The following is a 41,512-nucleotide window of genomic DNA, read 5'->3' as shown; positions in this document are numbered from 1 at the left end:
TTAACATGAGTAGTTTTACAGGCAAAGCCGAAACGGATGATAACCACCTACTGAAGTAGGTGGTTTAGGGCTGAAAATGAAAAAAGCGAGCATGATGCTCGCTTTTTATTTTTCCAATCTCTTAATCTTAAACCGCTCTAAATGAAACAGACAACTTCGGCGCGTTTATTTCTCTTTTTTGAACACGACCCACTTTAACGAGCCATTGGTTTCAAAATCGTTCTCAGCGGTACACATCAGTAATACGCCTTCAACATTAATCACGGCCCCTGTGGTGTAGGCTTTATCATCGTAGTAACAGATACGCTGACCTACCTTACCGTCTGCAACTATTAGCGCTTTGTTTTCTGGTGTACTGTATGATTTAGCAAAAACGGAACCCGACAGCAGTACTGCAAAAACACCAGCGGTAAAAATAGATACACTTTTTAACTTCATGAAAATCTCCCTCAAACCTCAATAATACTAACAAGGACCCTTGTGAAGTTCTTGGAAGAATCTCATATTATTCAAATATCTACTGATATTTTTCTCACCTCTACACTTGGGTCTGCTTCACATTCAATCATTTAATTTATCTCATTTTAGTAAGCTTGAAGTTACTTAGCTCAGTAAAGAAGCGCACTTTTAACGTGTATCTCTAATTTGAATATTTAAGTTATGAATCAAAAACTGTGAGCAAAAAATGCATAATAGGTTTATTTAAGTATAAGATAAGCACCTGTTGATCTCGGTATTTAACTAACTCTTTGACTATGCGTTTTGTTTCCCTATGCCTTACTTCAATCCTACTCTGCTCGTCTCCTTTGGCATATGAGCTAGATTACTATTCTAAGTTTGGTCACATCGATAATTACGGCAATCTTGATCTTAGAAACAAGCCTTACACCCAACTACCCTCTGGCCTAGTGGTAAAGGGCAACTTAAACATCTCACAAACCCCTATCAAAACCTTGCCTAAAGGGCTTGATGTTGAAGGCAGTCTGGAAGCAACTAACAGCGCACTCAAAGTTATTCGCTCAGGAACAAAGATAAAAGGCTATGCAAACCTACTAGGTAGTAAGATCGAAAACTGGCCTAAAGGCATCAAACTAGGCGGTTACCTAAATCTGACAGATACACCGTTAAAAGCGCTTCCAGCTAAACTTCGAGTAAAAGGTGATCTAAGTGTTATTCGCACTCCCATTTCTGAACTTCCTGAAGGATTGGTGGTTGATGGTAATCTTTATATTGGAGGATCAGCGCTGAAAGTATTTCCAGACACAATGACGGTGAAAAGGAATATCTATTTAGGTGGTAACAGGATCACCAAATGGCCTAGCAATTTAACCCTTGGTGGCGCCGTCGCACCTTAAAGAGCAGATAAACAAAAGCCCCGTCAGACCGAGGCTTTAAGGCATTCTGAATCAACGAGTTCAGTGACGAAGATTACTCTTGGTTATTCACAGGATTAGCATAGCTCGCCACCAAATAAGGTCTTGCGCCTTCAGGTAGCTGATCCAACTTATCCGCGAGATGACGCTTAACCGCTTCCGTAATGATGCTCGAATCTTCATGCCCAGCAGCTAACAAGTTGATTGGGTACAATTTGTAGTTGTTGTGAATTTGGCGGTCGATTTCACCAGCAAGAGATTCCGGCGTTTCAAACTCTTGCTCAATCACATCACCAAACGCAACATGTACACGGCCTTTATAGCCAACGATACCTTGAATGATGCTTTCGATATCTTCAAATTCGCCTTTTTCATAGCGGCCATTTTCTGCTTTTTCGTACAGCTCTTTTGCTTTGGCAATGTCACATGGATCATTTTCATAGGCAATCGAGACAGGAACGATTTTCAGAGAACGCGTGTACTCACCAAAGCTGATCTTTTGTTTACGACCTTCAACATGGAACATTTTTAAAATCGCAGGATCAGTAAAGTCGTTTCCATCTTTAGCACGACCTTCCTTTTGGGCAATCCAAATTGAATTGCCAGTATCAAGCGAATGTTTGATATAGCTTGACAGTTGTCCCAATGCTTTCATCATTTCTCTAGGCGCCTTAGCAGAGCGCTTAACGATGAAGCTCTTATTGAGTCGCATCAATTCTGTCGCACATGGCTTCTTCAGCAGGTTATCGCCAATCGCTATACGAACTGTACGGTGCCCACTTTGGTACAAGCCATAATTTACGAGCGCAGGGTCCATCGCAATATCACGGTGGTTAGAAACGAATAGGTATGACGTGTTTTTATCCAGCTTATCCAAACCAGAAAAAGTGACGCCATCCGTTGTCTTATTCAATGTATCTTTCAGATACTTCTTCACTTCAATCTGAATTGCTTCGACAGAATCAAGCTTGCTCCACTTGGCTTTCAGGTAGATTCGCAGGATCGGGCTCATTAGCGTTTTGAACCACGCTGCTTTATTAGCAAAGCGATGTTCTAGGATAGCAGTGATAAATTCATCATCTTGGATTAGACGATCCAGCGCTGCTGGAATTTCTTCGTCGTTGTAAGGACGAATTTCAATATAAGGATCGGTATTGGCTGTCATTGTTCATTACATATCAAAAAAAGCTGGCACATTTTACGCATAGTTTTGCTGACAAGCAGCATTTCAACCCATACTTTTAACATGGTCATACCAGTTAAGCCACCATTTATCATGCTAAAAAATTCTCTCAGCAGGTTGGAATCGTATGGGTTTAACGTTACCCTTAGCGCCAAAAAACACTGGTACTCATAATGAACTACGCAATTGAATTTCACGACGCTAAATACCCCTTTCTTGATGTAGCTGCGCGTAAAAAAGCACTGAAGCACAGTCTACTATCTGTCATCGAAGGGTTAGCCGTCATTAAATTGGGTAAGCAGGAGTATGCCATTGAACCAGGCCAATATTTTTGGATTCCTCAAGGATGTTTGAGCTCCCTCACCTTTTTACCTAATTCTCGTGTATATCGTTGTGATTTTTCTGTGCGTTTAAATGACGACTTCTCACAACAGGCGGGCTTTGTGAAGCCTTCACCGCTACTAAAAGCGCTCGTCGAGAAGCTAGCAACAACTGCCGAACGCTCGGATCTGCAAACCGATCTACTGACAGTAGTAAGACATGAAGTATTGACGCTGTCTCCTAAACTAGCGCACTCAACGTTAACGAGAACCATCAATCAATGGACTCCTGGCTGTGACATGAATATTTCTAAAGAGCTTTGCTTGGTACTAACACTACGTGAAGCAAGAAAAATGAAACTGTCGGGGAAGAAGGAAGAGCAAATTGTTGACTCTCTTTTTGCTGGTAACACCGAAGAATATGAACAGCTTTGCTTTTTAGTCTTTGGAGAAGCGCTATAACTTGCTCTTCAACAAGCTACGTCTTCAGCATTACGGACACAGAAAGTAGATTAAAACAAAAAGGGCGTACATTGATAATGTACGCCCTTTTTTCATTTGCTTGAGATGTCTAGAAAGGTACTTCTATCTGCATCATCCAGTCAGCGTCATAATATTCGTGCCAACGATAATCAAACCGCATTCTTGGCTGTCCGTCTGATTTATCACCAAAACCAACGCTGAACATCAACCCGTGACTACGAAGCCACTCTTCTGTATCCATTTTACTCTCTTCGTCTCGGAGCTCTTCCGGCATCCAAAAACCAAGACCAAAGTAATTCTTTTCTAAGTTTTGAGTTAGAAGTGGGGTCTCTTCCGGCTTAATCGCCCACTCCTCCCAATAGTTTTCTGTTGGTCCTTCAAGCTTCGCTTCCGCTGCATACCAAATCAATGCTTCAGTACTTAACACGCCGATGGAATCTAAAATTTCTTCACAGATAGGAAGAGTGTTATCTTCAAACACCACGGAACGATCAGAAAAATAGTTACACGCGGAATGAGCTTGTGTCACCACAAGCAGCGCACATGCACTAAATAAAACGACTCTGACCATGAAAATCTGACCTCTCAGTTCCCAGACAATGTTTCTCTGTATAAGCCTTTACTAAGTAATAAATCACGTACGGAAGGTGTTGTATAGGCGCCGATCTCTTCACCCTCGGCCAATGCTTTGCGAATATCTGTGCTTCTTACTTTTACTTTCTCAGGACATGCCATAACAGTCCAACGTTCCGTAATCTCTTCAGCTCTACTAAATTTAGCAAATTTGAAGAAATTATCAGGACCAATGACAAAAGTTATATCGGCAGTTGGGTAGATTTCTTGAATTTTTTCTAACAACGCATAGGTCGTCACACTTTGTCCAGGTTGGTATAAAGCTTGCTCTGCATCAGAACGCTGAACATTAGAAAGCCCCATATCCTTGATGAACACATCAACCATTTTGCACCGAGTTGGGTAATCAAGCATGTTCTTGCCCCAAGCGTGTGCAATGCTTGGCTCAAGTAGCACAAGATCAAAGTGGCTCAAAGACTCAATAACACTTTTATGCCCTAAACTAGGTGGGTTAAATGCACTACCAAAAATGGCGATTTTTTTCATATCCGGTGATTACCTGGTTGAAGAGAGTTTTCTAATCTGATGATTTCGGTATGATACTACTAATCTTTACAGCTTTTGACCCTAAAGTCGCGTTTAATGAGCCTCAACTGTATGGTTTATCACCATTTGAGCAAATGCGCTTTAGAGTCTGAAATATTTGCAGGAAAAGGAACCCTAAATGGAACAATCCATCCGTGACGAAATGCGCGTACTCCCTTCAATTGATCCGCATTTTGAAATTGAACGCCGTGTCGCTTTTATTAAGCGTAAATTGCAAGAAGCGGGCTGTAAGTCTCTTGTTCTTGGCATCAGCGGTGGCGTTGACTCAACGACATGTGGTCGTTTAGCTCAGTTGGCTGTAGACCAACTAAACGAAGAAGCGGGCAACAATAGCTACCAATTTATCGCAGTTCGCCTGCCTTACGGGGAGCAAAAAGATGAAGATGAGGCTCAGCTCGCTCTGTCTTTTATCCAGCCAACCCATTCTGTATCGGTGAACATCAAAGCAGGTGTTGACGGGCTTCATTCGGCTTCTCACGTTGCATTAGAAGGCACAGACCTTCTACCAACTGATGCAGAAAAAGTCGACTTCGTAAAAGGCAATGTAAAAGCGCGTGCTCGCATGGTTGCTCAATACGAGATCGCGGGCTACGTAGGCGGCCTTGTTCTTGGTACTGATCACTCAGCAGAAAACATCACTGGTTTCTACACTAAATTTGGTGATGGCGCTTGTGACATGGCACCATTGTTCGGATTAAGTAAGCGCCAAGTTCGTGAAGTGGCTGCTACATTGGGTGCACCTGAGCAACTAGTGAAGAAAGTGCCAACGGCAGACTTAGAAGAGCTTGCTCCACAGAAAGCAGACGAAGATGCCCTAAGCCTAACTTACGAGCAAATCGACGACTTCTTAGAGGGCAAACCTGTTCCACAGCAAGTGAGTGACCGTCTGGTAGCGATTTACAAAGCAACGCAGCACAAACGCCAGCCAATCCCGACGATTTACGACTAAGCGATATTTTCAGCTCTCTTTAAAACTCAAAACGCTGCTAAAAATAGCAGCGTTTTTTTGTCTAGGAACAGTTTTTGTCGAAGGACAAAATTGCTCTCGCCTAGTTGGTTACTGTTACGTCCGTCTCTGGCACAGCACAACACGCCAATACGGTTCCCATTGCACGTTCCTCATCTGTCAACGCAGGCACGTCCGGATGATGTACTTGACCCGACGTAAGCTGAACCTTACACGCGCCGCATAAGCCAGCACGACAGCTATTGCTAACAACCTTCCCTGCGTCTTCAAGCTGATCTAACAACGTTTTCTGATTATTCCCTACAACTTTCGTCCCATTGAAATCGATCGCTATGCTCTTCTCTGGTCTTGAAGTGACTGAAGATACGCCAAACGCTTCTTGATGGTAGTTTTCTTCTGGCAGCCCTTTTCTTAGCAGGAGATTTTTCGCTTTCTCCATAAAACCATCAGGACCACACACAAACACTTGGCGCTGTTCAACATCTTTGATTTGCTTAATGTGTGACAAACTTAAACGCCCTTTCAAACCAAACCAATCAACAGCAGGTTGCGTTAAACAGACTTTTACTTCTAGCGCTGGGTGCTCACGCTTTAACTGCTCCAACTCTGAGCGACAAGGAATATCATTCTCGGTGCGACATTGATGGTAGAAAACCACGTTATCCAACTGATTGTGATCCGCTAAGTAACGCACCATTGATAACATTGGTGTTACTCCACTACCCGCAGAGAGTAACAACAGAGGCTGCGCTTCATGCGTTTTAAGGTGGAACTGACCGTCAGGTTGTTCTGCCTCTAAAACATCACCGACTTGTAAGTTGTCTAAGAGTGAGTTAGAGACTCTTCCACCCGCGATACGCTTTACAGAAATAGCATAACGACCCGGGCGAGAAGGACTGGATGACAAGGTATAGCGTCGACCCACTTTCTTACCATCAATATTCACCTCTATTGGTAGGTGTTGTCCTGGCAAGTAATTAGGCAACGAACCTTTGTTTGGCTCTAACCATAAGGTCACAAAGTCTTGGGCAATTTCTTCACGCTCAACACATGTAAGCTTCATGCGCACTGGCGAGTTATCTGCGTAAAACTCCGGCTCTTTGTACTCCAATACTTCAACTTTATCGCCTTGACGAATAATGCCTTCATTTCGCGCGACAAGATTCTGGCCAAAGAACACACCACCGACATCGTTTGCACGGAACTGTTGCAAGGTTTTGAGCGGCTCTTTGCTCTCACGGAATGTGCCTCTTTGGGTATTCACCGTAGTCAGGATACAGCGCTCGCAAGGTTTGAGAGACTCAAACTCTACCTCACCGATTCGTATGCGCTTCCATGAATCTTCTTCAAATGGCTTAGTATCAGAGACAACTAAGTTAGTACGAAACTGATCCATTGAGTGTAGCTCTGAACTTCTTCGGTTCAGCTCATCAAGTGAAGCTTGGCTGATCACTAAAACCGGATAACCATCAGCAAAACTGACGTTTTGACCTAGCTTTTCACGGACACGATTCGATTGCTCACCACTAAACAACAACTCAACGCGTTGCCCCAACACACGACTAAACCAGTCATCTGCATCATCTGTCGTGGTATAGGCAGTAAACGTATCTTTCCAAACCGTTGCAGGTGTCTCCTGCATTTTGAAATCTTGGTAACGGATTTTAAGTGGCTCCATACCCAAACTACTAAACACCACTCCATCGGACAATAAGGCAGACTTAATGGTTACCATTTGCGGATACTTTCGCGCAGTGATCATCGAGCCATCAGCTTTCGCAATCATAAAGCGACGATCGAAGCTCAATCCTTGCTTCTCAACCCATACGGACGACAGCGATAATCCGCCAACTGACTTAACCGGAAAAACATTAATTTGGGATAAAACGGGTTGCGACATGGCCTTCTTCCTACGGGTGTTTTTTATTTGTTGCGGTATTGTATACTCAAATCACATTAAGTTGCAGAGTCTGCTGCCTCTTCATCCATTTCAACTTTCTCGAAACCATATTCTTATAAATTTGGTTTTAGTGACAAGTATTTACTACACTCAATATTCGCGTTTTTTAACACCGTTCTGACCAAATACCGTTTGATAAAGTGTGATACGACACACATAATTCACCCAAGTTATCACTACTCCCATTTATCGATTTGGAGCTTAATTATGGATACAAGAAAACTGGTTCTGATTTTGTTATGTATCTTTCTTCCGCCTGTCGCGGTGTTTATGGAGAAAGGTCTAAATAAAGACTTTTTGATTAATCTAATATTGACGTGTTTCTTCTTTCTACCAGGTACGATCCACGCGCTTTGGTTAACAATGAAGTAACCACTTACACTCTCACTCTCACTCTTTATAAAATTGAAAAATGGGATGAAATATGAGGGCAATTCCTCTATCATCCTGTCGCCTAAGCGCAAGCGTTTGCTCAAAAGCAAATACGGCGCTTAGGCTCCAATCAGACAACTTTTCAATGGTGGGAGCAATTAATGACAACACTGACTATCACTCGTCCTGACGACTGGCACGTTCACTTACGCGATGGGGAAGTTCTTAAAGACACCGTTCGCGACATCAGCCGCTACAATGGCCGTGCGCTGATTATGCCAAATACCGTCCCACCTGTTACTACAACTGAGCTCGCCCTAGCCTACCGTGACCGAATTCTCAAAGAGCAACATGGCGAACAGTTTGAGCCTTTAATGGCGCTTTACCTTACAGATAACACGACACCAGACGAAATACGTAAGGCTAAAGCAACCGGACACATTGTTGCTGCCAAGCTCTATCCTGCTGGCGCCACAACAAACTCAGATTCCGGTGTGACCAATGCGAAAAACATTTATCACGTTTTAGAAGCAATGGAAGAAGTAGGAATGTTACTTTTGGTTCATGGGGAGGTAACACATCACGATGTTGATATATTCGACCGAGAAAAAGAATTCCTTGATACCGTCCTCGCTCCTATCGTCAATGATTTCCCTAATCTTAAAATCGTACTAGAACATATCACCACCGCCGACGCAGCAAACTTCGTTAACAATGCCTCAGACAACGTAGCGGCTACCATCACTGCCCACCACCTTCTTTTCAACCGTAACCACATGCTTGTGGGTGGTATTAAACCTCATTTCTACTGTTTGCCAATTCTTAAGCGCGGAACCCACCAGCAAGCGCTGATCGAAGCAGCAACTAGTGGTAGCAAGAAGTTTTTCCTAGGTACAGACTCAGCGCCACATGCGAAAGGGGCAAAAGAATCGGCTTGCGGTTGTGCTGGTTCTTACACTGCACACGCTGCGCTAGAGCTTTATGCAGAAGTCTTCGAAAAAGAAGGCAAGTTGGAAAACTTGGAAGCTTTCGCAAGCTTCAACGGTCCTGATTTTTACGGCATTGCACGTAACACAGATACAGTAACGTTAGAAAAATCCGCTTGGGATGTGCCAGAAACGATGCCATTTGGCAATGATATCGTTGTGCCTATTCGAGCAAATGAACAGATCGAGTGGAAAGTGAAGTAAGTACTTTACTGACGTTTCACCCATAAAACAGGGTCATGCTTTTTGTAAAAAGAAGTCATGACCCTTGTTATTATCGTCTCATGTTTTAGATGTGATTATTGACCACGAAGCTTTTCAACCATCGTCCATACCGCAACCACAACCAACCCCGCCACAAAGCCGATAATACCGTTCAGTAAAATAGGCAAAATGGCTGTAGCAACCGAATGACCACTAAAGTTCATAATAATCGGCTCTACAAAGTGATGAATGGCTGGCACGTTGTGCACCACAATTCCTCCACCCACCAAAAACATCGCAGCAGTTCCTACAATGGTTAACAACTTCATCAACTTTGGTGCAAAAGCGACCAAGGCCCCTCCGACTTTCGCTACCCAACCTTTACCGTTTGAGCGACTTTCAAGGTAAAGGCCTAAATCATCTAGCTTCACAATCCCAGCGACTAGTCCATAAACTCCAACCGTCATAATCACTGCAATTAAACTGACAACTAAAATTTGCGTAACAAGACTGGCTCCTGTCACGGTACCTAACGCAATCACGATGATTTCTGCTGAAAGGATAAAGTCTGTCCGAATCGCACCAGAAACTTTACGCTTTTCATACTCTTCTATCGACTCGCCAGTATTAACTAGCTCATCTTCTTCTTCGTGCGGATGCGAGTGAGGAAACACTTTCTCAAGTACTTTCTCTGTCCCTTCAAAGCAGAGAAATAAGCCGCCAATTAGCAATAATGGCATGATAAGCCATGGAATAATCGCGCTAATAAGTAAAGCTGAAGGAACTAAAATCAATTTATTTTTGAATGAGCCTTTTGCAACCGCCCAAACCACTGGAATCTCTCGCTCAGATGCAACACCAGACACTTGTTGAGCGTTTAACGCTAGATCATCTCCCAACACACCTGCGGTTTTCTTTGCCGCCATTTTTGACATTAAGGCGACATCATCAAGCACCGTGGCAATATCGTCCAACAGTGTGAGTAAACTTGCTCCAGCCATTTTTTGTCTCTTATATGAAATTGAGTAAGTAACAAAATGTAACACCAATGAATCACTCATCAAAGTGATGATTTTGCAAAGAATACCACCCCAAATGGTGTTTTATATTGCTGTAAAGATAAGACAGGTCTAGTCTTGTGATACCTTTCAGCAGTCAAAAGAAAAAGTATAGATGAAAAGTGGATACATTTACCCGATCGGTACTCCTGGCCAACCTTGGAACGAAGAAGAACGTAAAGCTTGGTTAGCAACGCAAGAAGTAAAACGTAGCTACCAAGATGAAGTCGTCAGTAAAATCGATGCCCTACGCGAGCGTTTTGATGTTGAACAATATGGTGCGCTCTCATACAACGAGGCACGCTTCCCTCTGTTTTGTATCAAAACACGCAATTGGGATTCAACTAAGCCTGTTGTGTTGGTCACAGGCGGCGTGCACGGTTACGAAACCAGCGGTGTACATGGCGCATTAAAGTTTGTAGAAACAGAAGCAGAACGCTATGCAGAGCATTTCAATATTGTCGTTGCACCCTGCGTAAGCCCTTGGGGTTACGAGGTGATCAACCGCTGGAATCCAAACGCGATTGATCCAAACCGCTCTTTCTATAAGGATAGCCCTGCCGAAGAGTCCGCTAACCTCATAAAGCTAGTTGCAACTTTAGGCGATGTGTTAATGCACATTGATCTACATGAAACGACAGATTCTGACGAAACTGAGTTCCGTCCAGCCTTAGCTGCTCGTGATGGTATTGAGTACATTGAAGGTATGATCCCAGATGGATTTTACACGGTGGGAGATAGTGAAAACCCTCAGCCTGACTTCCAAAAAGCGGTCATTGAGTCAGTTGCAAAAGTGACTCACATTGCACCAGCAGATGAAAACGGCGAAATCATTGGTTCACCCGTCGTACAGTTTGGCGTTATCAACTACCCAATGGTAAAACTGGGCCTGTGTGGCGGCGTAACAAATTGCGTTTACGGCACGACAACGGAAGTGTACCCAGACAGCCCAACGGTGACCGACGAAGAATGCAACGATGCACAGGTTGCAGCCGTAGTTGGTGGTTTGAATTACGTACTAAGTAAGCTCGAATAACACAGGTTAACAATAAAGCAACTGACGATGTCTTTGAATTGTGAATCAGCTTTACTTTGCTCCAAAAGCAAGTTGAGACATTAATCCGCTAGTTTATTAGAAATTACCGCATTAACATCGCTAACACTGAAGATGCGAAGCATCACGACTTTATGACGCTATTTTAATGCGGTATCTAATAAATCCTAAAATACAAACGACATCTAGACATCATCGTCACTACTAACTCCTCTTCCTGAACAAACTATCGTCATACCATTTAAATCAAACCTCAACCAACGAGCTTCTGAAGCGAAAAACATCCTTAAACAATAAGAAAGCTTAATGCTCTTTGGCTTTATTTTTTAATCACTTACCCAAAAGCACATGCATTAGCCATTGCCTTGTTTTTTATACGCGATTGATCTTTTTAGAGAAACACATATGAACTTCATTGCTTAACCGAAAAAACAAAGATATAATGAAAATAATTATCATTTGTATTTTAATTTTAAATCGAGAACCTCTTTCTCTTTGCATTGAAAGCGGCACTTTTCTTTTGCTAGTTAATCCAGTTTTAAAGCCAAATCAGCACGTTGAATTTTTAGGTATGGCCTAGTGATACTTTGAGGGCTGGATTGTGACCTTAATGTTTATAAAAAATAACTTGGTTATGTTTTGTTGGAATTTAGAACCTATATGCGAATAGATATTCATTATTCGTATTCCATCCCCAAGTCATAAGTTAAGAGAAACTCACTTTATTTTGGGGCAGATTCTGTATGAGTATTCACGTAGTAAGCCTGTTTTTTATACTGTGCTTAACTTCAATTTTCGTCGGCGCAAACCAACTAGATTGGTCGTTATTGCTGACCATGGATGACAAAGCTTGGCTACCGATTACTGCTAGCAGATTACCAAGGCTAATCGCACTAATTCTTACCGGATCTGGTCTCGCAATATGTGGTGTTATTCTTCAACATATTGTTAGAAATCGTTTTGTTGAGCCGGGCACCACAGGCGGTATCGATGCGGCAAAGCTCGGTATTTTGGTATCTATCGTCATGCTTCCATCCTCAGACAAGCTTGAACGTATGCTCTTCGCCGTACTATTTTGCTTCGCCGCTGGCCTTATCTACATTGCCATCGTACGAAAAATTAAATTCAGTAACTCTGCGTTAATACCTGTGATTGGGCTTATGTTTGGTAGTGTACTAAGTGCTATAGCGGAGTTTTATGCTTATCAAAACAACATCTTACAGGGTATGTCCGGTTGGTTAATGGGAGATTTCTCCAAAGTGGTCCAAGAACACTATGAAATAATTTTCTTGATTTTACCCATCACCCTACTGACTTACTTATATGCACATAAGTTTACTGTGATGGGAATGGGCGAAGATGTTGCGTCCAACTTAGGAATTAATATTGCGTTCACTGCCGCCTTGGGTCTAATGCTAGTTTCCGTGACAGTTGCTATAACAGTGGTGACCGTAGGTGCCATTCATTTTATCGGTTTAGTCATACCTAACCTAGTCGCACTAAAATATGGCGATCACCTTAAAAACACCCTACCAATCGTTGCACTAGGCGGCGCTTCGTTACTTATTTTTTGCGATGTCATAGGCAGAGTTGTTGCCTTTCCTTTTGAAGTCCCAATTGGATTAACAGCCAGTGCTATCGGGGGAGTCATGTTTCTTGTGTTTCTTTTGAAAGGAGCACGAGTATGAGATCACATTACTCAAACATGCGAGTGAGCATTATACTCGTTTGCATACTGTCTATCGCCTTTATCTTTACAAGCTCTGGGTGGGATTTTGATTACGTCATCCCTAAGAGGCTGATTAAACTTGGTGCCATAGTTATTGGGGGCAGCTGCGTGGCCATCTCTGCTGTTATTTTCCAAGCTTTAGCTGGTAATCGTATTCTTACGCCATCCATTATGGGATATGAGTCGGTTTATCTGGTTTGGCAAACCCTACTCTTATTACTAGGGGGCACTTCTGGCATTGCTACATTAGGTGTTGTCGGTAATTTCGCTGTCTCTGCAATACTCATTCTGTTGTATTCCTTAGCGATTCAATCTTGGGTACTCAATAGATTTAAACATGACATGCACCAAGTTCTGCTGATTGGCTTTGTTTTGACAATGGTGCTGACAACTCTTGCTCAATTTATCCAGCTCAGAATAAGCCCTGGAGAATTCTCTATCCTTCAAGGGCTCAGCTATACCTCGTTTGAGCGAGCGAAACCTTCTACGTTACTTTTTTCCAGTATTGCGTTAAGCGTTTTGGCACTCTTTGCTAACAGATGGTCACGCGAGCTAGATGTGATAGGTCTAGGTCGAGACCAAGCGATGTCATTAGGACTAAATGATAAGCAATATGTACCAAAGTTCTTTGCTGTAATCGCCATTTTAGTAGCAATTTCGACGAGCTTGATTGGCCCAACGGCTTTTATGGGAATTTTTATTGCCAATATTGCTTATTCCGTTACTAGCGCACCGAACTACAGACACATATTGCTCGTTGCTTGTGCTATTGCAATTGTCATGTTCTTGTCTGGTCAACTTCTGGTAGAGCACTTATTTAACTTTAAAACCACCGTCTCTATTTTGGTGAATGTCCTTTGTGGGGGATATTTCCTAGCCATCACGATAAGAACAAGAAGCCAAATATGAAAACTGTTACTCGCCTGTTTAAAGACAACTCACTGACAAAAAGGAAATACCCCATGTTTAATAGCCCCCTACGTTTGAGTATCGCGCTTGCTTGCTGCGCTCTAGGAACCTTATCAGGTTGCGAGCCGGAAATAACTAAAATTGAAGATACTCAGCCATTAGAAAAGCTCATCGTGATTGAACACAATCTCGGAGCAACTACTATTTCTCATCGCCCTCAACGAGTGGCAGCATTAGATATGAACGAAGTGGACTTTTTAGATCAGCTAAATGTTCCAATCTCAGGAATGGTGAAAGACTTTGTTCCTCACTTTCTAGCGAAATACAAAGACACACCTGAGATAGCGGATCTTGGTGCGATAGTTCAGCCTAATATGGAAAAGATCTATGCCCTAAAACCAGATCTCGTATTGATGACTCCGCTACATGCGAATCAGTATGAAGAACTCTCTCAACTCGCTCCGACTTTACATTTTGACATCAACTACCGTAATAGTCGTGACCATCACGTCGATACCATTAAGAAACACCTTGTAGAGCTTGGTGAGATCTTTGAAAAGCAGGAGCTAGCCCAACAGAAAGTTGCCGAAATCGATGCAAAAGTCGCAGAAGTGCGCGCTGTTACGAAAGAGCGTTCTGAAAAAGCTTTGGTTGTCATGCATAACAATGGTGCTTTCAGCTCATTTGGCGTTGAGTCTCGTTATGGCTTCGTTTTCGATGTTCTGGGGGTAAAACCAGCGAGTGAAAAAGTGGAGACAGGTTTGCATGGTCAGCCAATTTCTAGCGAGTTCATTAGCCAAGCTGATCCAGACATTCTTTACATCATTGATCGAACAGCAGTAATGGAAGGAAAGCCTGTCATTGATGCGGAACACTTAGCAAACCCACTACTCCGTCAAACCAAAGCATGGAAAAACGACAACGTCGTTTTTGTTGATGCCGATGCTTGGTACATCACTTCAGCAAGCATCACATCTCTGAAAATCATAATTGAAGACATCCTAAAAGGTTACCAAAGCTAAATCTAATAACAATGAGTTGGATCTTAAGTAATTCAACACTCAATCGACGTCAGAACGGATGTGAGCTAGCCCAAACAAAGAAAAGGAATCTATAATGACTCATGACTATCATCAGATAGCGATGGACTCTTCACAGAAAAACAAACCAAGCCCATGTCATATCGCCCTCTTTATTTCACTTCAATTTAGTACTTTTGTCGTACCAATTAGTATCGCTCAAGCTGAAGAAGTCGTAGATGAATCAATGACAGTTTATGGTGAAGCAAACAGAGTTTATGCCGCTGGCAAAGTTTCTCACGCGAGTAATATAGGAATGCTTGGCGACAAAAACTTCATGGAAACGCCTTTCAATACGATTGGATACACAGAAAAACACATTCAAGACCAACAAGCACGCGATATCTCAGATGTAATCTCAGCTTCTGATCCCTCTGTTTTCACCAGCGGTGAAACCGGCTTAAACAAAGAAAGTTTCAAAATAAGAGGTTTCAACTCAGACATTAGCGACGTTATGTTTAATGGATTGTATGGTATCGCTCCTTATTACCGAACCTCTCCTGAAATGTATCAACGTATTGATGTACTTAAAGGTCCTGCTTCTTTGCTCAACGGTATGCCACCGAATGGATCTGTTGGTGGCACCATCAACTTAGTGACAAAAAGAGCACAAGAAACACCAATCACATCTTTCACCGGCAGCTACTTATCGGACACTCAATTCGGAGGACATATCGATATTGGACGTCGCTTTGGTACAAATGAAGAATTTGGTATTCGTTTCAACGGTGCATTTAAAGATGGAGACACCGCGATAAACAACCAAAGCAACAAAACTCAACTTGCATCATTAAGCCTTGATTGGCGTAATGACATTGCTTTCCTTGAAGCAGATTTTTACTACAGTACAGAGCGAGTTGAAGGTGCAAACCGTGGGTTAAGCATCGCTTCTGGTCTCAAAATCCCATCACCTCCTCCATCTGACACATTATTGACGCCAAGTTGGGCCTACAATGATAGCGAAGATAAAGGGATGATGATTCGCGGGGAGCTAAGCGTTAGTGACTCTGTAACTGTATACAGCGCATTGGGTGGTAGCCGTACAGATTTTCATTCAAATGTACCGCAACGAATCAAAATCATCGATAACGAGGGTAACCTAGAGGTATCTCTCGGATCAGTTAAGCTTGAGAACAAACGGACTTCAGGTGAGATAGGTGTTCGTAGCAACTTTGACACTGGCCCAGTAGAACACCACCTTGTACTGAATAGTACTTACTTTAGAGAAGATAAAAATGATTCTCCAACAGGTAATAATAATCCAGCCCCTTGGAACTCGAATATTTATGATCCTGTTTGGGGACCAGAAAATTCAGTTTACGACAACTACTATGGTTTACCTATCGATTCAACTCAGGTCAGCTATGGCATTGCCGATACGTTATCTTTTGTTGATGGGAAATATCAAATCACGCTCGGCTTGCGTTACCAGAGCATTGATTATGAATCTGGAATAATAATGAACGGAATGTCGCTTCCTACCACCAAGTTTAAGGAAAGTACTTACACTCCCGCACTTGCAGCATTATACAAAGTTTCGAGCTCAGTTTCGCTTTATGGTAACTACACCGAAGGCTTAACGAATGGGAAAACAGCAGGCTCTAGCGCTGCAAACGCAGGAGAGGCTTTTGAACCCCAAAAAACCAAACAGACTGAAGCAGGCGTGAAGCTTGACCTGGACGGCTTTGCTCATACGTTCAGTTTATTTGAGATTAAAAAGCCAAATGGGTACCAAGATCCGGATACCAACATTTTTTCTTTCGGTGGTGAACAGCGCAATCGCGGTATTGAATGGGGGTTCTACGGCACACTATCAAAGGACTATACGCTCATCGGTGGTATCGCCTATACAGATGCAGAGATTACAAAAGCAACAGATGTGACAGAGGAGGGGAAACAAGCAACTAAGCTACCCGATTTACAAGCTAAACTCGCATTAGAATGGAACCTCCCTGCGATGCGTGATCTCACGCTTATCGGCCAAGCGAACTATATGTCTGAACAGTACATTGATGCACAAAACACTCAGGCATTACCTGCACAGACTATTCTTGATCTTGGCGCACGCTACAACTCAAAAATTGCTGAAACAAGCGTGGTTTGGCGCCTTAGCGTAAACAATGTACTGGATGAAGATTACTGGACAACCACCCACTATGCGGACCTAGCTCTAGGCGCACCACGCACAGTGATGCTGTCAGCTACTGCGGATTTCTAATCCCTCCACCTCCCCTTTAGCCTGCCTTCTAAGGGGGACTTACTCCCATTTGGCTGTTCATGAAAATTCACAACAAATCAAAGGAAGTACTCATCTTCAACATTCAAGCAGACAAAGAGCTCGCAACACCTACGGCCAAAGTTAATTCAAAACATAATCCATCAACGTCCACTTCCATAGGCTTTATATGAAAAACGATAAGAGCTCAATATGCTCTACCACGTTCTCCTTATTTTCGCTTGATAGGCTAGATAAGGTGACAATATGATAAGTAAAATCAGCCAACATTACGTTACGCCTAACTTAATGCCAGCCTTAAAGCCATCGATTAAGAAGCTTGCTTTGGGAACGTTTTGTGAAGCACTTGCCGCTGTGGCAAAAGTTGGTGCACTGCTATGCTTGATAAACCTTATCGATAAATTTGCAAACCAATGGATTTACGGTGCCATAGGACTTTGGGCGGCTAGCGCACTTGCCTCATCAGTGGGCTCGTGGTTAGTTCATGATGCCGAGTCGCAGTTTTCCACTCGATTACGTCGCCAAGTTGCTCAGCACTTGACGCGCTTGCCAAGCAAGACCATCTCTCAATATGGTGATAATCAACTGCGTCGCATAGTTTCCGAAGACATCAGCACGCTTCACCACATGGTTGCGCATTTGCCTTCAGAACTCGTGACATTCATTGTCGTACCCGCAACTTCTATTTTTATCATGTTGAATCTCACAGGTCCGGTAGCGATGCTTACTCTGCTCCCTGGTCTAATTGCATCATTGTACTACCTACTCTTTTTACCTAGGTTCGCCGCTAAACATGGCAAAGAGCGCATGACAATAATGGGTGATATCGTTACCGCAGTAAACGACTACACAAGAGGTATCCGAGTAAATCGAATTTACGGCACGCAAGCAGGAGCACTCGACAGCTATAATGATGCCACAAGACGCTTTACTCACGGCATAGTGAAATGGGTTGGTAGCGTTGCCCTTCCAGCAGCAATTGCTACCGCATTACTTCAAGCGGTTTCGACTTTCGCAATGGCCTATACCATTGGCTATGAATTAAGTCCCGTGGCAATGGCGTCGCTATTCTTTTTTGGTTTGGCCGTCGTATCACCCGCACTGAAGCTTGGCCATGGATTGGACTACGTTAACGCAGGAAAGAATGCTGCAAAGAACATCAGCGACTTTTTGCAGCAACCACAAATAGAAAGTGGCAGTTTGAGCGCGGGAGAAAAACCGCTATCACTACAAGCATCAAATATCGTAGTGGCTAATGGAACCGTTAATATTATTGATAACTTCTCCCACTACTTCCCACGGGGTTCATTTACAGCCATCATGGGGCCTAGCGGAGCAGGCAAAAGTACGTTACTACGTCTATTAGCAGGTCAAGAAACACCTCTTTCAGGCTTCGTTACCTTAGGAGGCAATCAACTGTCTAAACTCTCTGAGATATCCCGATACTCCTCCATACGCTATGTACCCCAAGATATCGGTGTACTCAAAACTACCATTAGGCAGAATTTGAAACTATCAACGCCAAGTTCAAGTGACGACGAGCTGAACCAAGCTTTGCAACAAGCTCAATTAAAGATTGACCTCAATTCTGATGCAAGCGTGCTTTCAGGAGGCGAGCAACAACGTGTCGCAATAGCTAACACATTTCTAACTCAAGCCAACGTTCTATTACTGGATGAACCAACCAGTGCTCTCGATAAAAATACGGCCTTCACTGTGATCAGAAATCTCGCGAAGTTTGCGAAAACACAAGACAAGATATTGATCATAATTACTCACAACTCAGAACTCGCGAAACTTGCAGACACTACATTGATGCTCAACAGAAAGGCTCAACGACAGGATGAAGAAGTATGACGGCTCACAATACCCTCTATTCCAATTCGACAATTCCACAAAGTGCAAAGCACCGTCTATATCGAGTCGCTATAGGTTGGGGACTAGTTGCATTATTTGAGGCAACGGCTTACACATTTCTTGCAATATCTATTGTCGAACAAGCTTCACCATTGAACGTCATAATAGCTGCTGTTCTAACTGTGATAGTTACCGTTATTGTAACTCGTTCTGGATTTCTCTCTGGTGCGAAACTGGCTGGGGATCTTTATTCATCAGTAGGTCATTCGCTCAGTAAAGCAAAGTTAGCTTGGTTTAATGATCAGCATAGAACTCAGCTCACTCAACTAGCAGAACGAGGAATACCTGGCTTTATGGCCATTCCTGCTCATCAGCTACAAACATTTTTGCACGCTCCAATGTTACCCATATTTTTAATTATCGGTATTGGGGTCGTTGGAGGAGGTGAAATTGCACTACTCAGTGCCGTATTGTTACTAGTTGCACTGCTCGTTCAGTACAAGGCGCAAAGATACCTAAGTCGCTCAGATAGCGACCGACATGACGCAGAGCTTCAAGCGACTAAATCAACACTTGAGCTCATAGATCACCTTGAGTTACTTCGCTCAACAGCGGGGCCTGAGCGCTCAATCGAGCGTATTGAACAGAGTTGGCACGCACAAGAAGAAGCTCATTCAACTATTAATCGTAACGCTTCTATCGCAACCTTAGTATCAGGATTGGCAACGATTTTACCCCTTGCAGGTATCGCCATCTATCTCGTCTTAGAGCCGATTACTCAACCCTTATTAGCCTTGGCTTTATTGATATTGATTACCCGTGCAGCTGCACCTTTGGGTGAACTCGCGTTGGCAGGCTTTGCGATTAACGACGTAAAATCCTCAATTAAAAATTACGCTCAGTTAACGAATGTCCCTGTTCTGCCTGAGCCTAATCCTCAATTTGCAACCTCCCCCAAAAACCATAAGTTCGAACTGAACCTTGTGGGCCATTTAGATCTCTTTGAAGATGCTAGCACGGAGATCAAACAAGGTGATACCGTCGTCATCAATGGAGTCAGTGGCAGTGGGAAAAGCACTTTACTGGGCCTGTTTCTAAGGTTTGATGATCCTGACCAAGGTCTTATTTCGCTCGGAGGGATAGATCTAAAGAATATCCCTTATGACGTGCTCACCCAGCATATAGCCTATGTTGCTCAGGAACCGGTCATTTTTACTGGCACATTGGCGGATAACATTCGGTTAGGTAATCCCAATACAAGTGATTATGAAGTTGAGAGCTTTGCAAGACACGCACAATTGGACAAACTTATTGACTCATCTCCTAAAGGAATACATCAAACAGTAGGACAAAGAGGCTCAGGGTTGTCAGGAGGTGAAAGACAGAGAGTTGCAATTGCGCGAGCTCTCATTAAAAAGGCGCCAATCCTCATTTTCGACGAAGCGACGGCAGCATTAGACGAAGCAACCGAAAAAAGTATTGCTCAACATATTCAAACATTGAACTCGACCGTGATTATTGTGACGCATCGCGATCAGAATATATGGTCACCCACATTGGAACTCACGATTGAGGGTAGAAGAGTTATAGTTGCACAGTACAACTCTACTTCCTTGAAAAGTAGGGACAAATTGGCGGCTGAAGAAACTAATAACAATCAATACTTAAATCTAAGCGGTGTCAATTGAGTTTTTTGTCACTTTAGCACATTGTATCATCTAAAGAATCTTACAGGCATGTTGTAAAGCAATGATAATAAAGCGAATTCTCAAGGTTATAATTCTGACTCAATCTGACACAAGATAGACGTAGGTCTTTCCAATACCATCAGCTTTTCGAGTCGGTCATCATACAGCGCATTGTCAATTTTTTTAAAATAGACTCTACACTTTTACAACAATCGATTCTTGTATTGCTCCGGTGTCATGCCGGAGTATTTCTTGAACATCGTGATAAAAGGGCTAGCTTGGTTATAACCTAACGTCAGAGCGACTTCTTTCACAGTCTGCCCTTTACGCAGCAACTCCATAGAATGTAAATATCGCACACGTAAGCGCCACTCAGTAAAGCTCATGCCCAACTCACTCTGGCAATGTCTCGCTAACGTGCGTTCTGTGGTATGCACTTTTGCCGCCCACTCCGCCAAACTGATCTCATCCGTCGGCGATTCTTCTACTGCTTTTAAAATCGGTTCAAGATACTTATTGTCGGTAGTCGGTAAAAAGTGATGTTCGACTTCTTGCTTTGCAAGCTGGTCCAATAACACTTGTACCAAGCGCTTGTCTTCATCAGTTTGCGCCACATTAATGTCTCGCTGACGAAAGTCCTCAATAATAGATGACACGATTGGAGTCACTTTGATCAAGCTCGTTTTAGTTGGAAAATGCGCCGTCAATTCAGGGGCAATATTCAAAGAACAATATTCGATTGGCTTACGGTTGTAGCTAGTGTGACGAATTCCGGCGGGAACCCAAATAGCAAGATGTGGAGGTGCTAGAAATCTTGTGTCTTCTGCATCCATCTCCAGAATCCCACCGCTGATCAGTTGCACTTGCCCCCAAGGGTGGCTATGAATTCGTGTTTCTGTATTAGAGAGAAACGCTTCGAAATTCATAAATACATCTGATGGCGCACGATCGATTGATAAGGAGGGGTGAAGATTTCTGGCGCTCTTTTTCAAAATTGTCTTCCTATCGCTTACGATGTCTTTTAAGAGATACTTTTTATTATAAAGACCTGCCAGACTAGCGCCATCAATAATTGTGCTATAGGGTTCTCATGATTTATTTACTTCCGTTTTTCACCGTTATGATTTGGGGTGGTAACTCAATTGTGAACAAGATGGCTGCGAGCGCCATTGAACCAAGTGCGATGAGTTTCTACCGTTGGTTTGTCGCAATGGTACTCCTAACGCCATTTTGCCTGCCTGCAATCATCAAACAACGACACATTATTCGACCTCACTTAGCTAAGTTGGCGTTTCTTGCGTTACTTGGTATGGTTCTCAACCAGTCACTTGGATACTATGCCGGTTTAACAACAACGGCCTCTAATATGGCCCTGATCACCTCTTTAGTTCCTTTGATCAGTGTGTTTTTAAGTGTCCCATTGCTCGGTAAATCTATATCAATGTTAAGTATCGTCGGTGGTGTCATTTCGCTCGGCGGCTTGGCATTTATGCTTGGTCACGGTGATATCACTTACTTTTTACATCAAGACTTAACGCAAGGTGACAGCTTAATGCTCGTTGCTGCCATGGTATACGCGGCTTATTGTGTTCTGCTAAAACGCTGGAAAATGCCATTCAGTAGTCTGACTCTGGTTTACATGCAGGGCTTCTTTTCTGTTTTGATGCTCACACCACTTTGGCTCTCTAGTGAGCAACTGTTACCAAGCCAAGATGCGCTGCCGTTAATCGCTTATGCTGGTATTGCTGCTTCCATTTTCGCGCCGCTGATGTGGGTAAAAGCGATTGATTCAATTGGTGCTGATTCAAGTGCTATGTTCATGAACCTAATGCCTGTGGTTTCCGTCATACTTGCTTCAACACTAATTGGTGAGAAAATTTACGCTTACCACATTATTGGTGGGTTGTTAGTCATCTCTGGCGTTATCCTGTCGCAAGTAAAAGTAAGACAGAGAAAACCATTATCCAATTCTGAGATTGCCTCTACCGCCAATTAACATCTACACCCCAAGCCACAGAACTACGCTGTGGCTTGTCACTTCCAGCGTTCGAATAAAAGTTAAAATTTTGTTTCATTCGCTATTCCCGAAAATTCATCTTGCTGCTAAATTGGGAAAACAATAACCCATCAAGGAAAGACAGATGAGCAGTGGTCAAAGAGACATTACCCTTCGCTTTTTAGCAGAACCCAGCGACGTAAATTTTGGCGGAAAAGTGCACGGCGGCGCCGTAATGAAATGGATCGACTTGGCAGCGTACGCCTGCTCTGCAGCGTGGAGTGGTAAATATTGCATTACCGCATATGCTGGCGGCATTCGGTTTGTTGCGCCGATTCATGTCGGCAACTTAGTCGAAGTTAGCGCGAAAGTCATTTATACCGGACGAAGCTCAATGCACATTGCGATTGACGTGCAAGCCAGTGATCCAAAGCAAATGAAAAACAGACTCACCACTCACTGTATCGTTATCATGGTTGCTGTAGATGAAAACGGAAAACCAACCGATGTACCGAAATGGATTCCAGAGTCAGATGAAGACAAAGCCTTAGAGCAATCCGCTATCCGTCTTATGAACATGCGTAAAGAGATTGGGGAAGAAATGGAAGCACACGTTAAATATCTCAAGTAACTGGCATCCGTTAAGAACGCTATTAAGTACCTCAACGTTACCTAGACCCAGAGTGTGGAGCTACATCATGGTTTTGCCATTTGTTTCACGCTCGCCCTTCTCTGTCATAAATCCTTCACCTAGCTTTGCTTAAATCCATCCATTATTTTAGAGTTGGATAGAGTTTGGATCTTGAGACTAAAAGAAACGACCTTAAGTGAAGAGACGTTGACCAATTTAAAAGCGGTCGAGTACCAGTGGGTGAGAACCATGTACGTCGAGGGGTATAACGAAACAGAAATTAATCATTACATTCAAACTTGCTTTGGCGGCGACGTTACCTTTGCTAATCTATTTCGTCGCGTCGCACTGCAGCAAGAAAGTTTGTACACGCTGCTTCAATACGTTGGATGCGCACCTTCCAGCCGAGAGTTTTAATCTCTTCCTTCCCTACCTCAATTTAGCTTTTTACTAAGCTCTAGTTATTTATGTGAAGTGCTACGCAGGGCATTATTCAAGCCCTGTGTAATCCATTGCAAAGCCGCTAATCTCTATCTACTTATTGCAAAATTGCCTTTAACAGGCATAAAAAAACCTGAGTCTAAACTCAGGTTATGGTTACAAAAACTGTTAGTGATTGAATCGTAAGGAACTAAGCTAACAGCCAGCTATGCGTAACGCCAATAAAAGCCAAGATATTACTGATCGGCGGCCAAACCAAAATTGTAATATCCGTGCTAAGTATAAGGGCGACCATGTGGTCGCCCTTTTCTAGTTATTCTTATCAATCTCAGACCACAAGAGATTATCCTTTCACACCACCAGCGGTTAGACCACCAACCAACCAGCGCTGCGCAAGTAAGAATACGGCAGTGATTGGCACTGCTGAAAGTACAGCAGCTGCGGCAAAGTCACCCCACAAGTAGTTTTGTGGATATAGGTATTGCTGCATACCCACTGCAAGTGTGTACGAGTCTACATCAGAAAGCAGTAGTGACGCTACAGGAACTTCACCAATTACCATGATGAACGACAAGATGAAGACTACCGCTAGGATTGGTACAGACAGTGGCAGCAATACCAAACGGAATGCTTGCCATGGTGTAGCACCATCAAGAGCCGCCGCTTCTTCTAGAGACGAGTCAATACTTTCGAAGTAGCCTTTAATGGTCCATACGTGCAGTGCGATACCACCTAAGTAAGCGAAGATCAGACCGCCATGCGTGTTCAGGCCAAGGAAAGGAATGTACTGACCCAGTTTGTCGAACAACGCGTACAGAGCAACCAGTGCCAACACCGCAGGGAACATCTGGAAGATCATCATCGCTTTAAGAATGGTGTTCTTACCTTTGAACTTCATACGAGCAAACGCGTAAGCCGATGTGGTTGATAGCGCCACGATTAGGATTGCAGAAATACCACCCACTTTTACAGAGTTCCACAGCCATGTCATTACTGGGAATGGTGGCGGTGTAACTGTACCGTCTGGATTAGTCACCGAGAAACCTAATGCCAATTTCCAGTGATCAAGTGTTGGGTTGTCTGGGATCAGGCTACCCGTTGCAAAGTTACCTTCACGGAATGAAATCGCGATGATCATCAGCAAAGGGAAAATAATCAGTGCCAAGAATGCCCACATTGCAATATGAGTAGCCCAAACACGATACTTTAATGACTTACCTTGTACCATTGCCATTGTAATTTCTCCTTAGTCCTGAGCTACTTTAGTTACGCGTAGGTTGATAAGTGCCAATGCGCCAACCAATAGGAAGATAAGCGTTGCTACTGCACTTGCTAGACCGAAGTCTTGACCACCAGCACCTTCGAATGCGATTCGGTAGGTGTAACTTACTAGCAGGTCGGTGTAACCCGCAGGCTCTGATGTACCAATCATGTTTGGACCACCGCCAGTCAACAACTGGATAAGTACGAAGTTGTTGAAGTTAAATGCAAAACTCGCGATCAACAATGGTGTTAACGGCTTCAACATCATTGGTAGTGTGATACGTGTGAAGTTCGTGACAAAGTTCGCACCATCAATGGCTGATGCTTCATATAAATCGTCTGGAATCGCTTTTAGTAAGCCCATACACAAAATCATCATGTAAGGGAAACCAAGCCAAGTATTAACAATTAAGATCATGGTTTTCGCCATGAACGGATCAGAGAACCAAGCCGGGCTAATGCCGAATAAGCCTTCCAACAACATGTTGATCTCACCAAAGCTTTGGTTAAACAAACCTTTAAAGATCAAGATAGAAATAAACGCCGGAACTGCATAAGGCAGGATTAGCAACAAACGGTAAACTGAGCGACCTTTAAGTGCTTCCCACTGAACCACACTGGCAAGGACAAGACCAATAACAAGCGTAAACAATACGGTTAGCGCAGAGAAAACAATGGTCCAGATAAAGATACTGATAAACGGCTCTTTGATACCATCATCTTTCCAAACACGCTCAAAGTTGTGGGTACCAATGTTCACCACGAAACCTGGTGACACTGTGCTACCAACAAATTGACCGTTTTCATCGACAGGCTGGTAGTAACCTACTTCCATATTTGGACGTAGCGTTTCTTCAGTCCGGTTGTTGTAAAGCGTTTCACCATCTTCTTGTAATGTGTACAAAGGTACAACTGCAGCAAATTTGCGCAGCCCACTCATGCGGATATCATCACCACTTGGCAAATGTAAATCGACACTGCTCAACGCACTGCGGTTCTTAACAATCGCCTTGATTGATTCTTTTTCACCCGTTACTTCTTCAATTGGTGAAAGATCAAACTCCGATGCTGAAAGGTTATCAAGCTGAAAAGTCGGGCTTGCAAGTAGCTCACCATCTTTTTCAACCACAAGTTGATGGCCTTGCTCCGTTTTATACAAAGTGAACGGGTAGCTATCACCACTTTGGTAAGTTCGGTCCAAAAGTACGTTCTGAGCGCGATCAAAAGAGAGTTGGTTCTTCGCGCTATAGTTGGTAAACGCCAAACCTATGGTGTACGCCAAAGGGAAAAGAATGAAAAGGATCATCCCTGCTATACCAGGGTAGATGTAACGGTGTGCGTACGTCTTTTTACTACCAAAGATGAACAACGCTAAAGCGGTAAGAATGAGCGTAAGTAGTGCAAACGCAATCTCACCGCGAGAATACATAAGGATTGTTGCGTAGCCATTGATGATGCCGACTGTGCCTAAAAGTGACCATTTCATGAACACTTTTTTGCTGCTCGGAAGGCTGGCTTCTGGTGCTGTCATAGCATTTGTACCTTGAACTGACTGCATAGGGAACCTGCTAGCGAATATAGAATAAATATAGAAAAGTAAGGAGGAGTTGCCCCCTCCTTAAAAAGGTCTTACTTAATTATTTAGTCATTTGTTTTTCTGCATCTGCAAGAGCTGCATCGACAGTTTGACGACCGTCAACTACGTTGATGATTGCGTTCTTAGCCGCACCCCAGAATGCGTTCATTTGAGGGATATTTGGCATGATTTCGCCGTTCATCGCATTGTCCATTGTTGCTGCGATACGAGTATCTGAATCTAGCTCACGTTGGAACGAGTTAAGTGCTACCGCACCTAGAGGCTTATCGTTGTTAACCATACGTAGGCCATCGTTTGTTAGTAGGTAGTTCTCAATGAACTCAACTGCTAGGTCTTTGTTTGGAGACGCAGTGCTGATACCAGCCGTTAGAACACCAACGAATGGCTTAGAAGATTGACCTTGGAACTTAGGTAGCGTAGTCACGCCGTAGTTAACGCCAGACTTCTCAATGTTGCCCCAAGACCATGGACCGTTGATAGTCATCGCTGTTTTGCCTTGGTTGAACGCAGACTCAGACACTGAGTAATCCATATCCGCAGAGATTACGCCTTTATCAACTAAGCCTTTTACGAAGCTCATTGCGTCTTTAACGCCTTCTTTCGCGATACCAGCGTCTTTAACATCGTAACCTTCAGAAGTGTATTTAAACGCGTAGCCGCCATCAGCCGCCATTAGTGGCCAAGTGAAGTACGGTTCTTTTAGGTTCCACATGATTGCAGACTTGCCGTCTTTTTTAAGTTTTGCATCTAATGCTGCAACCTCTTCCCAAGACTTTGGTGGGTTTGGAACTAGGTCTTTGTTGTAAATTAGAGATAGAGACTCAACCGCAACTGGATAGCCGATCAATTTACCGTCGTAACGTACTGCATCCCAAGCGAAATCAACGATACCTTCTTGAATATTCTTAGAAGGTTTAATTTCTGCTAGCAGGCCAGCTTCTGCGTAACCACCGAAACGGTCGTGAGCCCAGAATACGATATCAGGACCGTCGCCAGTCGCTGCAGTTTGAGGGAATTTGTCTTGAAGGCCATCTGGGTGAGCCACAGTCACTTTAATGCCTGTGTCTTCTTCAAATTTCTTACCAACTTCAGCAAGGCCGTTGTAGCCTTTATCACCATTGATCCAGATAGTAAGTTGTCCTTCTTCGATGGCAGCATTAGCACCAAAAGAACCCAAAGCAACAAGAGTACCTAGTGCTACAGCGCTTAACTTTTTCATGTTCGTATCCTTTTTATATTTTTGATGTAGGGCTAGTCCATTGAGGTTCAGCCGTATTTCGACATATATCATCTGAAATAATCCAATATGTCTCATCCTCCTAATCCCTACGCCCTTACAATTATGACGTATTTTCGTGATCTAAATCGCCAAGGGTAAGAGACTCAAATCACAAAATGGATAGTTCCTGTGATCGGTTTCAACTTTAGGTGGTGCAATAATGTGATTTCCGACCAACTGCTTTCTTCCTCCTCCTTTTTTACTCCTCCCTTTCTACTCCCCCTACAATTATTTCTATTAGGAGGATGTCGCACTACGCACAATCTTAGAAACTGCAGTCATCCAAGAGTGGATGGTAAGAACCCTTTCCCAGCAGTGCCTACGTATTAGGAAAAAGATTTGCTGGTTTTGCATTGCCAGACGAGTGGAATGTCATTATTAGTGTTGTTTGTGGTAATTATTTCACGGGGGAGACAATACGAATAATGTGGGGGAGAGAAACTCGTACTTGGCTATGATGGGTAGCACTTCTATTCAGGACATTTTATTGAAGTGCTACCCTACTTTTCTTACCAACCGCAAGAACTTACCGATTCCTACTGTTACTGCTCGCTAGATAATTCATATAATGATGAGCGGTGAATAATAAAAAATTGATCGAGGACGAGCTACATGGCGAGTGTCACGTTAAAAAATGTTTGTAAAGCGTATGGCGACGTACTGATTTCTAAGAACGTAGACCTAACAATCAACGAAGGTGAATTTGTTGTTTTCGTAGGTCCATCAGGTTGTGGTAAATCTACCCTTTTACGTTGTATTGCCGGTCTTGAAGACATTACTTCAGGTGATTTGTATATTGGTGACCAGCGCATGAATGACGTCGAACCATCCAAACGTGGTGTTGGTATGGTATTCCAGTCTTACGCTCTTTACCCGCACCTTAACTTATATGACAACATGTCATTTGGCTTGAAACTAGCAAAAGCAGACAAAGCAGAAATCGACAAGCGTGTTGAACAAGCAGCAGAAATCCTACAACTAGGCCACTTGCTTGAGCGCCAACCAAAAGCACTTTCTGGTGGACAGCGTCAACGTGTGGCGATTGGCCGAACATTGGTATCGCAGCCAAATGTATTCCTTCTAGACGAGCCACTATCAAACTTGGATGCGGCACTGCGTGTAAACATGCGTGCACAAATTACTAAGCTACAACGCCAACTTGGTTGTACCATGATCTACGTAACGCACGATCAGGTAGAAGCGATGACAATGGCAGATAAAATCGTTGTACTAGACGGCGGTTATGTATCGCAAGTTGGTAAGCCGCTTGAGCTTTACCATTACCCACAAAACCGCTTTGTAGCTGGCTTTATCGGTTCTCCGAAAATGAACTTCATGAGCGTGTTCATTGATGAAGTAGAAGCAGAGCGCGTCAAAGTTCAACTATCTAACGGCGTATCTTTCTGGATTCCAGTGGATGGTACAACAGTTAACCGCGGCGACCGAATGTCTTTAGGCATTCGCCCTGAGCACCTATTATCCGCTTCTGAAGCTGATGCAAGTATTCACGGTGAAGTGATGATTGTTGAGAAGCTAGGTAACGAAACTCAAGTATACCTAAATCTAGAAGGCGCGGACGCCGACGTTATTTTCCGTCAGCCGGACACGCTTGCAGTCGACACTGGCGATAAAATCGAGATCGGTATTCCAGCTCATCGTTGTCACCTGTTCCACAGTGATGGTCGCGCATGCCGCCGCCTATACAAAGAAAACGGCGTAGAAGTCGAATAGTTCATTCGTCCTTACTCAAAAATCCCTCTCACTTGAGAGGGATTTTTTTATCTTAATAAATATCAGCAATTCGATACTAAATCATTAATCGTTAACGAATCAAATCACCCGTTTCTTCTACCCTCACATAAACCATTGTCTTTGTACTGATACTTCATTTTTAATACTTTTCCTCATTCCTCATAAGTAAGTACCAGCGTTTTCCTAACCCTCCCAACTTAGCCAAATTGCTAAATATCATTCTTATTTCCACTTACCTCTACAACGCAAATTTTTACACTTATCAACGAAATTACACGTGACAAAAAACTCAGCAGCATTCAACAGAATGCTCTGTGCACCAACTACTAATAACGTTCACGACACGGCAATTGGGGAAGACACCCAAGGGCGGTAGCGTGTCAGAAGGGAAACTGAGTCATGAAACAAAAAGGACTTATCCGCTCTCATGAGATGGAGTTCGCTTTTTTATATCGCATCTCAGATCTTGCTGTCATCGTCTCTTTTATGCTGCTTTTAGTGTTCAAAGACATGAATACTGCGATGGGGAAAGATTACGTCATATTGGCTTTCGTTGGAGGCATCTCTTTTCTATTTATGGCAGAAAGCGGCAATCTGTATCGCTCTTGGCGAACCAGTTCGTTTAAAGAGCAGATGTTTATTGTCTGTGTTGCTTGGGCGGTGACTTCTGCACTTATCTTTATTGTGCTGTATTTTTCTGAAGTCCATACCTTATTTGATAACACAATTTTAGCGCTGTGGTTTGCGATTACGCCCGCTCTGCTTTTGGCATGGCGAGTAACGTTCCGTACCGGATTAGCCTATTTGAGAAAAAAAGGATTCAACACTCGCACTGCGATCATCATCGGCCAAACTCCTCACGGCATTACCCTAGCTAACGAAATTCAAAACCACACAGAACACGGCGTGCTTTTTGATGGCTTTTACGACGAACGATCTTCCGACAGATTGCCAAATTCTGATTATCCTATTAAAGGAGCTGTTGACCACGCCCTTGAGCGAGCTAAAAAAGGGGAAGTAGATTACGTCTATATCGCGATGCCAATGCACGCAAAAGAGCGCATTGCGTCACTTCTTAACCAATTCTCAGATACCACCGCAAATACGTATCTGATTCCCGACTTCTTCACTTATAACCTTTTACATTCTCGTTGGGCGCAGATCGGCCAAGTTCAAACACTAAGTGTCTTTGATACACCTTTTGCTGGAATTTCTTCTTGGGTAAAACGGTTTGAAGACATCTTGTTTTCGAGCATTATTTTGGTCTTAATCGCCCCTATTCTATTCGTCATTGCGATTGGCATTAAGGCAACGTCTAAAGGCCCTGTCATCTTTAAACAACATCGTTACGGTCTTGATGGACGCAAGATTGAAGTCTGGAAGTTCCGTTCAATGACAACCATGGATCAAGGTTCCAACGTGAAACAGGCGACAAAGAACGATCCTCGTATTACGCCTTTTGGCGGATTTCTACGTCGCACCTCTTTGGACGAACTACCTCAATTTATCAATGTACTGCAAGGGACCATGTCTATTGTCGGCCCACGCCCTCATGCCGTGGCACACAATGAAGAATACCGTCAGATCGTGGATCGCTACATGCTACGTCACAAAGTAAAACCAGGCATTACTGGCTGGGCACAGATTAATGGTTATCGCGGCGAAACCGACACCTTAGAAAAAATGGAAAAGAGAGTCGAGTTTGATTTGGATTACATCCACCATTGGTCGGTTTGGATGGACATCAAAATCATCTTTATGACCGTTTTCAAAGGCTTCACTGGTGCTAACGCTTACTAAGGTTGAGATTATGAAGAAACTGACAATGGCAATAGCATTGAGTCTGTTTTCTACTGACTTGCTCGCAGAACCGATGGCTTACCAAACCGAGTCTGGTATAGAGTTGATTCCCCTCGTAAAAATTTTCTACGAGGGAGATGACAACATCAATAAAGCGGAAAAATCCGGCAATGTAGAATCGGTCAATATTTGGGGTATAGAACCAAGCTTACTAGCACGTATAGAACGGAATCGCTATCGCGCAGATATTTTATATAAGTTAAAAGCTGGCTTTTCATCTGACGATCGCAACGACTTCGACGACCACACTTTTCAGTTTTCCAACTTTTTCGAATTTAATCATCGTCATCGTTTAGTGGTTGATTACCGTTTTCGCGCCCAGCATGAAGTTCGAGGAGAAGATATTACCGAAGGTAATGGTAGCGCAATCGACTCACCAATAGAGTTCAACCGTAACGATGTAAAAACCAATTATGTCTTTGGATCTAACGGTGCCAAAGGCAGACTCGAATTCGGTTTAGGCTATAGTGATAAAACCTATCAAAACTATCGTGACGGCTTGCCTGGGCGCCCAAACGCTAAAACTAAATACAACGATTTTCGAGCTCCCAATGCACATTTGGAGTTCTATTTAAGAGCGACGCCAAGAACCTATTGGTTAGTCGGAACAAACCAAATCGTAACCGAGTATCAGCACCGAAATTCTGCGCAGCCATCGAAAGATAACAACACCAGTTTCTATTACACCGGTGCCGAATGGGAAGTCACAGGAAAAACCAAAGGCATCGCTCGACTCGGTTATCAAATCAAAGATTTTGACAGCGCTCAACGAGAGACATTTAAAGGCTTTAGTTGGGATATCGGCTTTGAATGGTTGCCTCAAGAACAAACTCTAGTCAGCGTGAAAACCACTCAAGCGGCGGTTAACCCCGATCAAGATGGCGATTACAACCTACAAACTCGTTACCGACTGAACCTGAAGCACGATTGGAATAGTTACCTTGCAACTCGCTTAGGTGCTGTTTATCAACAAGATGATTACACGGGAATCTCCAGAAACGACGATCGGTACACTCTATCTTTTGGTATCGATTATCAGATCAAACGTTGGATACAGCTGCAAGCCGATTGGCAATACCAAGATAAAAACTCTAGCCGATCGGGTTATAGCTTCGAACAAAATATTTGGACTTTAAGCGCACAGTTTTCTCTGTAAAAAGGATTATTAATGAAGGCATTCATCAAATTCATGAGTGTAGCGTTGTTGCTATTTAGCACTTTGGTCAACGCTGACTCAAACGAGGAAGATTACTTACTCGATACTGGCGATACCATTTCCGTGCAGGTCTATGGTGAAGAAGATCTTACGATTAAAAATATTCTAATAACGTCAGATGGCTACTTTGATTACCCCTACCTTGGCCGAATTAAAGCAATCAAAAAAACACCAAAACAACTCAAGTACGAAATAGAAACGGGCTTAAAAGGCGATTATCTCATCAATCCAAAAGTGATGGTCACCATCAATAACTTTCGTCTGTTTTACGTTAATGGAGAAGTCAGGAAACCTGGTGGATTTGAGTACCGTCCAGGGTTAACCATAGAGAAGGCCATCGCTCTAGCAGGTGGCTTGACCGACAGAGCCTCACGCAAAGGCATTAACCTCACCAAGCATAAAACAGGTCAAACGATGGAGGGGGTCAGTATGCACCGCAACGTTGAACCTGGTGACATTGTATTTATTGACCAGAGCTTCTTTTAAGTGACAGGGAATCAAATGAACGGGACTCATCCAAATAATCTCCAGATGAACAAAGTAGAACTGATTCGTTTTGGCCATCACTTCAAAGCGATTAAAAAGAATTGGCTAAGCATCGCAGCATTCACGCTTCTGTTCTCATTAACTTGTACTTGGTATATCTACTCCAAAGCATCGATATACCAAGCTACAGCTACGCTACTCATCCAAGAGGAGCAAAAAAGCGCCCTTTCAATCGAGGAAGTATATGGCGTCGACACGACAAAAAAAGAGTACTTTCAAACGCAAATCGCCATTTTAAAATCGAATCATATTGCAGATAAGGTCATTAGGGAGCTGAACCTCACCCAATTACCTGAATTCACAAGCTCAGGGGGGTTAAATAAAAAAATCGACCAAATAAAGTCGATTCCTTTTGTTCAAGACCTACTGAATGTGGCACCAAGCCCAAAAGAAACCGCGCAGTTTTCAGAGTCCTATTATCAGGCACTTCAAGCTTTCAGAAGTAAACTCGATATTGAGCCAGTACGTAACACCCAATTAGTCAGAATTCGCTTTCGTTCTACCGATCCTAAGCTTGCGACGACAATCGCCAACGCGGTCGGCCAAGCCTACATTGACGCAAATTTTGAAGCCAAATTGGTCGTTACACAAAATGCGGCTACTTGGTTGACAAACAACTCTCAAAAATTGGAGGAGCGATTACGTAACTCGGAGCAGGCGCTGCAAGAATTCTTGTTAAAAGAAGGGTTGATCGATATAAATGGTATTGATGAAATTTACGCAAATGAGCTAGAAGAACTCACTCGCAAGCTGAATATCGCTGTTAATAAGCGTATTGAAGCGCAGACGTTAATCCAACTGTTACGACGTAAATCTTCGCAAAGTTTAGACAGCTTGTTGTCAATTGATGAATTCGCTAATCAAGCGCAAATCCGCGATCTAAAATTGTCGGAAGCACAGGCAGCCAAAAATCTCTCTGAACTGGCACAGCGCTACGGACCTAAGCATGATCGAATGATTCAGGCGAAAGCGCAGCTTGCTGAAATTCAATCTAGAACCCAGCAACTCATCCGTGACATTTCCTTCAGTAAGCAACAAGACCTTCTTGCTGCAAAAGCGCAAGAGGACATGCTTCGAGCAGAACTCGATAACAAAAAGTCAGACTTCCAATCGTTAGGGTCACAAAAAGCGCGTTACGAACAGTTAAAACGCGAGGTTGAATCCAATAAGGCACTCTATGAAGCGTTCTTAAATCGTGAGAAAGAGACCAACGCCACCAGCGACTACAAGAATGTCACTGCTCGCTTTACTGATAAAGCCATCATTCCTCTATTCCCGGTGGCACCACAACGAATCAAACTGGTACTAATTGCCACCTTTTTTGGCTTTGCCATTGCTTGCGCTCTAGTCATCATCTTAGAAACGATGCGAGAAGTTATCCGAAGCACAACCGATGTGCAGGAAAAACTTGGTGTTACGTGTTTAGGTGTGATTCCTATGGTCAAAAAACGCAATTTGCGTAAAAACGGCGTCAGTTATACCGCGTATTTAGATGATGAAGAAAAGCTATTTAGTGAAGCTTGCCGCTCAGTCAGAACCTCGCTTCTGCTCAGATTAACCAACACGAAGCAAAAGATATTGCCCTTTACCTCTGCTATTCCAGAAGAAGGAAAAACATCAACCAGTATCAATATGGCGGTGTCGTTTTCAAAAATGGAAAAGGTGTTGATCATCGACTGCGATTTACGTCGACCTTCCATCGCAAAGCGATTCGGTATTGCTGAATCAAGCCCTGGCTTAACGCATATCCTGACGATGGATACGCCAATCAAAGATTGTGTTACACATATAAAAGAAGCCAACTTAGATGTATTACCGGCGGGCCTAATTCCGCCAAACCCACAGGAATTATTGGCTTCTGATCGCTTTAAAAAGTTGCTCGAACATTTTCAAAATAAGTATGACCGGATCATTATCGATACACCGCCCCTACTGTCAGTGAGTGACGCACTTATTCTTGGTCAGTATGCCAATGGTCTGATCACCGTCATTCGCTCAGAATCAACAAAATCATCACTGGTTAACCTTGCGTTATCTAAACAAATACAACACTCAGTTCCATCTCTTGGCGTCTTAATCACACAAGCCAAGGCCAAGGAAGGAGAGACGCTTTATGTCCAGAAATACGCCTACTAACGTAAACCTATCTTGGTACCAAACCTTGAAAAGCCAAGAACAACCGGTATTGATCTATCAAATGGGCAAAGTAGGTTCGAGTGCATTAGAGCATTCCATTCCTGACTCGATTCACTTGCACGACCTTATGACCGTCGATGCGCAAAAACAAATATCCCCCGTTAGAGCGCAATTGCATAAGCCTCAGATCAATGCGTTAAAGCGACGACTAAAGCGCATAACGATGAGCCGCATGTTAAAGCGTAAGAAAAAAGTTCGAATTATCTCGCTGGTGCGTGAACCGATCGGACGAAATGTCTCAATGTTCTTTCAAGCACTTCCTTTTTGGATGGCGGACAAATATCTAAAGGATGACAGCGCAATACGTACCGAACGACCGCAATTACTCCAAGAAGCATTTGATAAGCACATGAATCATCAATATGCGCTGCAGTGGTTTGACAACGAGATCAAACAACTAACAGGGATTGATGTGTTTAACGAGTCTTTTAATCACGAAGTAGGCTATCAAACATACCATAACAATAACTTCTCACTGTTGGTCATTCGAAGTGACAAGCTAACGAAGGCTAACTCCGCAGTTGAAGACTTTTTAGGTTACCCCGTGGATGTTGTTTATGAAAATCAATCAGACAACAAATGGTACTCGCCACTAATGAAAGAATTCAAAACGCAATTTCAACCTACACCCGAGTACGTTGAAGAAATGTTCTCATCAAAATTAGCACAACGTTTCTTTTCAAACTCTGAAATCCTATCACTCAAGGAAAAGTATTTAAATGAAAATACTACACATAATCAATGACTTATCTAGCAATGGTGGAGCACAGCGCTTTCTTGTAGATCTAGTAGTCCAGCATATGCCTCAATATAAAATACGAGTTCTCATTCTTAATCCAGACAATGATTTCGAGGAAAAACTGAAAGAAAGTGAAGTGACGTGCTATGTTTGGAAGTCACTGTCTCTAATTGAAAAATGGAAAATACTCCAATGGCCAGATTTGGTACATAGTCATTTATTTCCTTCTATATACCTCGCTCTATTTTCCTTTGGAAAAAGGAAAATACAAACAGAACATAACACAACTAATCGACGCAGGGACTATCCATTATTTAAGTTTATGGAGCACCTTCTTTATATGAGCAATGACAAAACTATTTGCATCACTCACAAGGTTCAAGAAGCATTAGTTAAATTCATACCAGCATACAAAGACCGCTATGAAGTAATATTCAATGGTGTAGATCTTCATCGATTCTCTAGACAACCTAAATTATATAAGGCGCTAGAAAAAAAAGGAGTTATAAACATAGGAATGGTTGGTAGGCTTCATCACTATAAGGACCACGATACATTAATATGTGCAATAGCTAAATTACCAGAAAACTACCACCTCCATCTAGCTGGAGACGGAGAAAAAAAACAAGTTCTTAGAAAAAAAGCAAAAGATTTGAACTGCGATCATCGTATACATTGGTATGGTATCACATCTGACATTCCTCGATTCTTATCTAGTCTCGATCTGTATGTGCAATCTTCAATAGTAGAAGGTTTTGGTCTTGCGGCTGTAGAGGCTATGGCTGAAGGGTTACCAGTTCTAGGCTCGGACGTCCCCGGACTAAATGAAGTAATCGGAGATAAAACTTATTTATTTAAACAAGGTCAATCCGATGACTTAATAACAAAAATACTTCACATAGTGGGTAGTAAAAGCTCCTATGAAGCTGCTTCCTGTTTTTTTGTCGAACGTTGTAACCAGTTTACTTTGAATAACTTTAGGAACAGCTATTACAAAATTTATGATGAACTTTGTACCGATAAATAACCAAACTCCGATAATAGCTGCGTGCTTACTAACATTGTTCTTTATTCCTATGAAGTTTCGTGCTGGAGGAATAGCGCTAGCCCCTTCTGACATCGCAAGCCTTTTGTCCATTGGTTTTACTGCATTAGTGGTATTGGAAGGAAAAGCTGAAAAACTCATGCATCCCTGTATGGGGTTCCTCGTATTGTTCACTGGGTATGTGTTCATAAATGGTCTGCTAAATCGCGTCCCTTTAATGCCGCTAGTTATAGAAACTGTGCAATGGTTAGCGATTTTGTGCCTACTGAGCCTAATGTACGCCTATGGCGTGTTTGATGACGAACGGGTAATGGTTTATTTCACGTATCTGTTGTTTTTCATCTGTACGCTCGTTGCCTTATGGCACTTTGCTCAGGGCTATCAAAGCGGGTTTAAGTTACTCGGGGTAAGTAAATACGGGTTCGGTGTACTGTGCTCGCTACTGTACCTTTATCGAGATAAAATTCGCGCTTTCCACCTTTTGATGCTCGTAGCTTTAGTATTACTGGTGTTGTCACAAGAAAGAAAAGCGCTACTTGGTTTTTGTCTGCTTTTCTTCTTTGACCAACTGCTCGTAAAAAACTTAATGAGAAAATCGCTCAGCGAAACGTACACGTGGACGATTTTATTAGCCTTAAGCTTCATTGTGTTTACTGCCGTCACAACCACACTCTACGTTGGGTTTGAAACGCTAGCAGACACATTGGAAATAACCCAAGAAGACGTCTTATTTGCCAACCAAAGTGAAGCCCGCTGGGTATCGAATCTTCATAGAAAACTTTTACTTGCCAATGGGCTAGATATTTTATTTCAACACCCGGTGTTAGGTGTCGGCGCGAAAATGTTACCCAACTTTATGATCAGTTACTTTAATTATGATGAGCTGGCGATCTACACCCACAACTTTGTGTTAGATACCGCAATTGAATACGGATTGCTTGGTATCGGTCTGCTGTTTGGTGGTTATTTTCTTTTTATTCGCTTTTGCTTCCGTAGTCTTAATGAAAACAGAAAAAGCCTATTACTTGCGATATACGCCCTCATCATGGTGTTTTTCGTTGCGGTAAACACCACCATAATTTTAATACTCTTATTACCCGTCATGATCAGCATTAGCAACGACTCAAGGGCCATTGCTCATACTTTTCCGGTAAACCATCACCACGAATATGAATAATCAAGGATAGGATAGATGAAGTATTCAATCTCTCGACAATTTGAAAAGAACCGAGAACTCCAAGCTGATAATTTTGTTTTAGTTTACCAAATGGGCAAAGTTGGCTCCTCATCAATTGAGCACACGCTAGGGGAGAAAAATATCCCGAGCTATCACATCCACACCTTTGATGATCACGAAGAATTTCACATGTATCACAATAAAAAAGACGTGAGTAAATTCTTCGACTTCCGAAACCGCGCACTCTATCGCTTAGTGCTCAAGCAGCGAAAACGTATCTTACAAAAACGCGAGCAGATTAAAATCGTTACGCTGGTCCGCGATCCAATCGCAACTGTCTTTTCTCGTTTCTTTCAAGACCTCCATTTGCAATTTATCGAAGGCAAAAAGAATGATGCAATTCACCGAGATATGGAAGTCACGTATCAGCACCTCGAGCATTGCTTTGATAACTATATCAATCTCAACTATTTTGCGGACTGGTTCGACAACGAGTTAAAGCGTAATTTCAATATCGATGTGATGCGCCAAGAGCTGGACAACACTCAACCTTTCTTCACATTCCAGAACGATCAGGCCAACGTCATGCTAATCAAATGCGAACAGCTCAGTTCTCTTGATAAAGAAATCGGTGAGTTTCTTGAGTTGCAAGACTTCGTACTGAAAAACAGCAACGAAGCGAAAAACAAGTGGTACTCCAATATCCACCAACACTTTAAGAATCACTACGACTTCTCAAAACTGTTCTATATGTACGATCTTCCCTTGTATCGCCACGTTTATTCAGAGCAAGAGCGTGATGCTTTTAAACACAAATGGATGCAAACACCAGGGACAAAATCATCATGAAGAAAGTGCTCCATGTTACAGAAGCATTTGGAAGTGGCGTTCAAACCGCCCTCTATAGTTATGTTCACTCATCCAGAGACGAGCCTTATCAGCATTTCTTGCTAGCCAGAGCCCGAGAAAACGACTTGACCAATGAGAACAACCACCACATTTTCGTACAGACAAAGTGGGTAGAAGGCGGCTTGCTTCAATTTATTCGCGATGCAAACCACATGATTGCATCACTTGGTCCCGACGTCGTGCATTTGCACTCGAGTAAAGCAGGATTTCTCGGCCGATTTCTAAAGCTTGGCAAGGCACGCTTGGTTTACACACCGCACTGTTATGCCTTCGAACGTGAAGATATCTCAGAGCTTGCACGCCAGATCTATAAAGCACTAGAGAAAGTAAAACTGAGCAAAATTGATGTGGTTGCAGGCTGTAGCCAACGAGAGTGTGACCTAGCCATTAGCATTGGTGCGAAACGTGCCGAATTGCTCAACAACTACGTGTCTTATCAAAGTGAAGATCGTATAGAGCGAAACAAGCAAGAAGCGCTGAAGCTCGTTGTACTTGGTCGTGTCGCGCCCCAAAAAGATCCTCAGTTTCTTATCAACACATTGCAGTTCCTTAATCGGTATGCGCTTAACCGCCCGATAGAGATCACATGGATAGGTGGCGGTGACCACGTACTCGAACAGAAATTACGTACTGAAAATGTGGATGTAACGGGTATGCTGCCTCGCGATGAGGTAGTTGAAAAGCTCAAGGGTTCAGACCTTTATCTACACACTGCAGCATGGGAAGGGATGCCGTTAACCATTCTAGAAGCATCCAAGTTACATCTTCCTATGGTTATTCGGACCATCGGCGCAACCAAAGATCTCAACTACCCGTTTTTAGCGCTCACACCTGAAGAAATGACCAAGCAGATCGCGCATTGTGTCAATCATTATGAAGAGATCGATTTTCGCCAATATACAGCACAATTAAACGATGCCTTCAGTGAAGAAAAGCAGCGCCTCGCACTCAATAATATTTACGGTTAAATGCCCCTATGTTTCACACTGTTCAACAAAAATTACTGTTGATGCCCAGCGGTAAAAAAAGCTTGTTATCTACTGGATTAAAAACCGCAATCACACGTGTGTTGAGTGCGCTATTTGCTTTTTTACTGACTCTGATTGTATCGAAGACCAGTGACGCTTCGACGGCCGGTCAATTTTTCTTTTTATTCAACCTAGTCTCGCTACTCGCCATCGTTTCTCAGCTAGGTTTTGATGTCTCGTTAGTTCGTTACAATGCGATCGCTTTTAATAACAAAGAGAAGCTTGAACAAAGCCAAAACTATAAAACCGCACTTTATCGAAGTATGGCATTTTGCTTGCTCGCCATAGGCGTTTTGTTGGCAGGGTTTAATCTGTTTCCAGAACAGCTAAACCAGACTCAATCACCAATGTATGCGATTACTTTATGCTTGCTTTGCATACCTTTCTTGGTGCTTGCGCAAACCAACAGTCGGGTGCTTCAAGCATGTAGAAAAGTCGTATCATCTCTGTTTGCGTTGCAGCTTGGGGTAAGCATGTTGATGGTCATTTTTGTCTTTGCCCTAGACTATATCGGTCAGCAAAATATCAACAATCTAATGACCGCACTGCTTTTAGCGAGCATAGGTGTCGCGGTCATATCTAGTGCCAATTGGCTTGGCTCAGATCAATATCAAACATCGGCTTTCGTACCAAACAAAAAAATGGTCTCTTCTGCCAAGCAAGTCTGGGTTGGCAGTATCTTCACGAATGTTCTTCAATGGGGAAGCCTTGTTATTGCGGGCTTTTTTATCTCAACAGCGGAAATCGGTTTGTTAGCCGCAGCCCAACGCACATCACTACTGATTGGCTTTGTGCTGATTACCATTAACTTTGTGGTCGCCCCGATGTTTGCCTCTCTCTACAAAGAGCGTCAAATGCTCAAACTGCAGAACCTGAGCCGCTTGGCGTGCCGAGCCAATGTTGGTTTAGCGATTGTACCCGTAATTATTTGCACCCTCTTCCCCGAGTTTGTAATGCAGTTTTTTGGTGAGGAGTTTCTCGCCGCGGCGCCACTATTAGTCGTCCTTTCTCTGGGGCAGTTAGTCAATGTTGCGACTGGTTCAGTAGGGTTTTTATTATTAATGAGCGGTCATGAGAGAACCATGAAATACATTACAATTTCCTCCGGTACGGTGTCTATCTGCCTACTTGTTACGCTTTGCCAAATGTTTGGGGTGATTGGTGCAGCGTGGGCAATGGCAATTGGCATGGCTATCCAGA

The 41,512-nt window shown here is 43.0% G+C and carries 36 protein-coding genes (1 of these 36 running past the window's edge); 26 read left to right on the top strand and 10 right to left on the bottom strand.

Annotated features, from left to right (window positions below; translation table 11 throughout):
• Positions 1-165: 165 nt before the first annotated feature.
• Entirely contained in the window at positions 166-438 is a 273-nt protein-coding gene (locus R7Z41_RS17630) for a YnjH family protein (protein WP_025768510.1), read from the bottom strand.
• Positions 439-755: 317 nt separating this feature from the next.
• Here R7Z41_RS17630 and R7Z41_RS17625 point away from each other — a divergent pair, with 317 nt between their 5' ends.
• Positions 756-1,355 (top strand): hypothetical protein, encoded by a 600-nt coding sequence (locus tag R7Z41_RS17625; protein ID WP_042521566.1) that lies wholly within the window; start codon positions 756-758, stop codon positions 1,353-1,355.
• Between the two features lie 73 nt (positions 1,356-1,428).
• On the opposite strand, the gene R7Z41_RS17620 is transcribed toward R7Z41_RS17625, so the two are convergent.
• A complete protein-coding gene (locus R7Z41_RS17620) occupies positions 1,429-2,538 on the bottom strand; it encodes a 1-acyl-sn-glycerol-3-phosphate acyltransferase (protein WP_005385027.1) in 1,110 nt (369 codons plus the stop codon).
• A 191-nt stretch (positions 2,539-2,729) separates the two neighbouring features.
• On the opposite strand from R7Z41_RS17620, the gene R7Z41_RS17615 reads away from it, so the two are divergent.
• Complete coding sequence (locus tag R7Z41_RS17615) at positions 2,730-3,338, top strand: hypothetical protein (protein ID WP_005375302.1); 609 nt, start codon at positions 2,730-2,732, stop codon at positions 3,336-3,338.
• 109 nt (positions 3,339-3,447) lie between these two features.
• On the opposite strand, the gene R7Z41_RS17610 is transcribed toward R7Z41_RS17615, so the two are convergent.
• Together R7Z41_RS17610 and R7Z41_RS17605 are read right to left on the bottom strand one after the other, a co-directional pair.
• Entirely contained in the window at positions 3,448-3,930 is a 483-nt protein-coding gene (locus R7Z41_RS17610) for a hypothetical protein (RefSeq protein WP_005375301.1), read from the bottom strand.
• A 14-nt stretch (positions 3,931-3,944) separates the two neighbouring features.
• Positions 3,945-4,478 carry a nicotinate-nicotinamide nucleotide adenylyltransferase gene (locus tag R7Z41_RS17605; protein WP_065275432.1) on the bottom strand — a complete coding sequence of 178 codons (534 nt, stop codon included), beginning with the start codon at positions 4,476-4,478 and terminating at the stop codon, positions 3,945-3,947.
• A 178-nt stretch (positions 4,479-4,656) separates the two neighbouring features.
• Here R7Z41_RS17605 and nadE point away from each other — a divergent pair, with 178 nt between their 5' ends.
• Positions 4,657-5,487: an ammonia-dependent NAD(+) synthetase gene (gene nadE, locus R7Z41_RS17600; RefSeq protein ID WP_065275433.1), complete on the top strand. Its 831-nt coding sequence runs from the start codon at positions 4,657-4,659 to the stop codon at positions 5,485-5,487.
• Positions 5,488-5,587: 100 nt separating this feature from the next.
• Here nadE and R7Z41_RS17595 read toward each other — a convergent pair whose 3' ends face one another.
• Entirely contained in the window at positions 5,588-7,405 is a 1,818-nt protein-coding gene (locus R7Z41_RS17595) for a hybrid-cluster NAD(P)-dependent oxidoreductase (RefSeq protein WP_065275434.1), read from the bottom strand.
• Positions 7,406-7,672: 267 nt separating this feature from the next.
• On the opposite strand from R7Z41_RS17595, the gene R7Z41_RS17590 reads away from it, so the two are divergent.
• Both R7Z41_RS17590 and pyrC read left to right on the top strand, forming a co-directional pair.
• Complete coding sequence (locus R7Z41_RS17590) at positions 7,673-7,837, top strand: YqaE/Pmp3 family membrane protein (RefSeq protein WP_005375297.1); 165 nt, start codon at positions 7,673-7,675, stop codon at positions 7,835-7,837.
• Between the two features lie 161 nt (positions 7,838-7,998).
• On the top strand, positions 7,999-9,027 hold the full coding sequence (gene pyrC / locus R7Z41_RS17585) for a dihydroorotase (RefSeq protein WP_005385019.1): 1,029 nt from the start codon (positions 7,999-8,001) through the stop codon (positions 9,025-9,027).
• A 95-nt stretch (positions 9,028-9,122) separates the two neighbouring features.
• Here pyrC and R7Z41_RS17580 read toward each other — a convergent pair whose 3' ends face one another.
• Complete coding sequence (locus R7Z41_RS17580; RefSeq protein WP_065275435.1) at positions 9,123-10,028, bottom strand: DUF808 domain-containing protein; 906 nt, start codon at positions 10,026-10,028, stop codon at positions 9,123-9,125.
• Positions 10,029-10,200: 172 nt separating this feature from the next.
• On the opposite strand from R7Z41_RS17580, the gene R7Z41_RS17575 reads away from it, so the two are divergent.
• From R7Z41_RS17575 to R7Z41_RS17545, 7 genes are all read left to right on the top strand, one after another.
• A complete protein-coding gene (locus R7Z41_RS17575; protein ID WP_005375292.1) occupies positions 10,201-11,121 on the top strand; it encodes a M14 family metallocarboxypeptidase in 921 nt (306 codons plus the stop codon).
• 761 nt (positions 11,122-11,882) lie between these two features.
• Positions 11,883-12,827 carry an ABC transporter permease gene (locus tag R7Z41_RS17570; protein WP_225478240.1) on the top strand — a complete coding sequence of 315 codons (945 nt, stop codon included), beginning with the start codon at positions 11,883-11,885 and terminating at the stop codon, positions 12,825-12,827.
• The gene (locus tag R7Z41_RS17565; RefSeq protein WP_053307879.1) at positions 12,824-13,777 is read left to right on the top strand and encodes an iron chelate uptake ABC transporter family permease subunit; all 954 of its coding nucleotides are present in this window, start codon (positions 12,824-12,826) and stop codon (positions 13,775-13,777) included. Before R7Z41_RS17570 ends, R7Z41_RS17565 begins: the two co-directional genes overlap by 4 nt.
• A 53-nt stretch (positions 13,778-13,830) precedes the next feature.
• Entirely contained in the window at positions 13,831-14,799 is a 969-nt protein-coding gene (locus tag R7Z41_RS17560) for a siderophore ABC transporter substrate-binding protein (RefSeq protein ID WP_053307880.1), read from the top strand.
• A gap of 94 nt (positions 14,800-14,893) precedes the next feature.
• Positions 14,894-17,074 (top strand): TonB-dependent receptor, encoded by a 2,181-nt coding sequence (locus R7Z41_RS17555; RefSeq protein ID WP_085569339.1) that lies wholly within the window; start codon positions 14,894-14,896, stop codon positions 17,072-17,074.
• 264 nt (positions 17,075-17,338) lie between these two features.
• Positions 17,339-18,949 carry an ATP-binding cassette domain-containing protein gene (locus R7Z41_RS17550; RefSeq protein ID WP_206970771.1) on the top strand — a complete coding sequence of 537 codons (1,611 nt, stop codon included), beginning with the start codon at positions 17,339-17,341 and terminating at the stop codon, positions 18,947-18,949.
• On the top strand, positions 18,946-20,637 hold the full coding sequence (locus R7Z41_RS17545; protein WP_318136391.1) for an ATP-binding cassette domain-containing protein: 1,692 nt from the start codon (positions 18,946-18,948) through the stop codon (positions 20,635-20,637). The genes R7Z41_RS17550 and R7Z41_RS17545 overlap by 4 nt, the downstream gene beginning before the upstream one ends.
• A 203-nt stretch (positions 20,638-20,840) precedes the next feature.
• Here the strand turns inward: R7Z41_RS17545 and R7Z41_RS17540 are convergent, their stop codons facing one another.
• Positions 20,841-21,629: an AraC family transcriptional regulator gene (locus R7Z41_RS17540; protein WP_206970770.1), complete on the bottom strand. Its 789-nt coding sequence runs from the start codon at positions 21,627-21,629 to the stop codon at positions 20,841-20,843.
• A gap of 98 nt (positions 21,630-21,727) precedes the next feature.
• On the opposite strand from R7Z41_RS17540, the gene R7Z41_RS17535 reads away from it, so the two are divergent.
• The 3 genes from R7Z41_RS17535 to R7Z41_RS17525 all read left to right on the top strand — a co-directional run bounded on the left by R7Z41_RS17535 (position 21,728) and on the right by R7Z41_RS17525 (position 23,681).
• The gene (locus tag R7Z41_RS17535) at positions 21,728-22,633 is read left to right on the top strand and encodes a DMT family transporter (RefSeq protein ID WP_172563905.1); all 906 of its coding nucleotides are present in this window, start codon (positions 21,728-21,730) and stop codon (positions 22,631-22,633) included.
• A gap of 145 nt (positions 22,634-22,778) precedes the next feature.
• A complete protein-coding gene (locus tag R7Z41_RS17530; RefSeq protein ID WP_005375279.1) occupies positions 22,779-23,264 on the top strand; it encodes an acyl-CoA thioesterase in 486 nt (161 codons plus the stop codon).
• Between the two features lie 171 nt (positions 23,265-23,435).
• Entirely contained in the window at positions 23,436-23,681 is a 246-nt protein-coding gene (locus R7Z41_RS17525) for a hypothetical protein (RefSeq protein WP_005375277.1), read from the top strand.
• Positions 23,682-24,048: 367 nt separating this feature from the next.
• Here R7Z41_RS17525 and malG read toward each other — a convergent pair whose 3' ends face one another.
• From malG to malE, 3 genes are all read right to left on the bottom strand, one after another.
• Positions 24,049-24,939: a maltose ABC transporter permease MalG gene (gene malG / locus R7Z41_RS17520; RefSeq protein WP_005375275.1), complete on the bottom strand. Its 891-nt coding sequence runs from the start codon at positions 24,937-24,939 to the stop codon at positions 24,049-24,051.
• A gap of 12 nt (positions 24,940-24,951) precedes the next feature.
• Positions 24,952-26,526 (bottom strand): maltose ABC transporter permease MalF, encoded by a 1,575-nt coding sequence (malF, locus tag R7Z41_RS17515; protein ID WP_005375273.1) that lies wholly within the window; start codon positions 26,524-26,526, stop codon positions 24,952-24,954.
• 79 nt (positions 26,527-26,605) lie between these two features.
• Positions 26,606-27,784, bottom strand: coding sequence for a maltose/maltodextrin ABC transporter substrate-binding protein MalE (malE, locus tag R7Z41_RS17510; protein ID WP_005375272.1), 1,179 nt, complete (start codon positions 27,782-27,784; stop codon positions 26,606-26,608).
• A gap of 672 nt (positions 27,785-28,456) precedes the next feature.
• On the opposite strand from malE, the gene malK reads away from it, so the two are divergent.
• The 11 genes from malK to R7Z41_RS17455 all read left to right on the top strand — a co-directional run.
• Complete coding sequence (gene malK / locus R7Z41_RS17505; protein ID WP_005375271.1) at positions 28,457-29,575, top strand: maltose/maltodextrin ABC transporter ATP-binding protein MalK; 1,119 nt, start codon at positions 28,457-28,459, stop codon at positions 29,573-29,575.
• A gap of 420 nt (positions 29,576-29,995) precedes the next feature.
• A complete protein-coding gene (locus R7Z41_RS17500) occupies positions 29,996-31,396 on the top strand; it encodes an undecaprenyl-phosphate glucose phosphotransferase (protein WP_033906767.1) in 1,401 nt (466 codons plus the stop codon).
• A 10-nt stretch (positions 31,397-31,406) separates the two neighbouring features.
• Positions 31,407-32,612 (top strand): outer membrane beta-barrel protein, encoded by a 1,206-nt coding sequence (locus tag R7Z41_RS17495; protein WP_225478241.1) that lies wholly within the window; start codon positions 31,407-31,409, stop codon positions 32,610-32,612.
• A 12-nt stretch (positions 32,613-32,624) separates the two neighbouring features.
• A complete protein-coding gene (locus R7Z41_RS17490; protein ID WP_005375265.1) occupies positions 32,625-33,158 on the top strand; it encodes a polysaccharide biosynthesis/export family protein in 534 nt (177 codons plus the stop codon).
• A 15-nt stretch (positions 33,159-33,173) separates the two neighbouring features.
• On the top strand, positions 33,174-35,354 hold the full coding sequence (locus R7Z41_RS17485; protein WP_225478242.1) for a GumC family protein: 2,181 nt from the start codon (positions 33,174-33,176) through the stop codon (positions 35,352-35,354).
• Positions 35,332-36,159, top strand: a complete 828-nt coding sequence (locus R7Z41_RS17480; protein ID WP_206958994.1) for a putative capsular polysaccharide synthesis family protein — start codon at positions 35,332-35,334, stop codon at positions 36,157-36,159. Before R7Z41_RS17485 ends, R7Z41_RS17480 begins: the two co-directional genes overlap by 23 nt.
• Positions 36,134-37,180: a glycosyltransferase gene (locus R7Z41_RS17475; RefSeq protein ID WP_318136390.1), complete on the top strand. Its 1,047-nt coding sequence runs from the start codon at positions 36,134-36,136 to the stop codon at positions 37,178-37,180. Before R7Z41_RS17480 ends, R7Z41_RS17475 begins: the two co-directional genes overlap by 26 nt.
• On the top strand, positions 37,155-38,375 hold the full coding sequence (locus tag R7Z41_RS17470; RefSeq protein ID WP_395219570.1) for an O-antigen ligase family protein: 1,221 nt from the start codon (positions 37,155-37,157) through the stop codon (positions 38,373-38,375). Before R7Z41_RS17475 ends, R7Z41_RS17470 begins: the two co-directional genes overlap by 26 nt.
• Positions 38,376-38,390: 15 nt before the next feature.
• Positions 38,391-39,224, top strand: a complete 834-nt coding sequence (locus R7Z41_RS17465) for a putative capsular polysaccharide synthesis family protein (RefSeq protein WP_005375258.1) — start codon at positions 38,391-38,393, stop codon at positions 39,222-39,224.
• Positions 39,221-40,252, top strand: coding sequence for a glycosyltransferase family 4 protein (locus R7Z41_RS17460; protein WP_318136389.1), 1,032 nt, complete (start codon positions 39,221-39,223; stop codon positions 40,250-40,252). Before R7Z41_RS17465 ends, R7Z41_RS17460 begins: the two co-directional genes overlap by 4 nt.
• Positions 40,253-40,260: 8 nt before the next feature.
• A protein-coding gene (locus tag R7Z41_RS17455; protein WP_205391388.1) for an oligosaccharide flippase family protein crosses the window boundary here: on the top strand, positions 40,261-41,512 show its 5' portion. 56 nt of this gene lie beyond the right edge of the window; the window shows 1,252 of its 1,308 coding nt (coding positions 1-1,252); the start codon lies at positions 40,261-40,263; its stop codon lies beyond the right edge, outside the window.

The sequence above is a fragment of the Vibrio sp. 1457 genome, from assembly GCF_033340195.1.
GTDB lineage: Bacteria > Pseudomonadota > Gammaproteobacteria > Enterobacterales > Vibrionaceae > Vibrio > Vibrio alginolyticus.
The sequence above is the reverse complement of the archived record's forward strand: the minus strand, read 5'-3'. Positions and strand labels throughout refer to the sequence as shown.

Excerpts from the sequence above, each read along its gene's own strand:
- R7Z41_RS17460 (WP_318136389.1), top strand. The coding sequence starts at position 39,221 with ATGAAGAAAGTGCTCCATGTTACAGAAGCATTTGGAAGTGGCGTTCAA.
- R7Z41_RS17570 (WP_225478240.1), top strand. The coding sequence starts at position 11,883 with ATGAGTATTCACGTAGTAAGCCTGTTTTTTATACTGTGCTTAACTTCA.
- R7Z41_RS17595 (WP_065275434.1), bottom strand. The coding sequence starts at position 7,405 with ATGTCGCAACCCGTTTTATCCCAAATTAATGTTTTTCCGGTTAAGTCA.
- R7Z41_RS17610 (WP_005375301.1), bottom strand. The coding sequence starts at position 3,930 with ATGGTCAGAGTCGTTTTATTTAGTGCATGTGCGCTGCTTGTGGTGACA.
- malG (WP_005375275.1), bottom strand. The coding sequence starts at position 24,939 with ATGGCAATGGTACAAGGTAAGTCATTAAAGTATCGTGTTTGGGCTACT.
- R7Z41_RS17500 (WP_033906767.1), top strand. The coding sequence starts at position 29,996 with ATGAAACAAAAAGGACTTATCCGCTCTCATGAGATGGAGTTCGCTTTT.
- R7Z41_RS17575 (WP_005375292.1), top strand. The coding sequence starts at position 10,201 with ATGAAAAGTGGATACATTTACCCGATCGGTACTCCTGGCCAACCTTGG.
- R7Z41_RS17495 (WP_225478241.1), top strand. The coding sequence starts at position 31,407 with ATGAAGAAACTGACAATGGCAATAGCATTGAGTCTGTTTTCTACTGAC.
- R7Z41_RS17470 (WP_395219570.1), top strand. The coding sequence starts at position 37,155 with ATGATGAACTTTGTACCGATAAATAACCAAACTCCGATAATAGCTGCG.
- R7Z41_RS17590 (WP_005375297.1), top strand. The coding sequence starts at position 7,673 with ATGGATACAAGAAAACTGGTTCTGATTTTGTTATGTATCTTTCTTCCG.
- R7Z41_RS17565 (WP_053307879.1), top strand. The coding sequence starts at position 12,824 with ATGAGATCACATTACTCAAACATGCGAGTGAGCATTATACTCGTTTGC.
- R7Z41_RS17535 (WP_172563905.1), top strand. The coding sequence starts at position 21,728 with ATGATTTATTTACTTCCGTTTTTCACCGTTATGATTTGGGGTGGTAAC.
- R7Z41_RS17625 (WP_042521566.1), top strand. The coding sequence starts at position 756 with ATGCGTTTTGTTTCCCTATGCCTTACTTCAATCCTACTCTGCTCGTCT.
- pyrC (WP_005385019.1), top strand. The coding sequence starts at position 7,999 with ATGACAACACTGACTATCACTCGTCCTGACGACTGGCACGTTCACTTA.
- R7Z41_RS17490 (WP_005375265.1), top strand. The coding sequence starts at position 32,625 with ATGAAGGCATTCATCAAATTCATGAGTGTAGCGTTGTTGCTATTTAGC.
- R7Z41_RS17605 (WP_065275432.1), bottom strand. The coding sequence starts at position 4,478 with ATGAAAAAAATCGCCATTTTTGGTAGTGCATTTAACCCACCTAGTTTA.
- malK (WP_005375271.1), top strand. The coding sequence starts at position 28,457 with ATGGCGAGTGTCACGTTAAAAAATGTTTGTAAAGCGTATGGCGACGTA.
- R7Z41_RS17630 (WP_025768510.1), bottom strand. The coding sequence starts at position 438 with ATGAAGTTAAAAAGTGTATCTATTTTTACCGCTGGTGTTTTTGCAGTA.
- R7Z41_RS17620 (WP_005385027.1), bottom strand. The coding sequence starts at position 2,538 with ATGACAGCCAATACCGATCCTTATATTGAAATTCGTCCTTACAACGAC.
- R7Z41_RS17465 (WP_005375258.1), top strand. The coding sequence starts at position 38,391 with ATGAAGTATTCAATCTCTCGACAATTTGAAAAGAACCGAGAACTCCAA.
- malF (WP_005375273.1), bottom strand. The coding sequence starts at position 26,526 with ATGCAGTCAGTTCAAGGTACAAATGCTATGACAGCACCAGAAGCCAGC.
- nadE (WP_065275433.1), top strand. The coding sequence starts at position 4,657 with ATGGAACAATCCATCCGTGACGAAATGCGCGTACTCCCTTCAATTGAT.
- R7Z41_RS17485 (WP_225478242.1), top strand. The coding sequence starts at position 33,174 with ATGAACGGGACTCATCCAAATAATCTCCAGATGAACAAAGTAGAACTG.
- R7Z41_RS17555 (WP_085569339.1), top strand. The coding sequence starts at position 14,894 with ATGACTCATGACTATCATCAGATAGCGATGGACTCTTCACAGAAAAAC.
- R7Z41_RS17560 (WP_053307880.1), top strand. The coding sequence starts at position 13,831 with ATGTTTAATAGCCCCCTACGTTTGAGTATCGCGCTTGCTTGCTGCGCT.
- R7Z41_RS17580 (WP_065275435.1), bottom strand. The coding sequence starts at position 10,028 with ATGGCTGGAGCAAGTTTACTCACACTGTTGGACGATATTGCCACGGTG.
- R7Z41_RS17615 (WP_005375302.1), top strand. The coding sequence starts at position 2,730 with ATGAACTACGCAATTGAATTTCACGACGCTAAATACCCCTTTCTTGAT.
- R7Z41_RS17480 (WP_206958994.1), top strand. The coding sequence starts at position 35,332 with ATGTCCAGAAATACGCCTACTAACGTAAACCTATCTTGGTACCAAACC.
- malE (WP_005375272.1), bottom strand. The coding sequence starts at position 27,784 with ATGAAAAAGTTAAGCGCTGTAGCACTAGGTACTCTTGTTGCTTTGGGT.
- R7Z41_RS17550 (WP_206970771.1), top strand. The coding sequence starts at position 17,339 with ATGATAAGTAAAATCAGCCAACATTACGTTACGCCTAACTTAATGCCA.
- R7Z41_RS17530 (WP_005375279.1), top strand. The coding sequence starts at position 22,779 with ATGAGCAGTGGTCAAAGAGACATTACCCTTCGCTTTTTAGCAGAACCC.
- R7Z41_RS17545 (WP_318136391.1), top strand. The coding sequence starts at position 18,946 with ATGACGGCTCACAATACCCTCTATTCCAATTCGACAATTCCACAAAGT.
- R7Z41_RS17475 (WP_318136390.1), top strand. The coding sequence starts at position 36,134 with ATGAAAATACTACACATAATCAATGACTTATCTAGCAATGGTGGAGCA.